Raw genomic sequence first — 55,790 nt, 5'->3', positions numbered from 1 at the left:
GGTGCAGCGGTTCACGCCGCTGCTGGCCGACGCCGCCCGATTCTGCCGGCACTTGCCAGGCGACAGGTGGTTCGTGGACGAGACGTACGTCAAGGTCAACGGCGTGTGGCGGTACGTGTACCGGGCGGTCGACCAGTACGGGCACGTTATCGACGTGCTCGTCTCGGCACGTCGCGACGCCGACGCGGCCCGACGGTTCTTCCGACGAGCGCTGTCGACATTGAAGGTGACACCCGCAGAGGTGGTCACCGACGCCGCCGCGGTCTACCCTGCCGTGGTCGACGAGCTGATCCCGTCCGTGTGGCACCAGTACGCACCCTGACCACCGGCACCACCGTGAGCGGTGTCCGTCATGCTGCCGGCCCAGCAAGATCACGGGCCGGCTTGCGGGAGCGGCTCAACCTGGACCGCAGCGGGTGGTAACCGAATCGCGCAGCGGTCGGCGTGACGGGCGGCGATTCTGGTACGTCGCCCAAGCTCACACCGGCGCCGAGCATGGTGGTGACGAGGTCCGCGCCACAGGCTTCGGCGATCCGCAGCCCGCGGAGAGCGAATTCCCGCCACCGGCTCCGGGCGTCATGGTCGAACGCGCCGGAGCGACCAGCTGCTCATCCTGCTCACGCTGCTGGCGGTCGAGGCGGGGGCGATCACGGTGGCCCTGGAACTGCTCGTCCGCGATCGGGCCCGCACGACGTCCTGGGCCGCCAGGGGTGTGCCGGGACGATGAAGGGGTATCTGCGGCCCGATGACCAGGGTCCGCAGCCTGCGCGTTCGACCCGACCTGCTCTACGTGGCGAGCGGGTGGAGCACCCTGGTCACCGACGTGCGCGGCCGGATCAGCGGCACCGATCCGCAGGGCTTCTTCGCCCGCAACACCCGGGTGCTCAGCCGAGAACGGATCACCGTCGACGGCCGGGAGCCGGTCCCGTTCGCCACCGGGAACGTACGGGGACACGCCCAGCTCTCGTACGCGGAGCTGGGCAACGGGGAGGTACTGCCGTCACGAGCGGCGTACCTGCTGACCGAGCGGTTTGTCGGAGCGGGACTGCGGACCCGGTTCACCGTGGTCAGCTACGCCGCCCGGCCACTGGAGTTCGCGCTGCAGATTGGGGTCGCGGCGGACTTCGCCGACACCAGCGAGGCGGAGACGGGCCGACGGTTACAGGTCGGCGAGGTCGGCACCCAGTGGGATCCGGAGGCGGGGGAACTGCGCCTGGACTACCTGCGCGACGGCCTCGACCGGGCGGTCGCGGTCGTAATCCGGGCCGACACCCCCGTAACGTACGACGACGGGTCGTTCCGCGTCGAGGTGGCGGTGCCGCCGCGCGGCAGCGCCCGGGTGGAGCTGCTGGTCGAGCCGGTCTTCGACGGGGTCCGGCTGGCCGCTCCCTCGGCGACGTTCACCGAGCCGGACGACTCCGCCGCCCGGGCCCGGTCCCGGCTTATCGGCGAGCTGGCCGATTTGAGTAGCAGCAACTTCGACGTGACGGCGGCGTGGCGGTGTGCCACGCACGACTTGGCGGTGCTGCCGCTCGGCGAGCCGGCCGGCCCGGCGGCACCGATCGCCGGGTTGCCCATCTACCAGGAGATCTTCGGTCGGGACACGATGACCTCCTCATGGCAGGCGCTGCTGGCCGGTCCGACCATGCTGGCCGACAGCCTGCGGCTCATCGCCGCGCACGTGGGCGAGCGGCTGGACGACTGGCGCGACGAGCAACCGGGCAAGCCGCTGCACGAGGCCCGCCACGGGCCCGTCTCCGCGCTCGGGTTGAACCCGTTCACCAGCTACTACGGCGACTGGTCGACCGCGCCGGACTTCCTGGTCTTCCTCGGGCAGTTCCTCGCCTGGACCGGTGACCTGGACACCGTGCGGGAGTTGCTGCCGACGGCCCGGCGGGTGCTGGGCTGGATCGAGCGGTACGGCGACCCCGACGGCGACGGCTTCCTGGAGTACCACTGCCGGTCCCGGGCGGGGTTGAAGAACCAGGGCTGGAAGGACTCGGACACCGCGATCGTCGACGAGGACGGGCAGCTGGTGACCGACCCGATCGCGACCAGCGAGTTGCAGGCCTACTGGTACGCCGCCCTGCGGCACGCCGCCGTGGTGTTCACGGTGACCGGCCATCCGGCGCGCGGCGCCGCCCTGCTGGCCCGGGCCCGGGCGCTGCGCCGCCGTTTCCATCGCGCCTACTGGCTGCCGGAGCGAGGCTGCTACGCGATGGCGCTCGGACCGGACAAGCAGCCGGTGCGCTCGACCAACTCCAACGACGGCCACCTGCTGGCCGCCGGCATCGTGCCGGCCCGGGAAGCGGCGCAGGTGGCCGACCGGCTGCTCGCACCCGACATGTTCAGCGGCTGGGGGGTGCGGACGCTGTCGGCCGACCACCCCGCGTACAACCCGTTCAGCTACCACCGAGGCAGTGTCTGGCCGGTGGAGGCCGGCACGATCGGCCTGGGGTTGGCCCGGTACGGCTGCTGGGCGCACCTGCACCGACTGGCCGAGGGGATGTTCGCCGCGACGGCACTGTTCGAGGAACACCGGCTGCCCGAGGTGCTCAGCGGGCTGCCCCGCGACCCGGCCCACCCCCACCCCGGCGTATACCCGAACTCCTGCTCCCCGCAGGCCTGGTCGGCCAGCGCGATCGTCGCACTGGTCCAGGCCCTGCTAGGGCTGCGCCCGGTCGCGCCGCTGCGCACGATCCTCGTGGATCCACACCTGCCCGAGTGGCTGCCGGATCTGCGGCTGGAGGGCGTACGCATCGGGCACGCCACGGTCGACCTGTCGGTGCGGCGCCGGCGCGGCGGGCGTACCTCGATAACGGTGCGCGGCGACCGGCTGGCGGTGATCCGCCGGGCCCCGCGCCAGGCGATCTCCGAGCACGGGAGCGGGTGACGGGCGGCCGGTGCAGCAGCTCGCCCGCACCGACCTCGGCGTCTTCGCCGCGCAGGTACTTCTCAACCCCGCCCCCTACGTCGGGCGACGTATCGAGCTCGCCAGCGATGCCCCTACGCCCGCCTAGATGGCGGCCGCGCTGGTTTGGATCCGTTCCGTGAACGCTCCCGGCTAAGTGAGCGTCCGGGAACTCGGCAGGGCGCATGGTCACAAGGCGATGAAGCGCGGCGTGTAGTGGATCGGTGTGAAGCGAGCTCCTGGTAGATCGGCGGTTGTCTAGGCCATCCGTTCACCAGGAGCTCGTTGTGTCATTGTCGCCTGCGTGTGTCTGTGTGTCATGTCCAGCCCATCCGGCAGGCATATCAGCACCGCCGACTTGCGGGTTCTCCCGTCCTCCTCGCTGACCGACGCCCAGTGGGCGATCATCGAGCCGTTGCTGCCCGCGCCGGGCAACACCGCGGGGTGGGGCGGGCGGGCGGCCGGAGAAACATCCCCGCCGCCTCGTCCTGGACGCGATCTTCTACCTGGCGAGGGGCGGGATCGCGTGGCGGCCACTGCCGGTCGGGTTCCCGCCGCCGACCACCGTCTACGACCGGTTCCGCGTCTGGGTCAAGCCCGGCGTGTGGCAGGCCATCCATGACGCGCTACGCGACCTGGTCCGCGTGTATGAGGGCCGCGACCCGCAAGACCGCCGCGATCATCGACTCCCAGTCAGTGCGCGGCGCGCGGACACCGTGCCCCGCACCAGCCGCGGCTACGACGCCGGCAAGAAGATCAACGGAACGAAACGGCACCTCGCTGTGGACACCGGCGGCCTGCTGCTGGCCGTGATCGTCACGATGGCCGGACTGCAAGACCGCGACGCCGCCCACCGACTACTGGCCGGACTCCGCGAACGCTTCACCACCATCACCCTGGTCTGGGCTGACGCCGGATACACCGGGGCTCCTCGTCTGGGCCCGCAACGTCCTGCACCTGACCGTCCAGATCGTCAAACGCACCGAGCCGGGCTTCGTCGTCCTGCCTCGCCGGTGGGTGATAGAGAGAACGTTCGCCTGGATCAGCAAGCATCGCCGCTGCGTACGCGACTACGAGACCAAACCCATTAGGGCTACCAGCCTCCCTGGCGGGGACCAGGTCGTTCGTCCGGTAGTGCGCTCCACCTGGTCCCCCGCCAGGGAGGCTGGACGGTCTGGCGACTGCCCGACGAGGAGATCCGCTCATGCCTGGCGCACCAATGATTGCCCGTGTCAACGCTGGCCGAAAATTTTCGGCCAGCGTTGACAAACCTGATCGAATCGCTCGGTGGGTGGCCGGGCTCCCCCGGCAGGGGGAGCCCGGCCCGACCAGATCCTTCTAACGTGCCTGCCATGGCCACCCAGAACGACGACGCCTGTGCGGTAAAGCCACCACGAGGACCAGCTGCGGCGACGGGCATGCTCACGCTCCTCGTCGCCGGCGTGGGCGCGCTGTGGCTCGGCCGCCCGTCGATTTATCCATTCGGCTCCGCCGACAAGGTCACGGTATCGGTCACCCACCTGATCGAGCATCGGCTCGCAGGCGTGATGCTGCTGGCGGCCGCGGCCTTGGGGCTGGTCGCCACCGCGTTCGCGGCTCGCCGGTGCGCCCGGGGCACCTCCCTGCGGATCGCTGGCGCGATCGCCGTCGCCGAGACCCTGTTCTTTGGCCTGGTGATGGCCGACATCACGCTGATGGTGGGGCTTGCCTATAGCCTTACGCTGACCAGTCCGCTGATCGTGCTTACCGCCGTGGCCGTGGCCTGCGTTCGCCGCCAGCGGATCGGGTACCTGGCCGCCGGGGTGGTGCTGGCATTGGCCACCGTCGGGGTGGCGACCGGCTTCCTCACTGTCGGCTCAGTATCACGGTTCGCCCGCAACGTGGGGCACAGCTTTGCGAGCTACGACCTGCGGCTGCTGTGGGGTATTGGGATGTCGGCCATCGCCGCCGGCTGGGCGTTCCTGACCTACCGGCTGCTGCACCAGTCGATGCTGCTGCGCGGTGGCGGTCAACTTCCGGCCTGGACGACCCCCGGAGGTGCCCGCCGGTGGGGGAGATTCGTCACGATCGCGGCGGCGCTGTGCCCGCTGACGTACGGCCTGCTCCGGCTGACCTGGCTGACGCCATGGCCGGTTGGCCTGATGGGCAGCGAGGACAATCCAGCGACCCGAATGCAGGGTGCGGGGCTCGGGGTGGCTGCGGTTGGCGGCACGGTGCTCACCCTTGGCCTGATCGCCGGGTGGGGCGAGCGGTTCCCGCGTTGGCTGCCGATGGTGGGCGGTCGTCCCGTGCCGCCGCGGGTGGCAGTGATCCCGGGTGGCGTGGTCGCCGCCGCGGCGTGCGTTGCCGCGCCGGGCTTCGTCCTGCACGGGCTGGAGAGCGATGGTATGGGCGTCGGCATGCTGCTGGCTCTGCTGATCTTTCCGTTCCCGGTCTGGGGTCCGTTGCTGGCCGCCGCCGTGCTGGCGTACCGGCTGCGCCGCGCGTCGGGAAAGGTCAGCGGCGCCACCGCGGCGGCGGTTGATGGCCCCCGCCGCTCGACCGCCGAGCCGACATCGCGCGTCGCGGACGCCGGCATTGCCCTGCGGAGCCTGCAAGTCCCCCCGGCCTAACGCTGCCGCGCGTAGTCACCCCCGGGAGCCTGAAAAGTGAGCAGGTTGCGACGTCTACAGATACGGCAACCCGCGGATCAGGAGGTTCCCGCCGAGAGTCGCCGCAGCCGGCGGTTCCACCACCCGGGGCGGGCCAGCGCCTGCCGGCGCAGCCGCTGGTGCTCCCAGTGCTGGAACGCGACGAGTGCCGGGGCGAGGCCGAGCATGGCCAGCGGCAGGTACCGGCGGGCGGTGCGGTTCTCCCGGGCGATGGCGAGCAGGCCGGCGGCTCCGGAGAGGTAGAGGATCGGGTTGTAGTAGCGCATCAACTCCGGCCCCAGCCCCTCACAATCCTCCAGCCAGGGCAGACCCGTCCTGGTGCGACGAGTCGGCCAGCCGAGCAGATGAGCCGACACCGCGGCGATCCCGAAGCCGTTCGCCGCCGCCAGCAGCGGGTCGGCGGACTCGTCGCCGGTGCTGGCGGCCAGGACGCCGCCGGTCACCAGGGTCCAGAAACCCGCGGCGGCGTACGGGCCGATCACCGACGCGAGTGGCATGCCGACGCCGGCCCCCAGCTCGAACGCCACGTGACCCGCGAGGCTGACCACGGTCAGGCGGGTCAGCGGTCGGCGCCCTGCGGGCTGCCCGCCGGCCGCCGGTCTCGTCAGCCACGATGCCGTCATCGTGTGCCCGACTTTACGTGACCTATGCCATTCCTCCCCAAAAATCCGCGAAGCGGAGGCGACCTACCGGGCCAGCAGCTGATACGCGGAGGCACCGGCTGGCACCGCCTTCTCCGCGTCCCCGTCGAGCAGGGTGGAGTGTGCCCAGCTCATCGGCTCGGTGAGGGTCGTGGAGACCACGTACTTCGGCTTGTTGTTGAGCGGGTCGGCGACCACCCGCTCGGGGCCGGTGACGTGCGGCCACAGCGCGGCGAACCGGTCGTAGGTCATCCGACCGAAGAGAAACGCCGAGGCGGCGTTCAGTTGGTCGACCACCCACTGCCGGGAGGTGTCGTCGAACCAGCGCAGGTGCCAGCCGCCGTGCGCGAAGCCGCCGCTGCGGTCCTCGTCGGGCGCGCCGGGCACCTGCACCACCCCGTCCAGGCTCATCCACTCGACCACCACCAGCTTCATGCCGCCACCTCCGCGAGCTTGTCCAGCGCCGACTCCCAGCCGCCCCGGACGTTGTCGGCGACCTGCGGCAGCGCCGCCGCCAGCTCGTCGAGCCGTTCGTGTACGAGGGTGAGCGCCGTCCCGCCCGCCGGCGTGTCGTCGAGGGTGACGGTCAGCAGCGAGTCGTAGCGGGGGTCGGTGTCGCGCTGCGGGCCGACGAAGCCCCAGCGCCAGACGATGCGCCGGTCCTGCTCCAGCTCGACGATCTCGCAGTCGAAGCCGCCGACGTCGGCGGCCGCGTCGGCGTGCCAGATCCGGTACCGCCGCCGACCCGGGGCTCGACCTCGGCGCGGGGCACCTCGAGGCCGCCGGGTGCCATCCAGCGGCGCAGCAGGTCCGGCTCGAGCCAGGCCCGGTAGACCTTGTCGGGTGGGGCGGGAATCTCGCGGTGCAGCCGTACGGCGGTGCTCATGACGCGCTCCCTTCATCGGTGAACAGGGCCTCGAGGGCGTCGAGCCGTTCGGCCCAGTGGCGCTGGTAGATGCCGCAGTGGACCGAGATCGGATCGGCGAGCAGTCCCGCTACGAGGTCGGGCGGCGGCACCGGATGCGGCAGCCGCGCGTAGTAGGTCGAGCAGGCAGCCGCGCGGACCTCGTCGACGGGGTCGGTGAGCAGGAGCCGTCGGACCGCCTCGGGGGCCTGCGTCCACCACCGCGCGAGCGTGGCCCGGACCTTCGGGTCAGGGTCCCTGGCGAGCCGGGCGAGCAGATCGGCCGGTACGTTGTCGCGATCGGCGAGGTGTTCGCGCACCTGTGTGTTCGGATCGTCGATGAGTCGCTCGTACAACTCGCGGGATGCGTCATGGGCGCCCACGGCCAGGGCAGCTCGGATGGCGGGATCGGTGTGGGCGGCCAGCCGCATCCGGACGGCGTGCGGCAACTGGCGGTTGAGTGCGCGCGAGTGCAGTAGCCAGCGGTGGCCCGAGGCGAGGATCCCTCAATCATGTCCGGGGCCAGGGGCGGCCTCCTGCGAGGACGTAGCCGGATCGGTTCGGACGTGACCGGACCGCACCAGATTCCGCCACTCGTTGCAAGCCTGGCTCGTGTCGGCGCTGTACCGCCGTCAGCACCTTGTTCGGGAAACAGCCGAATCGGCGCACAGAAGGAAGTGGTCCGGCGAGCATGGGCGGGTGGGGCGAACATCGGAGTCGGCGCAGGCACGGGACATCCTGCGCGGTGAGGAGGAGTCCCGGCAGGCCAACTTCCTGGAACTCTTCTTCGACCTGGTGCTGGTCTTCGCCCTGATCGGCGTGGTCAGCCGGGTGGTGCCGGACCTGCTCTCCGACGACGTGCGCCTACGCTGGCTGTCGCTGCTGTACACGGTCGTTCTGGCCCTGCCGCTGCTCTGGCTATGGACAACCACCGCGTACATCACCAGCCGGTTCAGTTCACGCTGCGGGCGTATTCAGGTGATGGTCCTGGTCAGCGCGTTCGGCCTGCTGACTATGTCGACGTCCCTGCCCTACGCGTTCGTCACGCACGGCGGCACCTTCGCCGTGCCATACGTGTTGCTTCAGGTCGGACGACCGCTGCTGCTCCTGCCGCTGTTGCGGGAGCACAAGGCGATACGGGCCCTCTACACGCGTCTGGCTATCGGGTTCACAGCGTCCGGCGTGGTCTGGCTCACCGGGGCGGTAGTGTATGGACCCTACCGGGTGGCGCTGTGGTCGGTGGCCATCACCATGGACCTGGTCGTGGCACGGTTCAACTGGACCATACCCGGCAAAGGTCGACGGCCCACCAGCGCGTGGGCGATGACCAGTACCAGGCACCTGCCCGAGCGGTACCTGGGCGGTGTGAGATCCATCGCCCGTGGGAAGGCCCGGGTGAGCCTGAGACGTTGTCCGGCATATGCCGGAGACGGATGTGGTGGTTATCGGCGCCGGACAGGCGGGGCTGTCCAGCGGGTACCACCTGCGCTCCTCCGGTCTTGACTTTGCCGTCCTGGACGCCAACCCGGCACCCGGCGGGGCCTGGCAGCACCGGTGGCCGACGCTGCGCATGGCGACCGTGCACGGGATCTTCGATCTACCCGGCATGCGCTTCACGCCTCCGTCGCCGGACGAACCAGCCGCCGACGCGGTGCCGGCCTATTTCGCCGCCTTCGAGAAGGAATTCGGCATCCACGTGCAGCGGCCAGTCGCCGTCTCGGCCGTCCGGAACGCCCGTGACGGACGACTCCTCGTCGAATCCGGCAACAGCACCTGGACCACCCGGGCACTGATCAACGCAACTGGATCGTGGACCAGACCGTTCGTGCCGTACTACCCGGGACAGGAAACGTTCCACGGGCGGCAGCTGCACACCGCCCACTACCGGGGGCCGGCGGAATTCGCTGGGAAGCGGGTGGTCGTCGTCGGGGGCGGAACGTCGGCCGTGCAGCTCCTGGTCGAGATCGCCGACGTCGCGGCGACGACGACCTGGGTCACCCGCCGGCCGCCGGTGTTCCGGGACGGGCCGTTCACGCCGGACTACGGACGCGAGGTGGTCGCCAAGGTGGAGGCACGGGTACGGGCCGGCCTGCCCCCGGGAAGCATCGCCAGCGCGACCGAGCTGTCGTGGACACCGCAGCTGCTCGAAGCCCGGGAACGCGGTCTCCTCCTACGCCAGCCGATGTTCGACCGGGTCGTCCCCGACGGCGTCCAGTGGCGCGACGGCGCGGCACAGGACGTGGACGTCATCCTCTGGGGCACCGGCTTCCGGCCGGCACTCGACCACCTGGCCCCGCTGCGGCTGCGGGGGCCCCGCGGCGGCATCGTCGTGGACGGCACCCGGGTGGTCGCCGACCCCCGGATCCACCTGGTCGGCTACGGACCGTCCGCGAGCACAGTCGGCGCGAACCGCGCCGGGCGGGCAGCGGTCCGCGAGCTGCGCGCGCTTCTGGCGGCGCCCGCCCCGGTCTGACCGCTCGGCGACGGTGGATCCGTCAAGGGCAGGTGCGGCTGGGTGACGGACAGGACCTGCGCGCGTTCGGGCAGGCGCCAGACCAGCCCGTCAGCGCCCCGGACTCGTACTGAGCCGGGCCACCCGGGCGGGGGTCGGCCAGCACGTGGTACGCCTGGCGAGCCGTTGTTCGTATCGGAGTGCTCGCGGGCAGTGAGAGAGGCGTCCTGCCCGTTGACACCGCAGTGGCGGGGTGCGGTGGGGCGTGGACGGGCCCCGACGTCCCCGAAAACCCTGGCGTGACGCTGACAAGCAGTCACAAGAAGAGATCAGCGCCTGCCGGTGTCTGTCCAGCTCAACCCAACTCTCCAACGTTAGGAGTTCTTAAGATCAGCAGAAGGACAATCGCCCTGCTGTCGGACGCTGGATCGGTACTGGCCTGAGTCATAAGCTCTTTTCGAAGGGGTGATCCGCTCAGCGAAGGCCGCCCGGCCCGACCAGGCCCGTTTCGTAGGCGACGATGACCAGTTGCGCCCGATCACGTACCGTCAGCTTGGTCAACAACCGCCCGACGTGCGTCTTCACGGTGGCCAGGCTGAGGTTGAGGTGCCCGGCCAACTCCGCGTTGGACAGGCCCCGGCCGATCAGCGTGAGCACCTCCCGTTCCCGCTCGGTCACCCCCTCCAGCCGCCGCGGCAGCGGCCGGGCCGGCTCCGGCCGACGCGCGAACTCGTCGATCAGCCGGCGGGTCACCGTCGGCGCGAGCAGCCCTTCACCGGCGGCTACCACCCGGATTCCGGCCAGCAGGTCCGTCGGCGGCGTGTCCTTGAGCAGGAACCCGCTGGCTCCGGCGCGCAGTGCCCCGTAGACGTACTCGTCCAGGTCGAACGTGGTCAGGATGACGACCCGGGTGCCGGCTGTCGCGGGGTCGGCGCAGATCCGTCGGGTCGCCTCGATGCCGTCCATCTCTGGCATCCGTACGTCCATCAGAACCACGTCCGGCCGGTGCTCCGCCGTCAGCGCCACGGCCTCCACACCGGTGCCCGCCTCACCAACCGCGGCGAGATCCGGAGTCGAATCGACCAACAGCCGGAAACTGCCGCGCAGCAGCGCCTGGTCGTCGGCGATCAGCACCCGGATCACGCGGCCACCCGGTAGGGCAGGCTGGCTGTCACCGCGTAGCCGCCGTCGGAGCGTGGCCCAGCGTGGAACTCGCCCCCGTGCAGCGTCACCCGCTCCCGCATGCCAATCAGCCCGTGTCCCTCCCCGCCGGCCAGGACCGGACGGCGGCCGTCGTCGGTCACCTCGACCCTGACCTCGCGCGGCGTGACGGTCACCGTCGCCCGGCAGGCGGCCGGCGTCGCGTGCTTCACCACGTTGGTCACCGCCTCCTGTACGATCCGGTACACCGCAAGGCCCACCGACTCCGGCACCGCTACGGCCGGATCCTCCCGCCGTACGTCGAGCCGTACCTCGACACCGCCGATCGCCGCCTGCTGGGCGAGCACCGGCAGTTCGTCCAGCCCGGGCGTCGGGGCGTACGGGGTGCCCTCGCGCAGTGCGCCGAGCACCCGACGTACGTCGGTCAGCGCGTTGCGGCCGGTCTCCTCGATCACCCGCAGGGCGGCCCCCGCCTCGCGCGGGTCGACCTCGGCGACGTGGTTGGCGACGGCCGCCTTCACCACGATGAGGCTCAGCGTGTGCGCGACCACGTCGTGCAGTTCCCGCGCCACCCGTAGCCGCTCCTCGGCGGCGGCCTGGAGGACCATGTGCTCGCCCTGACGGGCGGCGAGGGCGCGTCGCTCGCGGACCAGCCAGCCGATCATCCAGGCGGGCGTGATCATGACGGCGGCGTAGACGACCGCACCGGTCCGCGACCAGAGGTCGCTCGCGGTCAGCACCAGGGCGAGGCTCACCACCGCGAGGCAACCGGCGGCGCAGAGCAGCGACCGGCGCGTGGCCGTCGACGCGGCCATCGTGTAGAGGGACAGGCCGATGGCGAGCCCGGGCGCGGCGGCGGCATAGTTGGGAATCACACCGGTGATCAGGGCGACGGTGGCGACGGAACTGATCACGACTGTGACAGTGACCGGCCACCGTCGCCGGACGGCCAGCGGCAGCCCGAGGGCCATCCCGACGAGCACCGACACCCAGAGCGACTCGCGCACGCCCCCGTGCAGCGGCGATTCCAACGCCGCGTACGGCCCGAGCAGCCCGCCGACCGCCACGGACAGCACAGCGTCCACCGTGGCCAGTTCCGCCGGCCGCAGCCGCCGGGTCAGCAGGAGAGCGGTCATCTGTCGAAGCGTATCGGCCGGCCGGACCGGCCGCGTCCACCTGCGGTCGGTCATCCTCGGGTACGACGTCTGCCGCGTTCCGGTCCCAGGATCCCCCCAGGGGGCGGCCGGAAAGTGCCCACACCGGCACGACGCCCGGTACCTGCAGCAGCCGGCACCCTGGCGGTCATGACTGCACAGACGGTGACCCTGACAGGGCTTTGCGCGGCGTACGGCACCGGAGCCCGGCGGGTGACGGCACTCGACGGCGTGACGACCAGCTTCGCGAGCGGCACGTTCACGGCGGTGATGGGCCCGTCGGGCTCGGGTAAGTCCACCCTGCTGCACTGCGCGGCCGGGCTGGACAGGCCAGTCGAGGGGACCGTCACGATCGGCGGCACACGCCTCGACGACCTGGGCGAGGACGAGTTGACCCGGCTGCGCCGTGAGCGGATCGGCTTCGTGTTCCAGGCGTTCAACCTGGTGTCCACGCTGACCGCGGCGCAGAACGTCGAGTTGCCGTTGCGCCTGGCCGGACGCCGCCCTCCGGCCGGGGACGTCACGGCCGCGCTCAGGGCCGTGGGACTGGCCGACCGGGCCGGGCACCGTCCGAGCGAACTGTCCGGCGGCGAGCAGCAACGCGTCGCCGTGGCCCGAGCGTTGATCACCCGTCCCGCGGTCGTCTTCGCCGACGAACCGACCGGGGCACTGGACAGCGCGGCGTCCCGGCAGGTCCTTCGGCTGCTCCGGGCACTCGTCGACGACCACCGGCAGACCGTCGTGATGGTGACCCACGATGCCACCGCCGCCGCGTACGCCGACCGGGTCCTCCTGCTCGCCGACGGTCGCGTCGTGGACGAGCTGACCGGTGGGATCACCGCCGCGGCCGTCGCCGCGCGGATCGCCGAGCGGGAGACCGCCCCGGCGGAAAGCGCCGTGGAGCCGTCGTGCTGAGCATCCGGCGGTCGGCCGGTGCCTTCGTGGCCGTCGCCGTCGGCGTCACACTGGTCGCGGCGGCCACCCTGCTACTCGCCTCCGGCCGCCCGCAGGTGCCCGACCGGCTGGCGCAGGCGGCAGTCGTGGTGCAGAGCCCCGAGGTTGGTGCGCCGGCCGACTCGTTCGCGCCCACCCGGCCCTGGTCCGCCGCCAGAACGGCGGAACTCACCAGCAGACTGGCCGAAGTGCCGGGCGTTACGGCGGCCGTGCCGGACCGGACCTTCTACGCCCAGGCGCTCGTCGACGGCCGGCCCCCGGCCACCGATGCGAAGCGGGAGGACGCCCACCAGGGGCACGGCTGGTCCAGCACCCGGCTGGGTGGACTCCGTCTCACGGCGGGCGAGCAACCCCGGCAGGCCGGCGAGGTGGTCGTCGACCGAGCGCTCGGGCTGCGTCCCGGCGGGCCGGTCACCCTGCTCACGGCGGCGGGCCCGCAGCCGTACACCGTCACCGGTCTGGTCGATGCACCCGGCGTCTACGTCACGGACGAGGTCGCGGCCGTGCTCGCGCCCGGCGTCCGGGCCATCGGCCTCCTGGTCGTGCCGGGTGCCGATCCCGGGGAGGTCGCCGAGGCGGCTCGCGGTGTCGTCGGCGGCGACGGACGAGCGCTGACCGGCGACGGACGCGGCGCTCTGGAGCCTCGGGGTGACGCCCGCACCCGCTGGATCGGCATGCAGGTGCTCACCGCCACTGCGGCCCTCGCCGGCTTCGTCACGGTCTTCGTGGTCGCCTCCACCTTCGCGTTCACCGTCGCGCAGCGCCGCCGTGAGCTGGGACTGCTACGCGCCATCGGCGCCACTCCCCGCCAGGTCCGCCACATGGTCCACGCCGAGGCGCTCGTCGTCGGCGCCACGGCCGGGCTCGTCGGCCTCCTGGCCGGCGCGACGCTCGCCCCGTGGCTGGGTCGGCTGCTGGTCGACGTCGGCTTCGAGCCGGCGACCTTCCAGGTCCGGTACGAACCCTGGCCGGTCGCGGTCTCGTTCGCCGCCGGCCCGGTGATCGCGCTGCTGGCCGTCTGGTCGGCGTCGCGCCGAGCGGCACGCGTTCGCCCGCTGGAGGCGTTGCGCGAGGCGGCGGTGGAACGGCGACCGATCGGGCGGCTACGGATTGCCGCCGGGGTGCTGCTCGTCGCGATCGGGGTCGCCCTCAGCCTCGGCACCGCGACGTCCGACGAAGCCCGCGACGCCGCCACGTTCGCCCTCTACGCGGTGATGGCCCTGGTGGCCGGCGCCACCGTGCTGGCCCCGGCGGCCGTCGGCCCGGTGGTGCGGATGCTGCGTTCGCCGGTGCGTCGACCGGGTGGCGCGATCGGGATGCTGGTCCGGGCCGGGGCGTTGACCGCGACCCGGCGGACAGCGTCGATCGCCGCCCCGGTGCTGCTCACGGTCGCGTTCGCGGTGCTGGTCGCCGGAATGGTACGCACCACCACGGCCGCCTACGCGGCGGGCCGGGCCGACAACGTGAACGCCGGCTGGGTCGTCGTGCCTGACCGCGTGCCGGGCCTGTCGGACCAGGCCGTCGCGGCGACCGGGGGCACCGCCCTCCTACCGACAACGGTCTTCGAGACCGACCCGGACTCGTCGCCGGACAACCGGCCACTGAACGCACTCGGCGTGGATCCGGCGGGCTTCGCCGCCGCGAACCGGGCCCTCACCGTCGTCGCCGGCTCACTGGACGACCTGAGCGGCGACGACATGGTGGTCCTTTCCGCCTCGGCGAACCGGCAGCCGTCCGAGCCGTACGCGCTGGTCTTCGCCGATGGCGAGGTGGTGTCGCTGCGCGTCGTCGCGGTCGTCACCGACGACTCGATCCCCGGCGACCTGCTACTGCCTAGATCCGTGGTGCGGGCGCACGACCCCTCGGCGCTCACCTCCGCGGTGTACGTCCAGGACCGGATTGATCCCCCGGTCGGAGGGCGGATCGTCGACGTGGCCGGCTGGGCGGCCGAGGCGGACCGCGCCGAGGATCGTCTCGTCTGGCTGTTCACGCTGCTCTTGATCAGTGTCTCGGCCGGCTACGGGGCGGTCGCGGTGGCGAACACGCTGCTGATGGCCGCCGCCGGCCGGGCGGCCGACCTGCGGCTGATCCGGCTGACCGGAGCGACACGGAGGCAGGTCATCTGGCTGGTCACGGCCGAGTCCGCCCTGGTAGTGCTGATCGGCGCGCTGCTCGGCGGGGCTGTCGCGTTCGTCGGTCTGCTGAGCCTCCGTGCCGGCCTCGCCGAACAGGCCGGCGTACCGGTCGACCTGGTGGTGCCGTGGTCGGTGGTCGGCGGGGTGGTGGGTCTCTGCCTGCTCCTAGCGGTGCTGGCGAGCGCGTTGCCGACCTGGCGGTCACTGCGTCACCGTCCCGCGCGGTCTCCCGTCGACATCGTGGGGTGAACCCGTATATCGCCCTCCAGATGGCGGTCGGGCCGCTACCGCCCACGGACGCGATCCGTGCACCGGAATCTCGCTCTCTCGGTCACCGTGCTCCTTCCCCCGCTCGACGGGGGACTGATGCGCGCCGGGCCGCACACCAAGTTGGGCAATAGCAAGTGGTCGATGGCCCCCGCCTGAGCTGTCTGGCGGTGAGGGGTTGGCCGACTCGCCGGCCAGCGGGTCGGCTCGCCCACCCACGCCGGGTGCGGGCAGGGGCCAGAAGGCTTCCGGTGTCAGCCGGTGAGGCCGGCGTCGTGGGCGAGCAGGGCGACCTGAGTACGGTTGTTGAGATCGAGTTTGGTGAATATGCGGGAAATGTGGGCTTTCACGGTGGCCACGCTCATGAACAGCTCGCCCGCGATCTCGGCGTTGGACTTGCCCCGCCCGACGGCGATGGCGACCTCGCGTTCGCGTTCGCTGAGCTGATGCAGCGCGGTGGTGGCGTGCTGTTGCCGGGCGGCGGCGCCGGTGTCGCTGAGGTGGGCGATGAGCCGTCGGGTGACGGTCGGCGACAGGATAGGTTCGCCGGCTGCAACCCGCGCGATGGCGCGCAGGATCTCGGCGGGTGGCGTGTGTTTGAGCAGGAAGCCGCTGGCCCCGGCGCGCAGAGCGCGCAGGACGTACTCGTCAGCGTCGAAGGTGGTCAGGACGATGACCTCGGGTGGGTCGGGTCGGGCGCGGAGTCGCTCGGTGGCGGCGAGGCCGTCGAGGGTGGGCATGCGGATGTCCATCAGCACCACGTCCGGGGCGTATGCGTCGACGGCGGCGGCTACTTCGCTTCCGTCGCCGGCCTCGCCCACCACGGCGATGTCCGGCGAGCCGCCGATGACCATGGTGAGGCCGGCCCGCACGAGCGGGTCGTCGTCGACGATGAGGACCCGCACCGGTGCGTTCACGTTGGGCTCCTTGTCCGTGCTCACGTGGGCCGGAGGCCGGTTCCGACCGCGATCAGAGGGTAGGCCACGGTAGCCAGGCCCTGAGCCGGAAGTCACCAGCGGGGGTGGGGCCGTGTTCGAGGCGTCCGCCGGCGAGGGCGGCCCGTTCGGTGAGCCCGATGAGGCCGATGCCGGCGCCGGGGATGCCGGCAGGGCTGGTCTCGGCCGGGTACGGGTTGCGGATCTCGACGGTTACGCCGTCGCCTGGGGCTGCCCGGACGGTGACGGCCACCTCGCCGTCGGGGGCGTGTTTGCGGGCGTTGGTCAGCCCTTCCTGCACGATCCGGTACGCGCTGCGCCCCACACCAGCCGGTACGGCGGAAAGCGGGTCGGTCTGCCAGTCGAGCCGTACCCGCATCCCGGCGCGCCGCGATTGGTCGACGAGGTCAGGGACGTCGGCCAGGGTGGGCTGCGGCCGTTCCGGCGTCTCGTCGGACCGGTCGACACCGGTGCGGAGGACGCCGATCACCTCCCGAAGGTCCTCCAGCGCCTGGTAGGCGCTGTCGCGGACTACCCCGGCGGCACGGGCGACCTCCTCGGGCGCGGCGTCGGGGCGTAGCTCCAGCGCCCCGGCGTGCAGGCTCAGCAGGGACAGGCGGTGGGCGAGCACGTCGTGCATCTCCCGGGCGATCCGGTTGCGTTCGCCCTGGCGGGCTTCGGCGACGCGCAGTTCCTGTTCGGCCTCGACCCGCCCAGCCCGCTCCCGCAGCGACTGGCGCCGAGCCCGTACAAACATGCCCCAGGCGAGCACCGCGAGCGCGAAGACGACGCCCAGCACGATCTGCGACCAGGGTCCGACCGGGACGTCCGGGCGGACCAGCAGCCTCACGAACGGTACGAGCGCGTACCCGGCCACGATCGGGGCGACCACCGCGAAGCGCCGGTGCACCGCGACGGTGAACAGCGCGACGAACGCCGCGCCCGCCGTCGACGTCGAATAGACGCCGACCAGACCCACGACCACGGCCAAGCCGACCGGCCAGCGCCGGCGCAGCCACACCCCCAGACTGCACAGGCCGCCGAGGACGAGGTCGACAGTGAGCGGGACTGGTGCGATGTGTTGCGCGAGGCCGTCGCCCAGGGCGAGCACCGTGAGGCCGACGGCCAGCAGGAAACACGCGGCGTCGACCACCCGGCCGCGGATCGTGCGCCCGGCCGGGCGTACCGGATCGTGGTCAGCATCGCTGGTCACGCCCGCCGGTAGCGGACTCCGATCCTGCGGGTCCGCCGGGACCATCATGATCAAAGGGTACGGCCGGGTCGGGCACCACGGCATCCGACCAAAGTCGATCCCGCGGTGTAGACCTTCGGCCCACCACCATCGACCTGGGCTCGTAGCGGCGTATCCGGCCGCTCCAGCAATCTGTTCCACATCACCGGAACGGACAGCCAAAGAAGACTCCGAAACCAATTCCGACCATTCCTGCGCCAACGAATGACGTGGTGTTGCACCGATCATCCGACCGCAACGAAGGAGTGAGAGATGAGATCACCGCATAACCCCGCCACCGCGCTGGAATCCCTGCACGTGCCCGTGAGCGCGGCAGCGGCAACGACGGGGCCTACCCCGACCCGAGCGCTCCGAGAGCGGGTCGTGGGCGCGACGGCGATCGCGTTGGCAGCGTCGGTGGCGATCCAGAACGCGGTGGTGATCTGGGCCGGAGCGCCAGACTACGGGGACCCGATCAAGGACGTGCTCGCCTTCCACGCGGAGCACCGGGTCGCGGTCGCGATCGCGGTCGGCCTGGAGGCGCTGAACCTGCCGCTGCTGCTCGGGTTCCTGACCGGTCTCCACGGGCTCGTCGAGCGCCGCGGGCGTGCGGGCGCAGACTGGTCGCGCCTCGCGGTGGCCGCAGGCGCGACCCTCTCGGCAGTCTTTGCGCTCTACGCCGTCCTGTGGAACGGTGTCGTGCTGTCCGCCGGCGAGCTCGCCGAGCCGAGCCCGGAGTTCGAGCTCGCCTGGCAATTGCATGCAGCAGCCTTCGCGTTGGCGCTGCCGGCGCTCGGCACCACATTCATCGGCGCTGCGCTGGCGGCGCATGCGAGCCAGCTGACGCCGCCGTGGCAGCGTCTGCTCGCAGTGGCCGGGGGAGGCCTGCTGCTCGCCGCCGGGGCGGCCAACCTCGCGATCGCGGACGGCTCACGGCTCCTCTTCGTGGGGATGCCCGGCTACGCCGCCTGGCTCGTGTGGCTGCTTGCGACCGGCGTACGGCTGGTGCGCGCTCGAACAGCTGACCGTCCTGACGACGCATCGACCTCCGACGAGGAGGGATGATGGGAACCGACATCGAGGCAGCTGCGGTCGCCGCAGCGCTTGGGGCGTTCGCCGGCCGTGCGCCGGGGGTGCGATTGCCGATGCCGCGCTCGAGTTCGAGGGGAGCGGCAGTGGGCGTTCTCGGTAGCAGCGGCGGGCCTCGCCGCCCTAGTACTCCAACGTCATTTGGTCTGTCTGCGCTGGTAGTGGGATCGGCGGGCTCGGGCTTGGGATGTTCGTCGCCAGATCGACCAGTGCAGGATGTGCGCTGGTGGGAGCGCCACGGCGAGGACGAAGGCGTTGAGGAGTCGGCGGATCTCGGCGACGGTCAACGCGATGATCTCCATGTCCGCGTCGGGCTGCTGCGCGATGGCGGCGAGGATGGTCAGGACGGCCGAGGGCGAGCATGGCCAGGGTGATGAAGCGGTGCCAGCCGGTCCAGCCGCGGACCTGGTAGTGGTCCAAGCCGACTTGGCCTTTGCCGGTCTGGAACAACTCCCCGATGCTCCAGCGGGAGCCGGCAACGGTCACGAGGGTGTGCAGCGGGACCGGTCGAGGCGCCCAGCAGAGGTAGAAGGCCAGCTCACCGGTGGTGCGGTTGCGGCGGATCAGCAGCCACCGATGCTCACCAGGGTGGGTGGCGGTGGTGATCCAGGCCCACAGGTAATCGCGGGGACCTTTCGCCCCTGGCCCGCAACTGTGCTGCTGCCACTCGGCGGTGGGGATCCGCTCGGCGAGGTCGTCGACGCGGATCAGGGTGCGGCCGTCGTTGATGTGCACGCGTCGGTCGCAACCGACCGCCAGGACGTAGCCGATCTGACGTTGTTCCAGGTCGCCGCGCAGGCCGGGGTCAGCGCCGTAGACCTCATCGCCGGTCACCCACCCGAAGGGGACACCAGCCTCGATCGCGGCGGTGATCATCTGCCGGGCCAGGGCCGGTTTCGTAGCGAACCCGATCTGCTCGGGGACGCCGGCGGCGGCCAGACGCTCGGGCTGGGCGCACCAGGTTCCCTCGGGTAGGTAGAGCCGTCGGTCGATCAAAGCCCGCCCGTGCGGGGTGACGTAGGCCAGGAACACCCCGACCTGGCTGTTCTCCACACGGCCGGCGGTGCCGGTGTACTGCCGCTGCACCCCGACCGAGCACACACCCTTCTTCAGGAACCCGGTCTCGTCGCAGGCCAGCACCGCGTCAGGGTGCCCGAGCTGCTCCACCAGCCAGGAACGCACGTCATCACGGACGGCGTCGGCGTCCCACACCGCCGTACGCAGCAGCCGCTGCATCGCCTGCGGATCAGCGTGACCCGCCCGCTCCGCGAGCGACCAGCAGGTCTTGCGTTCCACACCCGACAGCAGCCCTTCCACGAACTGCCCGGCGGTCCGACGGGGCTCCGCCCGCACGAACCGGACAGCGACACGCGTCACCGCTGAACCGCCCCGGATCTTGTAGAGACTTCCCCGCTTGGGAAGGATCGAGAGATGGCAGGAACGAAGCCGTATCCGCAGGAGTTGCGGGAGCGGGCGGTGCGGATGGTCGCGGAGGTGCGGCCGAACTACGAGTCGGACTGGGCGGCGATCACGGCGGTGGCGGCCCGGCTGGGGATCGGCACGGCCGAGACGTTGCGCAAGTGGGTCCGTCAGGCACAGGTCGACGACGGGCAGCGGCCGGGGGTGACGTCGGAGGAGTCGGCGGAGCTGAGGCGGCTGCGGCGGGAGAACGCCGAGTTGCGGCGGGCGAATGAGATCTTGAAGGCCGCGTCGGCTTTCTTCGCGGCCGAGCTCGACCGGCCTACGACACGCTCGTGAGTTTCGTCGACGGGCATCGGGACCGCTTCGGTGGAGTCGAGCCGATCTGCCGCGTGCTGCGTCAGCACGGGCTGCAGATCACCCCGAGCGGCTACTGGGCGGCCAAGAAGCGTCCGCCTTCCAGGCGGCAGGTGCGCGATGCGCAGCTGACGGAAGTCATCGGCCAGATTCACTCGGCGAACTACGGCGTCTACGGAGCCCGCAAGATCTGGCATGAACTGCGCCGCCAAGGGCATCCGACGGCCCGGTGCACGGTCGAGCGGTTGATGCGTGACGCCGGCCTGGCCGGTGTCGTGCGGGGGAAGAAGATCCGCACCACGGTCGCCGATCCTGGGCATGAACGGGCCGTTGACCTGCTCAACCGGGACTTCACCGCCGCCCGGCCGAACCGGTGCTGGGTCGCGGACTTCACCCACGTCGCGGCCTGGTCCGGCGTCGTCTACGTCGCGTTCGTCGTCGACGTCTACTCCAGGGCGATCGTGGGTTGGTCCGCGGCGACGAACAAACGCACCCCGCTGGTCCTCGCCGCCTTGGACATGGGGCTGTGGCGCCGTGACCGCGCCGGCCAGCCGGTCGGGCCGGGCCTGGTGCATCACAGCGATGCGGGCAGTACACGTCGTTCCGGTTCACCACCCACCTGCTCGACGCCGGTATCGACGCCTCGATCGGCAGCGTCGGCGATGCCCTGGACAACGCGTTGATGGAGTCCACCATCGGCCTCTACAAGACCGAGCTGATCAAACCCCGGGGACCGTGGCGCAGCCTCGCCCAGGTCGAACTGGCCACCGCCGAGTGGGTCGACTGGTACAACAACCAGCGCCTGCACTCCGCCATCGGGCACCTCCCACCCACCGAATACGAATCGATGTTCTACGCTCAAACCCAGCCCCGCGAGGTGGTTGGAGCCAACAGCTGAGGTCTCCACAGAACCCGGGGCGGTTCACCACCTCGTCCAGGATGACCCGCCACCCGGCGGGGATGCTCCTATGTTCTGTCAAGCGGGCCGAGAGGGCTTGCGAGGCGAGGAGCGGCGGCACCCAGCAGCGCCCGGTAGACCTCTCGGGCAACGTGTCGCTTGAGGCAGCGGACGATCTCTTTCCTGGTTAGTCCTTCGGCTGTTCGTCGGGCGACGTAGGCGTGGGTTCGGGGATCTTGCCGCAGCCTGGTCAGCACGATCGTGTAGAGGGCGTTGTTGGCGGCGCGGTCACCGCCTCGGCTGAGCCGGTGGCGGCGGGTCCGGCCGCTGCTGGCGGGAAGCGGGGCGACACCGCACAGGTGCGCGAACGAGGCCTCCGACCTAAGCCGGTCGGGGTTGTCGCCCGCGGTTGCCAGCAGCTGACCGGCGACCTCCGGCCCTACTCCTTGCAGCGCCAACAGCTGGGGTGCAGTGGCCTTGACCAGTGGATGGATCTCGGCATCGAGTTCGGCGATCTCGTCGGTGAGCTGTTGATAGCGACGGGCCAGACGCCGAAGCGCGGCCTTGGTGGCCGCAAGGGCCGGGTTGGCCAAGACGGACAGCTGGGCGCCCGTGGCGCCTGGACGCAGTTGGGCGCAGAGGCGGACCAGAGCGACCAGCGACAGGCCGGCCAGACGTTCCCTCAGGTCCTCGGGGGCCGTGATGATCAGCGCCTTGAGCTGGTTGACGGTCTGGGTGCGGGCCATGACCGCGCCGCGGCGAGCAACTCTCAGTACCCGGATGGCCTCGACCGCACCCGCGCGTGACTTCGGTAGGCCAGTCGCGGATCCGTTGAGAACGGCACGAGCAGCGGCGTAGGCGTCAAGCGGATCTGATTTGCCCGCCATCCGGCGCGCGCTGCGATCGGGCCGATTCACCTCGATGACGACCACGCCCGCGTCGTGCAGGTAGCGGGCCAGGCCGGCTCCATACGACCCGGTGCCCTCGACGCCGGCGCGCACGATTCCCCCATGTCGCTGGGCCCACGCCAGCAGACCGCGATAGCCAGCCGGTGTGGCAGAGAACTCGGCGTCGCCCAAGTGGCGCCCGAGATGGTCAACGACGGCGGCGTGATGAGTTTCGCCATGCGTGTCCACGCCGAGCACGACGCAGCCGACGGGAACATTGAACTCGTCCGTGGTGGTTGCCATGCTGCTGCTGTCGGTCCTTCCGCTCGCACCGGATCGGGTCGGCACGAGCCCGGCCGGGGCGACGGACAAGACAGTGATGGGCGCCTCTCGCACAGGCTCCTATGAGGTCACAGCCTCGGCCGGTCTCGTGGCATCACCACCGGAACCAGGCCGACAGATCCCTTGCAAGGACAGCCCACGACGGGCGTCGGTCTACGCTTGAGTCAGACCCGGTCCCGATGGCGACGGGTCCCATACTCACTGTCTACGCTGTGACACGCGGCCACCGCACGATCTTCGGTTGTCCTCACAAACCATCGATGATCAACGCGGTGGCCGTCTTCATGCCCACGCCACGCCCAACGCCGAACCCAAGTGACGTTGGAGTACTAGGGTCAGATGGATATGCCGCCGTCGACAGGCAGGACGATGCCGGTGATGTAGGACGCGCTTTCAGAGGCCAAAAACGCTACGGCGTCGGCCATCTCGTCGGGGTGGGCGAACCGTCCGAGGGGAATCGCGGCTGCCAGCTCGGCTTTCCTGGCGTCGGGGATCGAGGCGACCATCCGGGTCTCGGCGTTGGGGGAGATCGCGTTGACGGTCACGCCGAACCGGGCCAGCTCCTTGGCGGTCGTCTTGGTGAAGCCGATGATCCCTGCCTTGGCGGCGGCGTAGTTCGACTGGCCGATGTTCCCGCGCAGGCCGGTGTACGAGGTCACGTTGATGACGCGTCCCCGGTTCTGGGCCCTGAACGAGGGTGTACAGGCCCGCGTGAACCGGAACGTTCCCCCGAGATGCACTGCGAGCACCGCGTCCCAGTCCGCGTCGCTGAGCTTCCAGACGACTTGGTCGCGCAGGATGCCGGCATTGTTGACCAGGACGTCGATTCGGCCGCAGCTTTCGAGGACCTGGGCGACAACCGCCTCCACGTCGGCGGTACGGGAGACATCCGCGGTCACCGGCACTCCGCCGATGTCCGCCGCAGCATTCTCCAGCTCATCGCTGTCGAAGTCGACCATGAACACCTGCGCGCCGGCCGAGGCGAACCTGGTCGCGATGGACAGTCCCACCCCGCGGGCGGCGCCAGTGACAATGACGGACGCCCCGTCGAAGTCGTACGTGGTCGAAGCCTTCATCAGGATGCCACCTCAAACAGTCCCGCTGCTCCCATGCCGCCACCGACGAGCGCGTGTGCGGCGAGGTGCTGCCCCTGGGCGTCGTTGAAGGCTCCCCGGTACGCCTTGCCGATTGGGGTTCGCGCGGTCGCGACGATGGAAGCCTCACGCATTTGTCTTCTCCCGGTAGCCGGGGCTGATGTTTTCGAGAGCGGCCTTGATCTGGACCGCCAGATACTTCGAGTATCCGCGGCAGGCGGCGAGGCTGCCGGCGTTGAACCAGAGGCCGCGTTGTGCCGTGGAGCGCCACATGTTGCGCATCTCGCCGCCGTCGTCCACCCCCCAGATCGGCCCCACCTTGTCGGCCACCGTGTCGCCAAAGAAGACCCGGACCTCCTCCTGCTGATTGCGGTAACCGGTGGCTAGCACCACGAGGTCGAACTCTTGGACGGTCCCGTCGACCAACTCAATCCCCTCAGAGGTGAACGAGGCGATCCGGTCCGCCTGCAGCAGGCCGATCTCGCCGTCGGCGATCAGCTCCGAGCAGCCGACGTTGATGTAATAGCCACCACCGCGGCGGTTGTACTTCAGGTGGAAGCCGGTACCGTCCTCGCCGATGTCCGTCCGGAATCCGACGGCGTGCAGGCGGTCCAGGAGTTCCTTGTCAGCATCGAGCATCCGCTGGGCGAGGATCTGGTTGGCCTTGATCAGGGTCGGGTACGAGTTCGCCGCCGCGATGAGATCGACGTCTTCGGTGGGAAAGCCCTCCGAGTAGAGGGCGTAGACCATGATCCCGCTGGGTTCGAGGCTCACCACTGTCGTGGGCTGCCGCTGCACGATGACCGCCTCGGAGCCGAGGGCGTGCAGGTCTTGCGCCACATCGTGTCCGCTCGTCCCCGTCCCGATGACAAGGGCCTTCCGGTTGCGAAACTGCGTTCCGGACGTGTACTCGGTGGAGTGGAGAACATCGCCGCGGAAATCGCCGAGTCCGGGAAGACGCGGACGGTTGGGCACGCCGCTCACGCCGCCGGTCGCGATGACGACGTGCCGGGGTCTGAGGACGCGTTCGGCGCCGTCGCGCCGAAGGGTGACCGTCCAGATCTGCTCGTCCTCGTCGTAGGCGCCGCCGACGAACTCGGTCGAGGTCCAGACGTTCAGTTCCATGATGTCGGCGTAGTGCTCGAACCAGTTGCCCAGCTTGTCCTTCGGGATATACGTGGGCCAGGTGTCGGGGAAGGGCAGGTATGGCAGGCTCGCCACCCAGGACTCGTTGTGCAGGGTGAGCGAGTGGTAGCGCTTGCGCCAGACGTCCCCCACGCGTTCGTGCTTGTCCACGATCAGGGCGTCGACACCGATGGTGCGCAGCCGGGCCGCGATCGACAGGCCCGCCTGACCTGCGCCGACGATCAACACGTCGGGGGAGCGGTCGTCGTAGCGCTGCTCCTCCTGGCGGAGGTCGAGCCAGTTCTTCCCGCCGAATGTCCGCGAGTACGCCGTTCCGTGTGGCCGGTTGGCGCCCCTGCGCTCCTCGAAGCCGGTCAGCTCCTGCAAGGTCGTCAACAAGGTTCGGGCCCGCAGCGGCCGTCCTGTCTCTACGTCGAGCCGGAGGATGCCGGTGCCGTGGCCGAACGCCGTCTCGAAGGTGAAGAAGCCCTCGACGACGTCGTCGCCGGCGCGGACGACGACCCGGGGTGGTGTACGTCCGTGAGCCGGGGCGAAGGCGTGCGCCTTCACGTCGCCGTTGCGTGCGACGAGGTCGGCGGCAGCCTCTCGGCCGCCAAGCGTGGTCCGGACGTCCCAGGTGAACGAGACGAGATCACGCCAGTCGGCCTCCGGCATGAAGAGATCGGCCAGCCGGTCCAGGTCCTCTGCGTCCAAAGCGGCCTCGAAGTTCTGGAGCCACTCGGTGACGACTCGGAGGCACTCTGGTGTGGACATGTCGGAGCGGGTCATCAGCCCTCCCGGGAGCCATCATGGTAACCTCGAACACACTAATCCGAACATGGCGCCAGAGTCAACTTCGTGATGCTACGCTGCACTCCGAAAAGGCGTCGATCGATCTTGGAGGCTGTCGTGCCAACGACGGAGCACGCCTCTCCGGTGACCGTGCGGGGCCGGCGGACGATGACCAAGCTGGTCGAGGCGGCCGCAGTGGTCTTTGCCCGCAAGGGCTTTCTGGACACCAAGATCACTGACATTACGACAGAGGCCGGTGTCGCCAACGGGAGCTTCTACACCTACTTCGAGTCGAAGGAAGCGATCTTCCGCGCGGTCATCGACGAGGTGAACGAGCGGATGTTCACGAAGTCGCGGGTGCCCGCCGGCGCCGGTTGTAGCCCATACCAACGCATCGAGCACGCCACACGGGCATACGTCCGGGCCTTCCGCGAGGAGGCCGGCCTGTTGATGATCCTGGAGCAGGTGGCGACCTTCAGTCCCGCCTTCCGGGAGATGCGTCGGGAAACGCGGAGGTTCTTCCGCTCACGTACCGAGCGCGGCATCCGCCGCTTCCAGGAGGCGGGCCTGGTCTCGCCGAGTTTGCCGCCGGACTACACCGCGGCCGCGCTCATCTCGATGGTCAGTAACTTCTGTTATATGTGGCTGGTCCTGGACGAGGACTACGACGAGGAGACGGCCATCCTGACGCTGAGCCGGCTCTGGGCCCAGGCGCTGGGTATCGAGGTCGAACCGCGGACCGGGTCCGAGGCCTCCTAGGCGTTCCGTCCGCAGAGGTGGGAAGGACTTCCACGGGGCGGCTGTCCGGCAGCTCTACAGCCGACTGCGTGAGATCCTGCGCCCATCAAGATTCGACCACGTCGACACATTCGCGCGTGCACCACCCGCCTGGCGGCTCAACCGAGAACCCGGGCGGGATTGGTCACGAGCATCGTATGGATCTGCTCGGGCGTCACGCCACGCTCAAGCAGGGCGGGCAGGACGTCCTGGTGGAGATGGTTGTAGTGCCAGTTCGGTAGCAGGCGGGCCTTGTCGGCGACGTCAAAGTTGTGTGTAAAGCACGAGGCGTCGTGCGACAGCACCATGCGGTCCGCGTAGCCCCACGCACAGAGGTCAGCGACGGTTTGTACCCGTGCCTCGAAAGGCAACATCAGATCCAGGCCGAAGCGGTCCATGCCGATAAAGGATCCGGCGTCCATCAGTGAGCGTAGGTAGTCAAGGTCGGTCGTGTCGCCGCAGTGACCGATCACCACGCGTTCGAGATCCACTCCTTCCCTGCGAAAGACGCGCTGCTGATCGGTTCCCCGCCGAGTGCCGGCATGGGTGTGGGTGGAGATGGGTGCCCCGGTCTCGCGGTGCGCCATCGCCGCCGCCCGGAGCACACGTTCGACTCCCGGCGTGAGGCCCCCCTGGTCGGTGGCGCACTTGATGATGCCCGCGCGGATGCCGGTCTCGGCGATCCCGGTCGTGAGGTCCTTGATGAAGAACTCGGTCAACAGCTCCGGGCCGTCGATCAGCTTCCCGGGGCCCCGGAACTTGAAGAACATCGGGACGTCGTCGTAGGTGTAGAGGCCGGTGGCGACCACGATGTTCATCCGGACCTGCCGGGCGACTTCGGCGACTCGCCCCACGTCACGGCCCAGTCCGATCACGGTGAGGTCGACGATGGTCCGGATGCCGTGGTCGTAGGCGCTTTCCAGCTTCTGGACAGCGTCGGCCCGGCGGACCGACTCGTCCCAGCGGCCGGGGTAGTTGCGCTCGACCTCGGTGTCGAGCACGAAGACGTGTTCGTGCATCAGCGTCTGGCCGAGTTCTTTGGGGTCAACGGGGCCGCGAACGGTGGGAACGGTGCTCATGCTTTGCGCTCCTGTGGGCTGGGTGAGGCGAAGGTGGGAAGGACGTTGGAGCCGAGTTCCGCGATGGTTCGCTCCAGTCCGTTTTCGGCGATGGTCTGCGCGGGCAGTACGACTCGGTCGACGCCGAGATCCTGCATGAACCGGAGGATCTCGTGATCCCCGAGCTGGCTTGGGTCCTTCGTCCAACGCGCAGTGATCTCCAGCCTGCCCACGCGTCCGGACGCCTCGAACTCCTTGCGGGCACAGGCGACCAGCGACGCCACCGCCTCGCGGTCGTAGCCGCCCGGGAAGAACCCGTCGCCGGTCCGGCCGGCCCGCCGCGCAGCCACGGTGCTTGCCCCTCCAATATGGATCGGCACCGAGGCCCGGTGCGGTGAGGGTTCGCTGTGCACTGGGTCGAAGGAGAAGACCTTTCCCCGGTACGTGCGGGGGCCCGGACGCCAGAGCTCACGCATCACGGCGATCGCCTCATCCATCGCCGATCCTCGCCGGTCGAAGCTGACGCCGAGGGCCTCGAACTCCTCCCGGAGCCAGCCCGCCCCGACGCCGATCTCAATGCGACCGCCGCTGAGGCGGTCCAGGGTCGCGATCTCCTTCGCCGTGATCAACGGGTTCCGTTGCGGGACGATCATGATCCCGGTGCCGAGACGGAGCCGGGTGGTCGCGGCCGCGACGAACGCCATCCAGATCAGGGGGTCCGCGAGCGGCAGGTCGTGCGGGAACCAGAAGCGCCCGTCCGGTGTCTCGGGGTAACGAGGTTCGTAGACCTGCGGGATGACCACGTGCTCGACGGTCCAGAGCGATTCGAAACCGGCCTGTTCGGCCAAGCGGGCCAGGTCATGTGCGCGGTCGGGCTCGGCGAACTCGCCGACGTTGCAATGGCTGATGCCGAATCTCATGGCTTCGCTCCAGACCTCGACTGCGCTGTGGCGAGGACTTGACTCCGACGCCAAGTTCAACTTAGCTGTGAGCACTACCACACTGTCAAGGCTTCGGCGCCAGCAGAAGGAGGAGGCATGCCAGTTTCGCTCGGACGACCGCGCGACCTCGACGGACCGCATGCGGGCATGGATGCGCTCTTCCACCCGCGGGCGGTGGCGGTCCTGGGCGCCTCAGGTCGCGAGGCGAACCCGTTCGCTCGCCCCCTGCACTACCTGGCGCAGTTCGGATTCGCCGGCGACCTTTACCCCGTCAACCCCGGGTACGCCGAGCTGGCCGGCATGCGCTGCTACCCATCACTCGCAGCATTGCCCGGCCCGGTCGATCTGGTGCTGATGCTGATTCCGGCGGCACGGGTGCTGGAGGAACTGCCCGCGGTCGCGGCGGCCGGTGCGCGCGCCGCCGTCGTCTTCGCCTCCGGCTTCGGGGAAATGCAGGAGGGCCAGGCGCTGCAGGAACAGCTCCGGGACACCGCACGCAGGCTGGGCGTCCGACTGCTCGGGCCCAACTGCCAGGGCGTGATCCACACGGGCGAAGGGATGTTCGGAACGTTCACCGCCGCCCTGGAGTCCGGCCCGGTCGCCACCGGAGGGCTGGCCTACGTCGGCCAGAGCGGCGCGGTCGGCGGATCGATCCTCAGCTTGGCTCGCGAGCGCGGCCTCGGTATCGCCGCCTGGGCGAGCACGGGCAACCAGGCCGACCTGACGGCCGTCGAACTCGCCCGCTACCTGGTGGAGGAGGACGAGACCCGCGTCCTTGCCCTGTACCTCGAGACGGCCGTAAACGACCACGACTTCCGCGATCTCGCCCGGCGGGTCGTCCAGCTGGAGAAGAAGCTGGTCGTCCTGCGCTCCGCGGTCAGCCCCGCCGGCGCTCGCGCCGCTGCCTCGCACACGGGCGCGATCGTCGGCGACGACGCTGGCTACCGGGTGACCGTCCGCGAGTTCGGGGTGATCGAGGCCGAGGACATCGACGACTTCGTGGCGCTCGCGCACGGCCTGACGATCTCTCCGCCGATCGCCGGCGAGCGGATCGCGGTCGTCACCACGTCGGGCGGCGCCGGTAGCCTCGCCGCCGACCAGCTCTCAGCTGTCGGCTTCTCGGTCGATAACCTCCCCGAGCAGACCCGGGCCGAGCTACGCACCGTGGTGCCCGGCTTCGGCGCCGTGGACAACCCCGTCGACGTCACAGCCCAGATCTTTCGCGACAGCGACCCCTCAGCCTTTGTGGGCGTCTGCGACCGCGTCTACCGCGCGGACGGGATCGACGCCGTGATGATCACCCTCACCCTGGTCACCGGGAAGTTGGCCACCCGCATGGCCGAGTCGTTCGTGGCGACCTGGCGCGACCTGGCCAAGCCTGTCCTCGTGGTCTGGATGGCGGGCCGCGAGCAGACTGCCGAGGCACGCGACGTCCTGCGGGACGCGGGCTGGCCGGTCTTCGACTCGACCCGCCAGGCGGCCCGTGTGCTGGCCGCGCTCCGGAACCCCAAGGTGGTGGAGGAGGACCTCGACCCGACGACCTTCCCGGTCAACGACGTCCGGCACACGGTCGCGGGGTTCGGTGCGACGGTCACCGAGTCCGAGGGGGAGATCCTGCTCGGGCTCGCCGGGGTGGCCCGGCCCGGCTCGATCCTGGTGCGTTCGGTGGACCAGGCGGAAGCGCTGGCCGCCCAGGTCACCGGGTCGAGAGTCCTGAAGATCCAGGCGAGCAGGGTGCTGCACAAGTCCGAGCGCGGCGGCGTGCGGTTGGGTGTCCCTGCGGGACAACTCGTGCGGACCTACCGCGAGCTGATGGCGTCCTTCGAGGCCGAGCAGCCCGCGGGGGTATTGGTCCAGGAGACGGCGCCGGCGGGCGTCGAGTTGATTGTGGGCGTGACGCGCCCGACCGGCGGCCTGCCGATCGTCACCGTGGGCCTGGGCGGATACGCCACCGAGATCTACCGGGACGCGGTCTCGGCATTCGCGCCGGTGTCCCCACAGCGGGCCGAGCAAATGGTGCGTTCGCTGACCGCGGCCCCGTTGTTGACAGGTTTCCGCGGTAGCCCCCCAGTGGATCTGTCCGGTGCCGCGCAGGCCATCTCCAGGATCAGTCTCCTGGCGGTCGCAATCGGTGAGCGCCTGAGCGAGCTGGAGGTAAACCCGCTGCGAGTGACCCCCGACGGCCGGGCAATTGCCCTGGACTTCCTCCTGCTCCAACGGCCGGCAGCGATGCAGGTTCCATCCGAAGATCCTGAAGGAGAAGCCCGATGACCCCCTCGGTCACCCTGGAGCGGCACGGCAACGTGGCGCTCGTGACCATCTCCAACCCGGCGATCAAGAACGCGCTGACCATGGACATGGCCCGGCAGTTGGCGGATTGCTGCGAGCGGATCGACGGCGACGAGACCATCGGAGCGGTGGTGATCCGCGGCGACGCCGGGACCTTCTGCTCGGGTGCGGACACGAACTCGTGGCGAGACTCCTACGCCGAGGACGCCCTTAGCGACCGCGCGTACGCCGAGACGGACCAGATGTACGGCTCGTTCGTCCGGGTGGGAGAGCTTCGGGTGCCGACGATCGCGGCAGTGCGCGGGGCCGCCGTCGGGGCGGGGCTCAACCTGGCGCTTGCCACTGACCTGCGGATCGTCTCCCGCAGCGCGCGGCTGCTGGCCGGCTTCCTGCGCGCCGGCATCCACCCGGGGGGTGGCTTCTTCACGATCCTGAGCAGGCTGGCCGGGCGTGAGGCTGCGGCCGCGATGGGGTTGTTCAGCGACGAGATCGACGGCGACCGGGCGCGCGAACTCGGCATGGCCTGGCGATCGGTGCCAGACGACGAGGTGGAGTCCACGGCGCTGGAACTGGCCGGGCGGGTCGCGGCCGACCCGCTGCTGGCCCCTCGGGTCGCGCGCTCGTTCCGGCTCGAGACCTCGGATCAGCGGCTTCCCTGGCCGGTCGCCCTAGAGCTAGAGCGCGGGGTCCAGCTGTGGACGCAGAACCGTCGCCTCAAGCGGCTGACGGCCGCCGACCGCGCCGAGGAGGGCCAGCTGTGATCGATTTCGAGGCGTCCCAGTTGACCGGGGCGGAGATCGCGCTCCGCGACGAAGTACGCGAGTTCATGGCCGCAGCACGGCGCGACAACCGCTTCTCAGTCGGCTTGGGCATCAACGCGGAGGCGAACATCGAGTTCAGCCGCGAGATCGCCCGCCGAGGCTGGGTCGGAATGGTCGTGCCCAAGGAGTACGGCGGCCCGGGACGCAGCGCGGTCGACCGCTTCGTGGTGGCGGAGGAGATGCTGGCCGCCGGAGCCCCGATCAGCGCCCACTGGGTCGGCGACAGGCAGACCGCCCAGATCATCCTGCGCTTCGGCACCGAGGAGCAGAAAAGGCGCTTCCTCCCGGCGATCGTCAAGGGGGAGGTCTGGTTCTGCCTGGGTATGAGCGAACCCGGCAGTGGCTCGGACCTTGCGTCCGTGCGCACCCGGGCCACCCGAACGGCGGGCGGCTGGCTGCTGACCGGGCAGAAGGTATGGACCTCGGGCGCACACTACGCGGACTTCGCAGTGACCCTCTGCCGGACGTCCGCCGAGGGAAAGCACGCCGGACTCAGTCAACTGATCGTCGATCTGCGCGCCGACGGCGTCACCATCCGCCCGATCCGCCTGCTCAACGGCTTCCACCACTTCAACGAGGTCTACTTCGACGACGTCTTCGTTCCCGACAACATGGTGCTGGGCGAGGTCGGCGACGGGTGGCACCAGGTCACGTCCGAGCTGGCGCACGAACGCTCAGGCCCTGATCGGTTCATGTCGGTCGTCCCGGTCCTGGAACTGGTCTACACGGCGCTGGCCGAGACAAGCACGTCGGTGGAGACGGAGCATCTCATCGGTCTGGTCACCGCGCGCTACTGGACCCTGCGCAACCTCTCACTGTCCATCGCCCGCGCCCTCGACCGGGGTGAGACCCCAGCCGTCGAGGCGGCCCTCGTGAAGGACATCAGCACGCAGTTCGAGAACGAGGTCGTCGAGATCCTACGCGAACTCGTGGCGGACGAGCTGGATCCCTCCGCCGGGGGGCTGCGGTCCCTGCTGGCGGACGCCGTGGTGACGGCCCCGACCTTCACGCTGCGCGGCGGCACCAACGAGGTCCTCCGCACCGTCATCGCCAAGCATCTGACCCGCACGTCGAGGAGCAACTGATGTCGGAGACGTCCGAGATGCTCGAGCAGGCACTCGCCTCCATCTTCACCCGCTCCGGCTCGGGTCCGGCGCAGCGTGGAGCGACCTGGCCGGATGACGTCTGGTCCGCCGTGGAGGCCGGCGGGTTCACCTACTTCGACCTCGACGACGGCGACATCGGGCTGGAGGAGATCGTCGGTCTCGCAATCTGCGTCGGCCGGCACGCCGTCCCGATCCCCCTGGTCGAGACCACCGGCCTGGTGTCCTGGCTGCTCGCCCGATCCGCCCTCGACCGCCCCGAGGGCCTGACCCTCAGCGCCGTCGCGCATCCGCTGGACGACCTCCGGGCGGAGCCGCTGCCCGGCGGCGACGTCGAGATTTCCGGGACGCTCCATCGAGTCCCGTGGGGGCGCAGGGCGAACCATCTGGTGGCGGTCGCGGATATCCGGGGCACCGCCCGCACGGTTCTCCTGCCGCGCCCGGCCGAGGTCCGGACCGGGGAGAATCTCGCAGGGGAGCCGCGCGACACCGTCCTGTTCGACCGGGTGCGAGTACCCTCCGCGGCGATCGCGGAGTCTGCGGGGCCGACGCCCACGGAGTTGCGCGCCCGCGGAGTCCTGCTGCGCGCCGCCTCTGCCGCCGGTGCCATGGAACGAGTCCTCGCCATGGTGCTGGCCTACGCCGACACGCGCGAGCAGTTCGGCAAGCCGATCCGGACCTTCCAGGCGGTGCAGCACCACATGGTCGACGTGGCCGAGGCTGCGGCCGGAGCGATGCTCGCGGTCAGGGCCGCCGTGTTGGCCGATCCCGGTCAACGACTGCTGGCCGCCGCATCCGCTGGCGTGACCGTTAAGGAGGACACGCGCAGGTTGAACCGGTCGGCTCACCAGGTGCTCGGCGCGATCGGCGTCACCGATGAGCACGAGCTTCCGGCCTTCACCACGCGGCTGTGGAGCTGGCAGGGGGAGTTCGGCAGCAGCCGAGACTGGTCGATCTTCATCGGCCGTGCGGCGCTGAACAAGAGCCTGCCGAGCCTCTGGAGCCTGATCTCCTCGACAAAGGAAACCGAGGTCGGGTGTTCCCTCGGGGAGGCGGTCCCGTGGTAGACATCGCGCCCGATCTCCTGGTCGACGTAAGCGCGGACGGCGTCGCCGTCGTCCGGCTGAACCGTCCCGGCCACCTCAACGCCCTGAGTCGCGGCCTGCTGAGCAACATCACGACGGTCTTCACCGAACTCGACCGGCGTCGCGACGTCCGGGCGGTCGTGCTGCGCGGCGCCGGTGGACGGGCGTTCTCGGTCGGGGCCGACCTGAAGGAGATGCACGCCCGGGACGCGGCCGAGGACCCGCCGTACGAGCCGATGCGCGAGGCCACCCGCAACCCGTACGAAACGGTGTTGGAGTGCCGCAAGCCAACCATCGCAGCACTGGAGGGATGGGTCGTCGGCGGCGGATTCGAGCTTGCGATGGCGTGCGACCTCCGGGTCGCCACGGACACCGCGCGGTTCCTGATGCCCGAGTCCAAGGTGGGCCTCGGCGCCAACTTCGGCAGCCAGATGCTCCCGCGGCTGGTACCCGCCGGCTTCGCCTTCGAGGTGCTTTACCTCGCCGAGCCGTTCGACGCAGCAACCGGTTTTCGCATGGGGTTGCTCAACCGGGTCACGCCGCCAGAGCAGCTCGACGCGACGGTGGACGCCCTGGTAGCGACCCTCGTGAGCAGGGCACCAGTCACCCTGCAGCGGTACAAGGCGATGGTGCACCTCGGGTCGTCCCTACCGATCGCCACCGCCCTACGCCTCGATCCCGGTCCCAGCCCCTACCTGAGCGAGGACCGTGCGGAGGGTACTGCGGCCTTCCGCCAGAAGCGAACTCCGCAATGGTCCGGCCGCTGAGTCCGGACCGCCCCCACCACCCCCGTCCCCACTGTTTCGAAGGGAACAGCAATGAAGCCACTCCAACGGCTTAGCACCATACGTCGCTCCATCGCCGTGGCTCTGGCCGCCAGCCTCGTCCTCACCGCATGCGGAGGCGGTTCCTCGGGCGGCAGCGAGGGCGGCGAAATCAAGGTCGGCGTGATCGCCGCACTGACCGGCATCGCCGCACCCTACGGCGTACAGAGCGTGAACTCCTTCCAGATGGGCATCGCCGACCTCAACGCGGCCGGTGGTATCAACGGACGCAAGCTCACGGTGGAGGTGCTCGACAACCGTTCGAAGCCGGAGGAGGTCCCCGCCCTGATGCGCCGGCTCGCGTCAGGCGGTGCGAACGTCATCGTCGGCGCATCGTCCAGCCCGGTCACCATCACCGCAGCCCAGACCGCCGACCAGTTGAAGGTGCCCCTGATCGTGCCCATGGAGGCGGCCGACAGCATCATCGGCGCCGGGCGCAAGTACGTCTTCAAACTGGCCCCCTCGATCCTCGCTGACAACGGCTGGGCAGCACAGTCGATCCGCGCCGTGATGGAGGCCGCGGAGAAGAAGGGCGAGACGCCGAAGACGGCGATGTTGATCTACGCCAGTGCCGGGGCCATGCCCGACGCGGAGAAGGCGTGGGCCCGCACCCTGCAGAAGGAGTTCCCGGGCGTGAAGGTAGTCGACTCCATCTCCTACGACGAGGCGACGACGACGGACTTCGCCCCGCTGGTCAGCCAAGCGAAGAACGCGAATCCCGACATCCTGCTGTTCGGCGGCAACCCGCAGGGCGCGTTCCTCTTCTACCCGGCGCTCGCCCGTTCGGGCTGGAAGCCCAAGGCGACGGTCGGTGTGCTGGGCGGGAACACCAACGCGCAGTTCATCCCGACGGTGGGTGCGATCGCCGATGGGGACATCGCGGGCAACTACTGGACCTCGCTGCTCAAGTCGGCAGACGGCGCCAAGCACACCCCGCAGGGCTACGCAGACGCGTACAAGGCCAAGTACAAGGGACAGACGCCCGACGGCGTCGGCGCCTACTACTACGCATCGGTCGGGGTGCTGGCGGACGCCCTCTCCTCGGCGACCAACCCGGACGACAAGGAGTCGATCACCTCGGCCCTTCGGTCCGTGGACATCACCGGCATCAACGGCGACAAGAACGGGCTCTGGATCATTAGCCACGGCGTGAAGTTCGACGCCAAGGGCACGAACGAGCGGGCGACCGGTCTGGTCACCCAGATCCAGGACGGCAAGTACGTCCCGGTGCACCCGGCGGCTGCGGCCGCGAGCTCGATCGTCTACCCGAGGCCGTAGGCGGATCGGGGACCATGATGGAGACGGCCCTGTCGGTCGAAGGATTCAGTGTCTGGCGCGGACGGTCGGAGATCGTGCGATCCGTCGATCTCGAGGTCGGTCAAGGCGAACTCGTCTGCCTGCTCGGCTCCAACGGCGCAGGCAAGACCACGCTCACCGAGGGACTGCTCGGTGTCATCCCCGCCCGTGCCAGGAAGCTGGAGTTCCACGGTCGTGCTATTGCCGGTCTGCGGCCTTGGCACCGGGTGCGGGCGGGAATCGTCCTAGTCCCGCAGGAACGGTCGCTGTTCGCGGGAATGACCGTTGAGGAGAACCTCCTGGTCGGTGCGAGACCGAGGTCCCAAGCGGGCCCCTTCGACCTGGCGGCCATGTACGAACTCTTTCCGCGATTGAAGGATCGGGCCGGTCAGCTCGCGGGAACCCTGAGCGGTGGCGAGCGCAGCATGCTCGCCATCGCCCGGGGGCTCATGCTCCAGCCGCGAACCCTGGTCCTCGACGAGCCCTCGCTCGGCCTGGCACCGGTCATCGTGCAGACCATCATGCGGACAATTAGCGACATCAACGCCGCCGGCGTCTCGATCCTGCTCATCGAGCAGAACGTCCACCAGGCGTTGCGGCTGGCCTCCCGTGGCTATGTGCTTGATGGCGGAAAGATCATCGCGGCTGGCACCGCGGAGTCGCTGCTCGCCTCCAGCCTAGTGGAGAGCGGATACCTCGGATCCACGACCAGCACACGAGAGGAGAGGTAGGTGATGACCCTTCTCCAGATCGCCACCACCGGGGTGCTTCAGGGACTGATCTACGCCCTGATCGGACTCGGTCTCTACCTGATTTTCAACGTCATGCGGGTGGTGAACTTCGCCCACGGCTACTTCGTCCTGATCGGCATGTACGGGGTGCTGTCCCTCTCGCCCCGTTCACTGGCCGACTTTGCCGTGGCCCTGCTCTTCGTTGCCGCGGTCGCGGCAGCCTTCGGCTATTTCGTCGAGCGCTTCCTGATCGAATCGACCCTCGACAAGACCGGCCATGCGCAGTTGGTGATCACGCTCAGCGTCGGTGTGGCCCTGCAGTACATCTTCCAGGTGCTCTATCCCGAGCCGTACCAGACCATCACGAATCCCTGGCCGATGGAGGCCATCACCGCACTGGGCGTCACGATCAGCTTCGCCCGGCTGGCGGCCGGGGCAGTGAGCCTTCTCCTGGCGGTCGCTCTGTCGTGGCTGATCTACCGGACCCGCCTGGGCGTTTACATGCGGGCCTGTGCGGAGAGCATCAACGGCGCGATGTTCGTCGGCGTCAACGTCCGTCGGGTGTACCGGTCGACCTTCGCGCTCGGCGCAGCCGCCGCCGCGGTGGCCGGCGGTCTCCTGATCCCGTTCCAGCCGGTGTCCCCCCTGTACGGCCTGGAACTGACGGTCAAGGCATTCATCGTCGTCGTGATCGGTGGCAGCGGCGCGTTGTGGGGAACGGTGGCCGCCGGCATCCTCCTCGGTGTGGCCGAGGCGGCCAGCAGCGTCTACATCAGTGGCTCGCTGGGCTCCTCCGTGATCTACACCCTGTTCCTCCTGGTCATCCTGTTCCGCCCGCAGGGTCTGGCGCGAAGGACGGTGGCCTCGGCATGAGTATCGTTCGTGGGCTCGTCTCCACCCCGCTCAACCGGGTGAACACCCTCGTCGTGGCCGTCGCACTCGTAGTAGCGGTGGCATTTCCGCTGTTCGCCGAGGCGCCGATGATCGGCGTCGGCTTCGTTGCCCTGGTCTTTGCGATGCGCAACCTCACCTGGAACATTGCCGGCGGCTTCGCGGGCCTGCTTTCGGTCGCACATGCCAGCGCGTTCGGCATCGGTGCGTTCTCCGTCGCGGTGCTGACCTGGGGACACGGCTGGAACGTCTGGTTGGCGATCGTCGGCGGTATCCTCGTCTCGGCGTCGATCGGTGCGGTTCTCAGCCTGATCATGAGCCGATTCGGCGTCAACGCGCTGTTCTTCACCCTGGGCACCCTCGCCCTGACGATCGCGATCTCCGGGATCGGGGCCTCGTGGAGTGTCACGGGCGGCGTCAACGGCCTGCAGAATCTCACCATGCAGGAGGGCTTTCTGCATCTGCAGTGGTTCACTGACGCCACCCCGCTGTACTACGTCGCCCTCGGCTTCCTGATCCTCCTCACGGTCGGGGTGTCGTTCATGATGCGCCGTACCCACTTCGGCCGTTCGCTGCCGTTCATCCGCGAGGATCCGGTGGTCGCCGCGAGCATGGGCATCACCGTGGTCCGCAACCAGGCGATCGCCATGGGCATCAGCATGGGGCTCACCGCGATTCCCGGTGCGCTCATGGCGCAGTACACGAACTTCGTCAGCTACGACTCGGTCCTCACGGTGGAGGTCGGTGTGGCAATGCTCGTGGGCGCGATCATCGGCGGGTCGGCCACCCTCGCCGGGCCGATCGTGGCCGGGATCGGCATTGCGGTGCTCGAAGAGCTGCTGCGCTCCTTCGCCGTGTCCAGTTCCAACGTCTCCAGCTACACGCAGATCGCCTACGCGATCTGCGTCATCCTGATCCTCCGATTCGGTGGCGCCGGCATCGTTCCACTGTGGGGCCGACTTGTCGTGCGCTTCTTCGGTACCGGCACGCCGCGCGACCCGGAGTCCGAGGCTCCGTCCGACCGGCACGCACCCGATCGCAGCCCCGACCCTGAGGTGGTGAGCGAGCATGCTTGAGGTCACGGCGATCGCTAAGAACTTCGGCGGTCTCAAGGTACTGCAGGACGTCTCCTTCACGGCTGAGTCCGGGCTGGTGACCGCCTTGATCGGCCCAAACGGCGCCGGCAAGTCGACGTTGGTGAACCTGATCGCCGGTGCGCTGCGACCGACGAGTGGATCGATTCTCCTGAACGGCGCGGACATCACCGGCCTGCCGCCAGCGAAGGTGTTCGAGGCGGGCGTCGCGCGGACCTTCCAGGTGTCGGGCAACGTAGCCGAGCTGAACGTCTTCGAGTGTGTGGCGCTGGCGGCCTACCGACGCGCGAGCGGTTACCGGGAGGCGAATCGACTGGCTCGCGAGCAACTCGAGCGGTTCGACCTCTGGCAGTATCGGCGGGAGGCCATCGGTGACATCCCGTCAGCAATGATCCGGATCGTCGACTTCGCTCGCGGCATGGTCTCGCAGCCGAGGGTGTTGTTGCTCGACGAGGTGATGGCCGGGTTGACCCCGCACGAGGTGGACATCGTGATCGAGCGGGTGCGTGAGTGCCGTGCGGACGGCATCGCCATCGTGATGATCGAGCACGTGATGCAGGCGGTGAACGCACTGGCGGACACCGCCGTGGTGCTCAACCATGGCCGGATTATCACCCAGGGAACTCTGGCCGAGGTGACTGGTCATCCCGATGTTCGTGAGGCGTACCTGGGTGCCGTCGGCTGACGCCAGCGGTCGTCGGCTCACCCGCTCGCGCCGACTCCGGCAGCTCGAAAGCGGCCGCAACGCGATCACGAATAAGCAGCGGCCGGACCTCGGCCGTCATCCAGCGCCACTCCCCACACATGCACATTCCAATCGGGAAAGGACCAACATGCCCGAAGCAGTCATCGTCGCCACCGCCAGGTCTCCGATCGGCCGGGCGTTCAAGGGATCGCTCAAAGACGTGCGCCCCGACGACCTGACCGTGCAGATGCTCCGTGCCGCACTTGCCAAGATCCCGGCTCTCGACCCCGCCGACATCGACGACCTGATGCTGGGCTGTGGGCTGCCGGGCGGCGAGTCCGGCTTCAACATGGGCCGAGTCGTAGCGGTCCTGGCTGGCCTCGACCACCTGCCCGGCACCACGGTAACCCGGTACTGCTCCTCAAGCCTGCAGACGACCCGTATGGCCATGCACGCGATCAGGGCGGGCGAGGGTGACGTGTTCATCTCGGCTGGCGTCGAGACCGTCAGCCGCTTCACCAAAGGCAACGCCGACAGCCTTCCGGACACTAGGAACCCGGTGTTCGCCCAGGCCGAAGCCCGCACCGAGAGGTTCGCAGGCGGGGGGCAGGCCTGGACCGACCCGCGCGGCTACGACGCGGTTCCAGACGTCTACATAGCCATGGGGCAGACTGCGGAGAACGTCGCCCAGCTCAAGGGGGTCACCCGCGCGGACCAGGACGAGTTCGGTGTCCGCAGCCAGAACCTGGCCGAGAATGGGTTCACGAACGGGTTCTGGGAGCGCGACATCACCCCGGTGACCCTGCCCAACGGCACCGTGGTCAGCAAGGACGACGGCCCCCGGGCAGGGGTGACGATGGAAGCTGTGTCGCAGCTGAAGCCGGTATTCCGCCCTGATGGCACCGTCACCGCCGGCAACTGCTGTCCCCTGAACGATGGATCCGCCGTGGTCGTGATTATGAGCGACAGCAAGGCCAGGGAGTTGGGCCTCACCCCGCTCGCTCGGATCGTGTCTACCGGGGTTTCCGCCCTGTCGCCCGAAATCATGGGACTCGGCCCGGTCGAGGCCTCGAAGCGGGCACTCAAGCGGGCCGGCATGACCATTGACGACATCGACCTGGTCGAGATCAACGAGGCGTTCGCCGCCCAGGTCATCCCCTCCGCCCGCGACCTCGGCATTGACTTCGACAAACTCAACGTCAACGGCGGGGCGATCGCGGTCGGCCATCCGTTCGGCATGACCGGCGCCCGGCTCACCAGCACGCTCATCAACTCGCTGCAGTACCACGACAGGCAGTTTGGTCTGGAGACCATGTGCGTCGGCGGTGGCCAAGGCATGGCGATGGTCCTCGAGCGCTTGTCCTGACCTGCCAGACCACCGAGCACGACATGTCCAGAGAGGCAGTAGATGAGCAACAGGTTCGAGGGCGAGGTCGCCATCGCCACCGGGGCCAGCCGCGGTATCGGCCTCAACATTGCCGAGCATCTGGTCGCCGAAGGCGCGAAGGCGACCATTACCGCACGGAAGCAGGGGGCGCTCGACGAGGCCGTGCGAACCCTCGGCGGCCCGGACCATGCGAGGGGATGGCCGGCAGGAGCGACGACATCGAGCACCAAGCCGACACGGTCAAGCAGACCATCGAGGCCTTCGGTCGCATCGATCTGCTGGTGAACAACACCGGCATCAACCCGGTCTACGGTCCGATGGTCGACCTGGACCTCGACGCCGCCCGCAAGACCTTCGAGGGCAACTGTCTGGCCGCGCTGTTATGGGTGCAGCAGGTGCACCGCGGCTGGATGGGTGAGCGCGGTGGCAGTGTGGTCAACGTGTCGTCGGTAGCCGGCCTGAAGCCCGCGCCCGGCATCGGCTCCTACGATGCGACCAAGGCAATGCTTTCGCATATCACCCAGGAGTTCGCGGTCGAACTCGGCCCGGACATCCACGTCAATGCGGTGGCGCCCGCCGTGGTGAAGACAAGGTTCGCCACAGCCCTCTACCAGGACCGCGAGGACGAGGTCGCTCCGGCGTACCCGCTCAAGCGGCTCGGCGTGCCTTCCGACATCGGCAGCGTCGTGGCGTTCCTGCTCTCGGAGGACGCCCCCTGGATGACCGGTCAGGTCCTCGTCATCGACGGTGGTGTCACGCTCACCGGGGCGTCTGAGATGGACGTACGCGGCGTCGCCCTCACCGGTGTCGGTCACGGCGTCGGCCGCGCGATCGTATGCAGGATGGCCGCCGTGGGCGCCCGCGTGGTGGCCAACGACATCGACGGCGAGGCCGGGTCGGCGGTCGCCGCGGAGGTCGGTGGCCAGGCCGCTGGGGGTGAAGCCCCTCGTCAACGAGCGCCTCGACCTCGATGCTGCCCGCACGGGTTGAAGCGCCTGGGTCAGCCGGAGGATATAGCCGCCAGTCTGGCTCTTTGCCAGGGAAAGGCCGTCCTGGCCGTCCTTTGTCTCCGGCCAGGTCATCAGAAGTCCGGACCGGCCTCGATCGGGGCGCTGGTCTCGGCGATTATGTCGCCGGTGGCGCCCCGCGAATGACAGAGCGTATGGAGGAAAAGGATCATGAGGACCTTCAACGGGATCGACGAGTTAGAGCGGGCCGTCGGCAGCCACCTCGGCCACAGCGATTGGCACACCATCACTCAGGAGCAGATCGACCTGTTCGCCGAAGCGACTGGTGACCACCAGTGGATTCACACCGACGCTGAGAGGGCGGCCCGTGGACCGTTCGGCAGCACCATTGCGCACGGCTACCTGACCCTCTCCCTGGTCCCGAAGCTGATCTGGCAGATCTACACGGTCGAGGGGCTGAGCATGGGCGTGAACTACGGAGCCAACAAGGTCCGCTTCCCCTCCCCGGTGCCCGTGGAATCACGGATCCGCGCAGGTGCCGAGCTCGTCGGCCTCGACCGCGGCCCGAACGGCGCGCGAGCGACAGTCCGCGTGACCATCGAACGTGAGGGCGGCGACAAGCCGGTTTGCGTCGCCGACGTACTCTCTGTGCTGGTGCCCTGAGCCTCGATCCACGGATGAAACCCGAGGTGGCCGGGCAGGCGAGCGTGACCACGAGGATGAACGTTTACGTGCATGCAATTCGCCGGCACCACGAGCCCGTCCGGCAGATCGTCGGGAACTTCCTCGGGGTCGACGAGCTGGCCGCCGCCGGGCGGTAGGGCAGCGCCGCGCCGACCGGCCAGCGCGGTGTCGGCCAGGCGCCGCTGGTGGCGGCGGTGCACCCGCACCCGCACCCGCACCCGACCGTATCGAACCCCGGGATTTGGTGACGCACCGAGGCCCGATGGTGGCCGACCAGCGGGCTCGCTGCGGAGATGCGCACTGCACCAGCTCGTGCGGTGTGCGGTCCTTGAGCCATCGCCGTCGCCGAGGAGGCACCCATGGCAGTCACCCGAGAGTCCGAAGCCAGAATCTCCGCAGATCCTGGCGGTTGACCGTCTGCCAGTTTGCCCGGCCGGGCGAGCGGAGGGACCGCCCGACGAGGTCGATCTGGTGGGCGCAGAAGGCCTCGTCCATCTGCTACGGCAACTCGTCTCCTTTCGACGGCATTGGGCACAGCCGGAACGGGCAGTCGTCGATGCATGTGGCGCCTGGTTGGATGGCGGCCTCAGGTTGACCCGCAGGGCGGTGCGGTCGACGGTGAGGCACGGGGGCAACTCGGCCCGGCTGGCGCGGCTGAGCCGGCGGGCCCGCTGATCGTTGTCTTGCCTCCGGTCGGCCAGGTTGAGCAGCAGCATCACGTCGGCAAGCAGCCGTTGTGCCCGCGGTTCCAGGACGGCCAGCCGTGCCAGCGCGGTAGCCAGGAGGCCTGGAGCCGGCGGACGCCCGGCTGCGGGCTGACCGACCCGATCCGACCCACGATCCGGCCGCGGTGGAGCGGGGCGGCCTCAGGACCGGAAGGTATGGCGGTAGGTGTCCGGCGGCACGCCGACCGTGCGGTGGAAGTGGCGGCGCAGGGTGGTCGCGGTGCCCATGCCGGCGGCCGCCGCGATGGCCTCGACGCTGTCGTCGGTCGCCTCCAGCAGCTCCTGGGCGCGGCGGATCCGCTGGGTCAGCAGCCACTGGAGGGGGGTCGTGCCGGTCACCGCCCGGAAGTGCCGGGTGAGGTGACGTGAGCTCAGGTTGGCCCGGCGGGCGAGGTCCTCCACGGTGAGGGGCTGGTCCAGGCGGCGCAGCACCCACGGGAGCAGCTCGGCCAGGGCGTGGCCGTCCTGTGCGGGCACGGGTGTGGTGACGAACTGGGCCTGGCCGCCGGCCCGGTGGGGTGGCACGACCAGCCGGCGGGCGACCACGTTAGCGACGGCCGGGCCGTGGTCGCGGCGGACCAGATGCAGGCACAGGTCCATCGCGGCGGCCTTGCCCGCCGACGTGAGCACGCTGCCGTTGTCGACGTAGAGCACGTCCGGGTCGACCGTGACCCGTGGGTGGCGGTCGGCGAGGACGTCGGTGTGCGCCCAGTGGGTGGTGGCGTGCAGCCCGTCGAGGAGGCCGGCGGCGGCGAGCACGAACGCCCCCGTGCACAGGGACACCACGCGCGCGCCCGCCTCGTGGGCCGCGCGGACCTCCTCAACCAGCTCGGCCGGCGGATCGTCGTCGACGTTGGCGATGCCGGGCACGATCACGGTGCCCGCGCCGGCGAGCGCGTCCAGCGGGTGGTCGGGTTCGAGCAGGAACCGGCCGAGCCGGACCGGCTGCGTGCCGCACACGCGGACGTCGTACCAGGGGACGGAGACGGCGTCCGGGGCCGAGCCGAACACCTCGTAGGCCAGCGCCAGCTCGAAGTGCAGCATCCCGTCGGTGGCGGCGAGGGCGACGGAGCGCCGGTCGGCAGGCATGTCGGAAATTGTACGGGTCCCGTCGTTCCAGACACTGCCCCGGCGGCCCGGACGACGGAAAGATCTTCGGTGCAAGGTCGGTGGAGCGAGCGGGAGCGGGAACATGACAACGGGTCGACAGGTGGCGGTGTACGGGGCGTACGGGCACACCGGGCGGTTCGTGGTGGCCGAGCTGCGGCGGCGGGGACTCGTGCCGCTGCTGCTCGGCCGCGACGGGGACAAGCTGCGCGCGCTGGCGCGGGCGCACCCCGGCCTCGACGTACGGGAGGCGGCGGTCGACGACCCGGCCGCGCTCGACCGGGCCCTCGAGGGCGCGGACGCGGTCGTCAACACCGCCGGGCCGTTCGCCACCACGGCCGGCCCGGTCGTCGAGGCGGCCCTGCGCGCGGGCGTCCCGTACGTCGACGTGGCCGCCGAGATCGAGGCGAACGTCGACACGTTCGCGCACTTCGCCGAGCGGGCCCGCGTGGCGGGCACCGTCGTGGTCCCGGCGATGGCCTTCTACGGTGGCCTGGGCGACCTGCTGGTCACCGCCGCGATGGGCGACTGGACGGCGGCCGACGAGGCGCACGTCGCCTACGGGCTTGACAGCTGGCACCCCACCGGCGGCACGCTCGCCTCGGGCGCGGTGTCGGCGCAGCGGCGTGGCGGCCGCAGGGTCCGACACACCGGGGGCCGGCTGGAATACCACGACGACGCGCTGCCCGCCCTGGCGTGGCCGTTCCCGGCCCCGCTCGGCACGCAGGACGTCATCGGCGAGTTCACGATGGCCGACGTCGTGACCGTCCCCAGCCACCTAGACGTCCCGGAGGTGCGCACCTACATGACGACCAGGGCGGCCTCGGATCTGTTCGCGCCGCAGCCTGTCGCACCGGCCCCGGTCGACGAGCGCGGCCGCTCGGCCCAGACGTTCGTCGTCGACGTGGTCGTCCGCCGCGGGGGCGAGGAACGCCGACTGACCGCCACCGGTCGCGACATCTACGCCGCCAGCGCGCCACTCGCGGTGGAGGCCGTCGAGCGGATCCTCACCGGACGCACCCGCCGCACCGGCGTGGTCTCCGCCGGCGCCGCCTTCGACGCCCCGAACTTCCTGCGGGCCCTGTCGGCGCACCTCACCGTCGGTGTCCCGGCCCGCGCCCTCGACCTCGCGGGCTGACCCCGGCCCGGCGGGTGGCGGCGCCTGCGGGCCGACTCCGCTCAGCGGCCGGTCGCCGTCCACCGGCGTGCCCGGCGGCCGGCCGGGCCCCCATGGAACCACCGCGCCAGGCCCGGGAGCCGAGCAGGGTGAGCAGGGCGGGCAGCACCAGCAGACGGACAACGAACAGATCCACCAGCAGCGCGGCGGCCAGCGCCGCGGCGGTCATCCGGACGGCCGGCTCGGGGGAGGCGGCGAACGCGACGAAGACCGCCGCCATGATAAGGCCCGCCGCCACGACGATCGGGCCGGCGCCGATTCACCGCATACGTCGTGGCCGCCGGCACCGGCCGTCCGGTCGCGTCCCCAACCGTGTGACAGGCCGGCATAGGCGCCCGGCCGGTGACGCCTCCCATGAGCGCTGCGCCTGGTATCGATGCCATGGTTGTCCGCGCTACCGAACAGCGGAAGCACACGGAATGCTTCCGCTGCCCGGCAGGCGACAAACGGCAGCGAGCTGGCCCGGCGCCAGCGGTGGCACACATTGCGCAGGAGTCTCCTACGCAACCGCCAGCACCGTGCCACCGACTTCAAGAAGTTCCTGAGCACGATCGACAAGGCCGTGCAGGCCGAACTGGACGTCCACCTCGTCTGCGACAACTACGGCACCCACAAAACCCCAGCCATCAAGGCCTGGCTGGCCCGCCACCCCGCTTCCACGTGCACTTCACCCCGACCGGATCCTCATGGATCAACCAGGTCGAACGCTGGTTCGGCTACCTCACCGAACAACCATCCGCCGCGGCGTGCACAAGAGCGTGCAAGCTCTCGAAGCCGACATGCGAGCCTGGATCCGGGACTGGAACCAGAACCCGAAACCGTTCGTGTGGGCCAAGACCGCCGAGGAAATCCTCGACTCCCTCGCCCGATATTGTCGACGAATTTCAGACGCGGGACACTAGCGACCAGAGATCGCTAGACACCCAGAAACGTAGCCAGAAGGAGCCCTTTCCCGTTGCAGCGCAACACAATCCGCGAGTTCAAGCGGATTTGATCTTCACTTTAAGGCGGCCGTACCCCTCAATTCAAGAGGTCACCGAGCGGTAGCCGGCGTGCTGAACGCGACGAGTGACACACCGGGCCGGCGGCCGGTCCGACGCTTGAAGGGCCGGTGGTGTCCCGGCTGCGGACGCGGCCGGGACACCACCGCTGCGCGGCGACCGGTCAGATCTTCCGGGGCCGAATGGGCACGGCTCGGTTGATGCCGTAGATGACCGCCAGCACCACCGCCGCCGAGCCGAGCGCCACGATGAGCCCCGCCCGGTATGACAGTCCGCTCAGCCCCACCTCCTGCGCCAGCCATTCGCCCAGATATTTCTGCCCGAGACCCGCCTCGGTGACGAAGAGCGGGAGGGCTGCCACCGGGATCATGAGGGTGCCGGTCCAGGCCCCGTACCGGTAGTAGATCGACCCGATCAGCCATCCGCAGCATAGATAGACCAAGCTCAGCAGGGTTAGGCTCAAGATCCCGCGCAGGCCGTCGCCCAGGCTCTGCACCGGGTACGGATCGATCAGCTGGTCGAGGACGCCCAGCCAGCCGAAGACCGTACGCTCAAGCCCGAAACCGATCATGATTCCCACCGCGAAGGCGGCCGAGATGGCCAGAGCGAACGCCGCCCCGACAAGGACGAACAACCGGCGGGTCGTCCCGTGCGCGACGTACACTGGCAGGTGCAGGGCGACGAGCATAACCCCGATCGCCAGCAGAAAGTATCTCGGCTGGGTGGAGCCCGTGTTGAGCCAGAGGCTCTCAGTCACGTCACCGGACAGCGCGGTGGCGGTGACCACGATCGCCACAATCAACGCCGTGACTGCCCAGCACAGGCCGATCATCAGGGCGAAGTTGCGGACGAGCCCCCGCCACACGGTTGCCGCGTCACTGGCGCGGATGCTGCTCATCGAACGACCTCCGGGTCCTTCGTCAGGTGTACGAAAAGGTCCTGCAGGGCGACGGGTCCCAGTTCAAGCCCGGCGGCTGCAGCCGCCTCCCGCTGTGTCTGATCCAGCTCGCCGTAGATGGTGACCGCCTTGACGGCGCCGAGCCGCTGCTCGCCGAGCACGGTCCTACCGGCCACGAACCAGTCCACCACCTCGGCCGGCCCGGTCACCGCCGCACCGCGCTCGCGCAGCTCGTCCGCGGTCGCCTGAATGACGAGTCGACCACGGTCGACGATCAGCACCTGTTCGAACAGCGACGACACCTCCTCGATGAGGTGTGTGGACAGGATGAACGTGCGTGGGTGGGCGCTGTAGTCGTCGAGCAGTTCCTCGTAGAAGGCGTACCGCGCGGGCACGTCCATGCCGAGATGCACCTCGTCGAAGATGGTCAGGGGTGCCCGCGAAGCCATGCCCAGCGTGACTCCGAGCGCCGAGCGCTGGCCGCGCGACAGGCTCATCGCCCGGGTCCGTATCGGCAGCCTGAACCGTTCGACCAACCGTCCGGCCAACTCGGCGTCCCAGTCCGGGCGCATCCGGGCCGCGAAGTCCAGCACCTGCGACACCCGCTCCGAGGCGCAGAGGTCGCCGCCCTCGCGGATCAGGCAGATGTGCCGTACCACGTCCTGGTTCTCGAACGGCGCCTCGCCGTCGACGAGCACCTGGCCGGCCGCCGGCTGGCGGAACGCGGCCAGTAGCGACAGCAGGCTGGTCTTTCCCGAGCCGTTGCGGCCGAGCAGTCCGTGGATCTTGCCGCCTGCCAGCCTGAAACTCAATCCGTTCAGCGCCGTGGTCTCGCCGTACCTCAGGACGAGATTTCGCGCCTCAACCCCCAGCGTCACCGGGGCTCACCACCTTTGTTCTCGATGTCATCGACGATTTCCCAGCGGGAAATGCCGATCGCCTCCGCCTCGACCAGCATCGGCTCCGCCAGTTGGGCGAAGAACGTCTGCCGCCGCTGCGTGCGTAGCCGCTCCCGGGTGTCCGGGCTGACGAACATGCCGGCGCCGCGCCGCTTGTCGAGGACGCCTCCTCACCTGTGCCGGTCAGTAGTCCGGCAGGGTGATGGCGTTGGCCGCCGCGTGGATCGGCGCGATCATCCGGGCCATGAGGCGCTCCCGGCCGGGCAGCCGAGCCATCACGCCAGTGACCTCATTGGTGCATCGAGATGGTCGCCAGAACTGACCTCGGTATGACCGCGCGATCAGCGGCAGTAGCCGGCGGCCTCCTCACTCCTGTCTCAGCGAGTGCACGCTCACGCGCTGATGGTCACCGATCAGGGCCGGTCGGCATCTTGCCCAACGACATCAGCCGCGCCGTGCAGCGCAAGCAGGGGGGCGGGCTCCGGCAGGGTGATGCCGTTGGCGGCCCGCCGGATCGGCTCGGTCACCCGCCGGATCATGCTTTCCCGCCCCGGCAAATGGGGCATCAGCCGCAGCATCAGCATTTGGAAGCGGATCTGCGCTGCCGAGCCGAGCACCATCCCCTTGATGTTGCGGTCGGCGAGCGCCTGGTTCGTCTCGGCGAAGGGACGCATCCGCCGCTCGTAGTCGGCGAACCCGACCTCCGGGTCGCCGCCGGCCTCGGCGAGAGCGGTCGCCAGTACGTACGCCCCGACGATGCCGAGGCTGCTGCCCTGTCCGGAGGCGGGCGACGGCCCGTAGGCGGCGTCGCCGACCAGGGTGACCCGGCCGGTGGACCAGCGGGGCAACCGGGCCTGGCTGAACGAGTCGAGGTAGAAGTCGGCCGCGTCACGCATCGCCTCCAGCAGCCGGGGCACCTGCCAGCCCTGACCCGCGAACGCCTCGGTCAGCAGCGCCTTCTGCGCGGTGACGTCGCGGTCACTGTGCTCGCCGGCAGGCGACCGGAACAGGAACATTGCCCTGGCGTCGGGCGCGCCGGCTGTCCGGTAGACGCCGACGGTGCGCCCCGGGGTGACGTGCATCAGCTCGGTGCGATCGAGGCCGAAGTGTCCTGGCACCGGGAAGATCGCGATGTGATGCCCGAGCGAACGCAGAGGGGACGCCTCCGGCCCGAACGCCAGCCGGCGTACCGTCGAGTGCAGTCCGTCGGCGCCGATCACCAGGTCGAACGTCCGGGGCGAGGAGCGCTCGAACGTCACCCCCACCCCGCTGCCGTGGGGAGCGAGCGCAGCGATGGAATCGCCGAAGATGTACTCGACGCCGTCGACGGTGGCCTCGGTGAGGATGCGGACCAGATCACCGCGCATGATCTCGGCGTCGTCACCCTCCCGACCGCCGAAGACTCGGGCGTCCATGGTGGCGAGCTGGCCGCCGTCGGCGTCGACGAAACGGGTGAGCCGCATGTCGGTGTCGTGGCACCGGATGTGCTCGCGCAGCCCCATCCGGTCGATCACCTGAAGGGCCGCGCCGCGGATGTCGACTTTGTAGCCGCCGTGGCGCGGCGCGGGGGCGCGCTCGACGATGGTCGGACGGAAGCCGTAGCGGCGCAGCCACCAGGCCAGAACGGGACCGGCGATACCACCGCCGGAGATCAGCACGTCAATCATGAGTCGACTGTACAGATGTTTAAGACGCTTGTCCAAGACGGTTGTTCAGGGTTGCGCTAGGATGCGGGCATGGGAAACCGGGAAGACCTGCTCGCCGGCGCCCGGCGCTGCCTGATGGACAAGGGATACTCCGGCACCACCGCCCGAGACATCGCCGCCGCTTCCGGCACCAGCCTGGCCGCCATCGGCTACCACTTCCGCACGACAAAGGCACTACTCGACGAAGCCCTCTTCGAGGCGATGGCGGAATGGGGCGATGAACTGCAACGCACACTCGCGGTGGACGTCAAGCCGGACGCCGACGCCAAGGAGAGGTTCGAAGCGGCCTGGACCCGGATCATCGAGTCCTTCGCCCGGCTCCGACCGCTCTGGTCCATCCAGTTCGAACTGATCGCGCAGATGGACCGGTCGCCCGAGCTTCGGGAGGCGTTCGCCACCGCCAACCACCAGGCCCGACTTGGGCTGGCCGAGGTGTTCCATCACCTCGACCCGGTCGCCGACGAGGCCCAGGCCCTCGCCCTCGGCGCCTTCTACCAGGCGCTGCTCGGCGGCCTGGCAGCCCAGTGGCTGGTCGACCCGGAAAGCACCCCGTCCGCCGCCGCCCTGACCCACGCGCTGCGCACCATCACCGGCGAATTCACCACCTGAACCGGTGCCGGCTCACCTCAGAGGTGCGGCCTGACGCTAGCTCTGGCATCCCTGGGCACCGAGGCACCCAGCCGGAGTTGACGCCAGTCCCAGAGTCGGTGATCTCTCGTGGCCGATCGAGCCCCCAGACGATCAACCCCTGGTGACACCGGCTTGTGGCCGGCGAGTGGCCCGTCGGCCGGGATGCGTAGAAGCCTGCTCCCGGCGGGCCTACGATTTCGGACGCACCGCCTCGCGCTGCGCCTCACGGCGAAGCAGGGCGGTTGAGGCGACGGCAGCGCCCACGCATAATCCCCCCGGTATCGAAAGAGAGCCTCGCTGCTTCTGTTTGCGGTGAGGTAGCGGACCAGGAACGGATGCAGGCTGCGGTACAGGAAACGGAACGCTTCCCCATCTCCCGCCTGCGCTGCGGCGACCACCTCGCCCAGCTCACCCTTCATGGATCCGCCGCTCGCGTCATCCCGGGTCCCCGCCCAGGACACGCGGCCGGCACGCAACCGTCCGGCACGTCCGGAAGCCCCGACCACTCCCACACCAGCCCTCACCGATCAGTCAAGCATGGTCACGTAGCTTGGGGTTGTCGAGGCGATCCGGCCTCCGCATGGACAATCATCGATTGAAACCGGTATTGTCCCCTCACTTCGACCCAACGATGCGTATATATGCTCAGGGGTGTCTGTGTCCAGAAGCCATGCCCGATTCTGGGTCTGCGCGGCGATCACCGCCGCATTCGTCCTCGCCATCCCCGCCGCTGCCGGCGCGGCCCCGGGCCGCGCCGCTGCCTCGGCCCCGTCGGCCGGTGTCGTTACGGCGGCGGTGACCGCCAGGTTGCTCGACCAGGCGGCGAACGCTGCTGACCCGGGCCTGCGGAGCGCCGGAGCCGATGACACCCGCGTGGCGGTCACCCGCCGAGTCGGCCAGTCGTGGGCGTTCGGGACGGCCGTGGTCGTTGCCCCGCATGAGGAGGGCCGCTACCCGGCGGGCTGGGTGTTCGTGGCCCACCGCGAGCGCGCCGAATGGCAGGTCGCCTTCGACGGCGAGGGTGGCTTCGCCGCGCTCGCCGCCGAGGCTCCGGCCACAGTGGTGTCGGCGCGGGAGCGGGAGGTGTTCACCGCCGACGTCCAGCCGACGTACGTCAACGGCGACTACCGCACTGGCATGCGGCTGCCGTACGCGGTGGGCCAGTCGTGGTCGTTCACCGGCGGCCCGCACGGCTGGGCGGGCAGTGACTCGCCGTGGAGCGCGATCGACCTGGCTGGCGGTGACCAGCGGGTCCTCGCGGCGCGGGGTGGCACCGCGTACACGATGTGCCGGGGCTGGATCCGGGTCATCCACGACCGCGGCTACGCCACCGATTACTACCACCTGTGGAACAGCATCAACGTCAACGGGGCGGGGGTCGGCGAGGGAGCGTACCTCGGTGACACCGGCACGGACGTGACCTGCGGCGGCGCCGCCAGCGGACGGCACGTGCACTACGCGCTGCGGCAGAACAACGTCTACGTGCCGATCGGCGGGCACAACTTCGACAAGTGGGTGATCATGAACGGCGGTGGCACCTACCAGGGATACGCGCTGCACGGCTCGACGCAGGTGAACGTCGGCGGGGCGCTGTACAACTACGGAGCGCTCGGGCTGAACCAGGGCGTCATCGACGCCAACGGCGGCGGCACGGTCAACCGACGCACCGGCCCCGGCACCGGCTACGGGGTCGCCGGCTCGATCGCCGACGGCGCCACGGCCACCGTCGCCTGCTCGGCCAACGGCACCACGCACACCGGCAGGTGGGGCACCACCGCGCTGTGGAACAAGCTGACCGACGGCACCCGGGTCACCGACGCCTACATGTGGACCGGCCTGTCCGGCCCGATCAACGGCTGGTGCTGACGCAACACGAGGCACGCCTCCGTTGGCCCGCCGGCCATCCGCCGGGCCAACGCCATGTCGTCGCGCCGCGCGATGACATTCTGGCCGTCTGGCTGGATGTGGGCGGACGGAGCCACCTGTCTCCGCCGCCGGACGAGCAGATCGCCGATGGCGTCGCGAAGGGGACCGGACGCTCCCCGGGCTCTTCGCCGTATTGGCGGCTTCTCGTCTCATCCATCTGGCATGCCCCGGTTGTCTCTCTCGGTGAGGATGAGGGCATGTCTGCATGGAACAAGTGGTGGGGTTGCCTCGCCGCAGTCGTCGGTGCGACCGTGTTCTCGGTGTTCGTGCCGGTCGCGGCGTGGGCGTCCACGGGGACGGGCGAGCGGGTGGTGGGGGCCGTCGGGCGTAGGCCGCGGGGCGGCGCGGGCCTGGTCTGCTGCCTGGTGGTTATCGCCGTGGTCGTGTTGCTCGTGGTGTGGTTGATACGCCGCCGGCGGGGCAGGCCGCGCTGACGCGGTCGGGTGGGACAAGGCGGCCAGCGCCGGGCCTCGCGTAAATGAGCCCGGTACCCGCCAGCAAGATAGCGTGAGATCCCCACACCGACCCTGTCCGTCGAAACGGGTCAAGCCCAGCGTTCAGATGACCCGACCCGGACGGCCATGACTGGCCCTGGGAACGGGTGGGCAGTACCTCCGCGAGACGTGACGATCCATCGCGTCAACTCGGTCAGCGCCAGACAGGTTGAAGGGGCATCGCGCGGAAAGCGGCAGGTCCAGACGATGGTTCAGCTGACGATTCGCCCGATCCGCCCCGTACGATGCGCGAACGGTGCCACGATGCCGGCAGGGCGTGCCGGCGGTGGCCGCCCCCAGTCGAGAGGGGTCGACGTGAGCACCGTCCCGCCGGGCACGCCCTGCTGGGCCGACCTGGCCACCCCGGATCTCGCCGACGCGCGGCGCTTCTACCCGGAGCTGTTCGGCTGGACCGGGCGGATCACGCCGGAGCCCGAGGCGGGCGGCTACCCCGTCTTCCTCCTCGAGGGCAGGGCGGTGGCCGGGGCCGGCCCGCCGGCCATCCCGGACCAGGTGCCGATCAGGTCGATGTACGTCGCGGCCGACGACGCAGACCTGGTGGCCGGCCGGGTCGAGCGGGCCGGAGGACAGGTGGTGGTGCCCCCGTTCGAGGTCTTCGACCGGGGGCGGATGGATGGTGGTCTTCGCCGACCCGGCCGGCGCGACGTTCAGCGTCTGGCAGCCGACGGGAACGATCACCTACACCGGCTGGCGGCTCGGCGCGCAGATCGTGGCGGGCATCATGCCACCGCTCGGCGATGACTTTCCGGAGGACTCGCCCGCCTACTGGTCGGTGTACTTCTCCGTGGTCGACGCGGGCGCGGCGGCCGCCCACGCCGGCGAGCTGGGTGGCACCATCCTGGTCCCGCCTCGGGACATCCCGGCCGGCCGCTACGCCGGCCTCCGCGACACACAGGGCGCCCTCTTCAACGTCATCGCCCTCGCCCGCACCGGTGCCGGCTGACGGCCGTCGGCTGTCGGGCCCGCCCGCCGCCATCCCGCCGAGAGTTGCCCGAGCAGAGGAAGCGAAACCGAAGCCATGACAGATATTCCACCGGGGGCACCCGCCTGGGTCGATCTGGTCACCACCGACCTCCCCGGCGCGGCGCGCTTCTACGCGCCCTTATTCGGCTGGGCCGTCGCCGAGGCGGACCGGCAACCCGCGGCTGACGGTCACCTCGTCTTCCACCAGCAGGGCAAACCGGTGGCCGGTGCCGGGCTGGGGGCCGGCCCGCAACGGTCGCCTGCCTGGATGCCCTACCTGGCGACCGACGACGCCGAGAGGGCCTGCCAGCGGGTGACCGCCGCCGGCGGCCGGATCCTGACCGAGCCCTCCGACGTCCCCGGCTCCCGGCGGACGGCGCTCGTCGCCGACCCGGCCGGGGCGCCGTTCGGGGTGTGGCAGTCGCTCGGCATGCCGGGGGCCGAGGTGTTCGACGTACCCGGCTCGCTGACCTGGCCCGAGCTGACCACGCGGGAGTCGGACCGGGCTAAGGAGTTCTACGGGTCGGTGTTCGGCTGGACGGCGGACGACCAACCGATGGGCCCGATCACCTACACCACCTGGCAGCTGGACGGTCGTCCCGTCGCCGGGATGATGCCCATGATCGGCGAAGACTGGGGTGACCTCCCGTCCCACTGGATGGTCTACTTCGCGGTCACCGACACCGACAGGGTCGTCGCCGAGGCGCTTGGGATGGGCGCGACGCTCGCCGTCCAGCCGACGGACCTGACGCGGGGCCGGTTCGCGGTGCTCACCGATCCACAGGGGGCGTTCTTCTCGATACTCGGGACTACTCCGCCCTGACCGGACAAGGATCCGGCCGCACCGGCACCACCAGCGGCCCGTGCTCGCCGTCGACGACGCGGACGCTGGCCCGGTAGTGGGTGGCGAGCAGCTGCACGGTGAGCACCCTGCGGGGAGTGCCGGTGGCGACCACCCGGCCGTCGGCGAGCAGCACCAGCCCGTCGGCGTACTCGCCGGCCACGGAGAGGTCGTGCATGGTGGCGAGCAACCCCAGCCGACCGGCCTGCGGCTGCTCCGCTCACAACCCTTCCCAAACGACGTTGTCATGAACGTCTACACACCCGACCAGCAATGATCGGCGGCTGAACCGCAACGTCCGACGCCGACCGGTTGCGGCCGTTGCCGGAAAACCCGACCAACGCAAGCACTATCCCCGAGACGTCCGCTCATCTGCTACGTCGAAGGCTCCGCCGATCCGTGCGGCGATACCCGTCGTGACACTCTCGCGGATCGCGGCCATGAGCGTGCAGTTGATCAGTGCAGGCCGCTGCGGATCCTCTTCGTTGTCGGGCTGTTCGACGGTGGGCAGGTTCGAAGGCCGTGCCGTGGGTCATGGCAGGAAGTAGTTGGCCATGAGGTGCGTGACCCATACCGGTTGCCGGATGTCGGTGGGTTGGAATTCGATCGTTGTGGGTTTCAGGTCGATGATGGGGGTGCCAGTTGCGGCGTCGAGGCCGAGCACTTCGAGTGTCCGGCCGTTCACGGATGTGATGGGGCAGGTGGTCATGCCGATGCGGTTGGGGCGGTGGGGTCCGCGGTCGGCGAAGACGCCGACCGGCGGGAGGTCTGTCCGGCCGCGCGGCGGGCGGGGCCGGTAGTGGGGCCGTTCCGTCGCCCGGTCGAAGACGAAGAAGACATCGACGTGGGAGAACTCGTCCAGGCCGAGTAGGCAGTCCTCGCCGAACCGCTGGTCCACCGTGATGGTGCTGGTCACGGCCCCCCAATGGTCGGTGATGGCGATGTCCGCGCGGCTGTTGTGTACGGTGCCGATTGGCTGCACGAGGAATTGCATGGCGTGCCCTTCGACGAGGCCGGCCGCGCGGTGCGGCCGGCCGATGGTTGAGAAGCGGTCAGTGGCGTCCGGTGAGCCGGAGGCCATCGCGAATGTTGCCGGCCATCAGGGCCAGCGCCGTCGCGGCGGCGAGCACCTCGACGGTCTGAACCAGTAGGTACACGGCACCGAACTCGCCGCGCAGGGCGAGCCGGTCCAGGGTGAACGCGGCGGGAGTCAGCAGGAACAGTCCGATGCCGGCGATGTACGGCATACGGCCTCGCTTGTCCGTGATTTTCGGGACGCTCCTATGCCGCGTCAAGTGGCTGGGGTGGGTTTTCGAGGCGTCGGTAGAGGTCTCGGGCGACGTAACGCTTGAGGCAGCGTTTGATCTCG

General features: G+C 69.7%; 50 protein-coding genes and 8 pseudogenes (1 of these 58 running past the window's edge). 33 read left to right on the top strand and 25 right to left on the bottom strand.

Features of this window, described 5'->3' with window-relative positions; translation table 11 throughout:
• The 4 genes and pseudogenes from AB0H57_RS20405 to AB0H57_RS20390 form a co-directional block, all read left to right on the top strand.
• Positions 1-295: pseudogene (locus tag AB0H57_RS20405) on the top strand (IS6 family transposase); its annotated part reaches 158 nt to the left of the window's first position; the annotation flags it as partial.
• Positions 296-745: 450 nt separating this feature from the next.
• A complete protein-coding gene (locus AB0H57_RS20400) occupies positions 746-2,893 on the top strand; it encodes a glycogen debranching N-terminal domain-containing protein (protein WP_357508624.1) in 2,148 nt (715 codons plus the stop codon).
• Between the two features lie 470 nt (positions 2,894-3,363).
• Positions 3,364-4,002, top strand: a pseudogene (locus AB0H57_RS20395) (IS5 family transposase); the annotation flags it as partial.
• A gap of 261 nt (positions 4,003-4,263) precedes the next feature.
• Complete coding sequence (locus AB0H57_RS20390; protein WP_357508622.1) at positions 4,264-5,523, top strand: hypothetical protein; 1,260 nt, start codon at positions 4,264-4,266, stop codon at positions 5,521-5,523.
• Positions 5,524-5,600: 77 nt separating this feature from the next.
• Here AB0H57_RS20390 and AB0H57_RS20385 read toward each other — a convergent pair whose 3' ends face one another.
• The 5 genes and pseudogenes from AB0H57_RS20385 to AB0H57_RS20365 form a co-directional block, all read right to left on the bottom strand.
• Entirely contained in the window at positions 5,601-6,185 is a 585-nt protein-coding gene (locus tag AB0H57_RS20385) for a hypothetical protein (RefSeq protein ID WP_357508620.1), read from the bottom strand.
• A gap of 63 nt (positions 6,186-6,248) precedes the next feature.
• Positions 6,249-6,638, bottom strand: coding sequence for a dihydrofolate reductase family protein (locus AB0H57_RS20380; RefSeq protein WP_357508618.1), 390 nt, complete (start codon positions 6,636-6,638; stop codon positions 6,249-6,251).
• Positions 6,635-6,931: an SRPBCC domain-containing protein gene (locus AB0H57_RS20375; RefSeq protein WP_357508670.1), complete on the bottom strand. Its 297-nt coding sequence runs from the start codon at positions 6,929-6,931 to the stop codon at positions 6,635-6,637. The genes AB0H57_RS20380 and AB0H57_RS20375 overlap by 4 nt, the downstream gene beginning before the upstream one ends.
• A 53-nt stretch (positions 6,932-6,984) precedes the next feature.
• Positions 6,985-7,089: pseudogene (locus AB0H57_RS20370) on the bottom strand (SRPBCC domain-containing protein); the annotation flags it as partial.
• Complete coding sequence (locus AB0H57_RS20365) at positions 7,086-7,538, bottom strand: hypothetical protein (protein ID WP_357508616.1); 453 nt, start codon at positions 7,536-7,538, stop codon at positions 7,086-7,088. The pseudogene AB0H57_RS20370 and the gene AB0H57_RS20365, both read right to left, overlap by 4 nt.
• 181 nt (positions 7,539-7,719) lie before the next feature.
• Here AB0H57_RS20365 and AB0H57_RS20360 point away from each other — a divergent pair, with 181 nt between their 5' ends.
• Together AB0H57_RS20360 and AB0H57_RS20355 are read left to right on the top strand one after the other, a co-directional pair.
• Positions 7,720-8,610 carry a low temperature requirement protein A gene (locus AB0H57_RS20360; protein ID WP_357508614.1) on the top strand — a complete coding sequence of 297 codons (891 nt, stop codon included), beginning with the start codon at positions 7,720-7,722 and terminating at the stop codon, positions 8,608-8,610.
• Positions 8,528-9,580, top strand: a complete 1,053-nt coding sequence (locus AB0H57_RS20355; protein ID WP_357508612.1) for an FAD-dependent oxidoreductase — start codon at positions 8,528-8,530, stop codon at positions 9,578-9,580. Before AB0H57_RS20360 ends, AB0H57_RS20355 begins: the two co-directional genes overlap by 83 nt.
• Before the next feature lie 453 nt (positions 9,581-10,033).
• On the opposite strand, the gene AB0H57_RS20350 is transcribed toward AB0H57_RS20355, so the two are convergent.
• Both AB0H57_RS20350 and AB0H57_RS20345 read right to left on the bottom strand, forming a co-directional pair.
• Positions 10,034-10,702, bottom strand: a complete 669-nt coding sequence (locus AB0H57_RS20350; RefSeq protein WP_357508610.1) for a response regulator transcription factor — start codon at positions 10,700-10,702, stop codon at positions 10,034-10,036.
• A complete protein-coding gene (locus AB0H57_RS20345) occupies positions 10,699-11,856 on the bottom strand; it encodes a sensor histidine kinase (RefSeq protein ID WP_357508608.1) in 1,158 nt (385 codons plus the stop codon). The genes AB0H57_RS20350 and AB0H57_RS20345 overlap by 4 nt, the downstream gene beginning before the upstream one ends.
• A gap of 168 nt (positions 11,857-12,024) precedes the next feature.
• Here AB0H57_RS20345 and AB0H57_RS20340 point away from each other — a divergent pair, with 168 nt between their 5' ends.
• Positions 12,025-12,789 (top strand): ABC transporter ATP-binding protein, encoded by a 765-nt coding sequence (locus tag AB0H57_RS20340; RefSeq protein ID WP_357508606.1) that lies wholly within the window; start codon positions 12,025-12,027, stop codon positions 12,787-12,789.
• Positions 12,783-15,212, top strand: coding sequence for an FtsX-like permease family protein (locus AB0H57_RS20335; RefSeq protein ID WP_357508604.1), 2,430 nt, complete (start codon positions 12,783-12,785; stop codon positions 15,210-15,212). The genes AB0H57_RS20340 and AB0H57_RS20335 overlap by 7 nt, the downstream gene beginning before the upstream one ends.
• 272 nt (positions 15,213-15,484) lie before the next feature.
• On the opposite strand, the gene AB0H57_RS20330 is transcribed toward AB0H57_RS20335, so the two are convergent.
• On the bottom strand, positions 15,485-16,246 hold the full coding sequence (locus tag AB0H57_RS20330) for a response regulator transcription factor (RefSeq protein WP_357508668.1): 762 nt from the start codon (positions 16,244-16,246) through the stop codon (positions 15,485-15,487).
• The gene (locus tag AB0H57_RS20325; protein ID WP_357508602.1) at positions 16,200-17,378 is read right to left on the bottom strand and encodes a histidine kinase; all 1,179 of its coding nucleotides are present in this window, start codon (positions 17,376-17,378) and stop codon (positions 16,200-16,202) included. Before AB0H57_RS20325 ends, AB0H57_RS20330 begins: the two co-directional genes overlap by 47 nt.
• A gap of 291 nt (positions 17,379-17,669) precedes the next feature.
• On the opposite strand from AB0H57_RS20325, the gene AB0H57_RS20320 reads away from it, so the two are divergent.
• Positions 17,670-18,461: a hypothetical protein gene (locus AB0H57_RS20320; RefSeq protein WP_357508600.1), complete on the top strand. Its 792-nt coding sequence runs from the start codon at positions 17,670-17,672 to the stop codon at positions 18,459-18,461.
• Between the two features lie 161 nt (positions 18,462-18,622).
• Here AB0H57_RS20320 and AB0H57_RS20315 read toward each other — a convergent pair.
• A pseudogene (locus AB0H57_RS20315) lies at positions 18,623-19,862 on the bottom strand (IS701 family transposase).
• A 54-nt stretch (positions 19,863-19,916) separates the two neighbouring features.
• Between AB0H57_RS20315 and AB0H57_RS20310 the strand changes: the two are divergent.
• Positions 19,917-21,159 (top strand): annotated as a pseudogene (locus AB0H57_RS20310) (IS3 family transposase).
• A 68-nt stretch (positions 21,160-21,227) separates the two neighbouring features.
• On the opposite strand, the gene AB0H57_RS20305 reads toward AB0H57_RS20310, so the two are convergent.
• The 4 genes from AB0H57_RS20305 to AB0H57_RS20290 form a co-directional block, all read right to left on the bottom strand.
• On the bottom strand, positions 21,228-22,349 hold the full coding sequence (locus tag AB0H57_RS20305; protein WP_357508598.1) for an IS110 family transposase: 1,122 nt from the start codon (positions 22,347-22,349) through the stop codon (positions 21,228-21,230).
• Positions 22,350-22,723: 374 nt separating this feature from the next.
• On the bottom strand, positions 22,724-23,464 hold the full coding sequence (locus AB0H57_RS20300) for an SDR family NAD(P)-dependent oxidoreductase (RefSeq protein ID WP_357508596.1): 741 nt from the start codon (positions 23,462-23,464) through the stop codon (positions 22,724-22,726).
• Entirely contained in the window at positions 23,464-23,616 is a 153-nt protein-coding gene (locus tag AB0H57_RS20295; RefSeq protein ID WP_357508594.1) for a hypothetical protein, read from the bottom strand. The genes AB0H57_RS20300 and AB0H57_RS20295 overlap by 1 nt, the downstream gene beginning before the upstream one ends.
• Positions 23,609-25,396, bottom strand: a complete 1,788-nt coding sequence (locus AB0H57_RS20290; protein ID WP_357508593.1) for an NAD(P)/FAD-dependent oxidoreductase — start codon at positions 25,394-25,396, stop codon at positions 23,609-23,611. The genes AB0H57_RS20295 and AB0H57_RS20290 overlap by 8 nt, the downstream gene beginning before the upstream one ends.
• 171 nt (positions 25,397-25,567) lie before the next feature.
• On the opposite strand from AB0H57_RS20290, the gene AB0H57_RS20285 reads away from it, so the two are divergent.
• A complete protein-coding gene (locus AB0H57_RS20285) occupies positions 25,568-26,158 on the top strand; it encodes a TetR/AcrR family transcriptional regulator (protein ID WP_357508591.1) in 591 nt (196 codons plus the stop codon).
• A 137-nt stretch (positions 26,159-26,295) separates the two neighbouring features.
• On the opposite strand, the gene AB0H57_RS20280 is transcribed toward AB0H57_RS20285, so the two are convergent.
• Together AB0H57_RS20280 and AB0H57_RS20275 are read right to left on the bottom strand one after the other, a co-directional pair.
• The gene (locus AB0H57_RS20280; protein ID WP_357508589.1) at positions 26,296-27,255 is read right to left on the bottom strand and encodes a hypothetical protein; all 960 of its coding nucleotides are present in this window, start codon (positions 27,253-27,255) and stop codon (positions 26,296-26,298) included.
• Positions 27,252-28,154, bottom strand: a complete 903-nt coding sequence (locus AB0H57_RS20275) for an LLM class F420-dependent oxidoreductase (protein ID WP_357508587.1) — start codon at positions 28,152-28,154, stop codon at positions 27,252-27,254. The genes AB0H57_RS20280 and AB0H57_RS20275 overlap by 4 nt, the downstream gene beginning before the upstream one ends.
• 117 nt (positions 28,155-28,271) lie before the next feature.
• On the opposite strand from AB0H57_RS20275, the gene AB0H57_RS20270 reads away from it, so the two are divergent.
• The 15 genes from AB0H57_RS20270 (at position 28,272) to AB0H57_RS20200 (ending at position 42,170) form a co-directional block, all read left to right on the top strand.
• A complete protein-coding gene (locus AB0H57_RS20270) occupies positions 28,272-30,446 on the top strand; it encodes an acetate--CoA ligase family protein (RefSeq protein WP_357508585.1) in 2,175 nt (724 codons plus the stop codon).
• The gene (locus AB0H57_RS20265) at positions 30,443-31,225 is read left to right on the top strand and encodes an enoyl-CoA hydratase/isomerase family protein (RefSeq protein WP_357508584.1); all 783 of its coding nucleotides are present in this window, start codon (positions 30,443-30,445) and stop codon (positions 31,223-31,225) included. Before AB0H57_RS20270 ends, AB0H57_RS20265 begins: the two co-directional genes overlap by 4 nt.
• On the top strand, positions 31,222-32,370 hold the full coding sequence (locus AB0H57_RS20260; RefSeq protein WP_357508582.1) for an acyl-CoA dehydrogenase family protein: 1,149 nt from the start codon (positions 31,222-31,224) through the stop codon (positions 32,368-32,370). Before AB0H57_RS20265 ends, AB0H57_RS20260 begins: the two co-directional genes overlap by 4 nt.
• Positions 32,370-33,455, top strand: a complete 1,086-nt coding sequence (locus AB0H57_RS20255; protein ID WP_357508579.1) for an acyl-CoA dehydrogenase family protein — start codon at positions 32,370-32,372, stop codon at positions 33,453-33,455. The genes AB0H57_RS20260 and AB0H57_RS20255 overlap by 1 nt, the downstream gene beginning before the upstream one ends.
• Positions 33,449-34,240, top strand: coding sequence for an enoyl-CoA hydratase/isomerase family protein (locus AB0H57_RS20250; RefSeq protein ID WP_357508578.1), 792 nt, complete (start codon positions 33,449-33,451; stop codon positions 34,238-34,240). Before AB0H57_RS20255 ends, AB0H57_RS20250 begins: the two co-directional genes overlap by 7 nt.
• A 96-nt stretch (positions 34,241-34,336) precedes the next feature.
• Positions 34,337-35,575 carry an ABC transporter substrate-binding protein gene (locus AB0H57_RS20245; RefSeq protein ID WP_357508576.1) on the top strand — a complete coding sequence of 413 codons (1,239 nt, stop codon included), beginning with the start codon at positions 34,337-34,339 and terminating at the stop codon, positions 35,573-35,575.
• A 14-nt stretch (positions 35,576-35,589) separates the two neighbouring features.
• Entirely contained in the window at positions 35,590-36,324 is a 735-nt protein-coding gene (locus tag AB0H57_RS20240) for an ABC transporter ATP-binding protein (protein WP_357508574.1), read from the top strand.
• 3 nt (positions 36,325-36,327) lie between these two features.
• Entirely contained in the window at positions 36,328-37,197 is an 870-nt protein-coding gene (locus tag AB0H57_RS20235; RefSeq protein WP_357508666.1) for a branched-chain amino acid ABC transporter permease, read from the top strand.
• Positions 37,194-38,291 carry a branched-chain amino acid ABC transporter permease gene (locus tag AB0H57_RS20230; RefSeq protein ID WP_357508572.1) on the top strand — a complete coding sequence of 366 codons (1,098 nt, stop codon included), beginning with the start codon at positions 37,194-37,196 and terminating at the stop codon, positions 38,289-38,291. The genes AB0H57_RS20235 and AB0H57_RS20230 overlap by 4 nt, the downstream gene beginning before the upstream one ends.
• Entirely contained in the window at positions 38,284-38,994 is a 711-nt protein-coding gene (locus AB0H57_RS20225; RefSeq protein WP_357508570.1) for an ABC transporter ATP-binding protein, read from the top strand. The genes AB0H57_RS20230 and AB0H57_RS20225 overlap by 8 nt, the downstream gene beginning before the upstream one ends.
• A gap of 148 nt (positions 38,995-39,142) precedes the next feature.
• Complete coding sequence (locus AB0H57_RS20220; RefSeq protein ID WP_357508568.1) at positions 39,143-40,360, top strand: acetyl-CoA C-acetyltransferase; 1,218 nt, start codon at positions 39,143-39,145, stop codon at positions 40,358-40,360.
• A 42-nt stretch (positions 40,361-40,402) separates the two neighbouring features.
• Complete coding sequence (locus tag AB0H57_RS20215) at positions 40,403-40,666, top strand: SDR family NAD(P)-dependent oxidoreductase (RefSeq protein ID WP_357508566.1); 264 nt, start codon at positions 40,403-40,405, stop codon at positions 40,664-40,666.
• A complete protein-coding gene (locus tag AB0H57_RS20210) occupies positions 40,579-41,535 on the top strand; it encodes a glucose 1-dehydrogenase (RefSeq protein WP_357508564.1) in 957 nt (318 codons plus the stop codon). The genes AB0H57_RS20215 and AB0H57_RS20210 overlap by 88 nt, the downstream gene beginning before the upstream one ends.
• 24 nt (positions 41,536-41,559) lie before the next feature.
• Positions 41,560-42,012 carry a MaoC family dehydratase gene (locus tag AB0H57_RS20205; protein ID WP_357508562.1) on the top strand — a complete coding sequence of 151 codons (453 nt, stop codon included), beginning with the start codon at positions 41,560-41,562 and terminating at the stop codon, positions 42,010-42,012.
• 14 nt (positions 42,013-42,026) lie between these two features.
• Positions 42,027-42,170: a hypothetical protein gene (locus tag AB0H57_RS20200; RefSeq protein WP_357508560.1), complete on the top strand. Its 144-nt coding sequence runs from the start codon at positions 42,027-42,029 to the stop codon at positions 42,168-42,170.
• A 729-nt stretch (positions 42,171-42,899) separates the two neighbouring features.
• Here AB0H57_RS20200 and AB0H57_RS20195 read toward each other — a convergent pair.
• A complete protein-coding gene (locus AB0H57_RS20195; RefSeq protein WP_357508558.1) occupies positions 42,900-43,847 on the bottom strand; it encodes a helix-turn-helix domain-containing protein in 948 nt (315 codons plus the stop codon).
• Positions 43,848-43,950: 103 nt separating this feature from the next.
• On the opposite strand from AB0H57_RS20195, the gene AB0H57_RS20190 reads away from it, so the two are divergent.
• On the top strand, positions 43,951-45,003 hold the full coding sequence (locus tag AB0H57_RS20190) for a saccharopine dehydrogenase NADP-binding domain-containing protein (protein WP_357508556.1): 1,053 nt from the start codon (positions 43,951-43,953) through the stop codon (positions 45,001-45,003).
• Here the strand turns inward: AB0H57_RS20190 and AB0H57_RS20185 are convergent.
• The gene (locus AB0H57_RS20185; protein ID WP_357508664.1) at positions 44,960-45,286 is read right to left on the bottom strand and encodes an MMPL family transporter; all 327 of its coding nucleotides are present in this window, start codon (positions 45,284-45,286) and stop codon (positions 44,960-44,962) included. The genes AB0H57_RS20190 and AB0H57_RS20185 overlap by 44 nt on opposite strands.
• Positions 45,287-45,541: 255 nt before the next feature.
• Here AB0H57_RS20185 and AB0H57_RS20180 point away from each other — a divergent pair.
• Positions 45,542-45,944: pseudogene (locus AB0H57_RS20180) on the top strand (transposase); the annotation flags it as partial.
• Positions 45,945-46,206: 262 nt separating this feature from the next.
• Here the strand turns inward: AB0H57_RS20180 and AB0H57_RS20175 are convergent.
• The 4 genes from AB0H57_RS20175 to AB0H57_RS20160 all read right to left on the bottom strand — a co-directional run bounded on the left by AB0H57_RS20175 (position 46,207) and on the right by AB0H57_RS20160 (position 49,507).
• Complete coding sequence (locus tag AB0H57_RS20175; protein WP_357508554.1) at positions 46,207-46,941, bottom strand: hypothetical protein; 735 nt, start codon at positions 46,939-46,941, stop codon at positions 46,207-46,209.
• Positions 46,938-47,819 carry an ABC transporter ATP-binding protein gene (locus AB0H57_RS20170; protein ID WP_357508552.1) on the bottom strand — a complete coding sequence of 294 codons (882 nt, stop codon included), beginning with the start codon at positions 47,817-47,819 and terminating at the stop codon, positions 46,938-46,940. The genes AB0H57_RS20175 and AB0H57_RS20170 overlap by 4 nt, the downstream gene beginning before the upstream one ends.
• Positions 47,816-47,977 (bottom strand): hypothetical protein, encoded by a 162-nt coding sequence (locus tag AB0H57_RS20165; protein WP_357508550.1) that lies wholly within the window; start codon positions 47,975-47,977, stop codon positions 47,816-47,818. Before AB0H57_RS20165 ends, AB0H57_RS20170 begins: the two co-directional genes overlap by 4 nt.
• Positions 47,978-48,253: 276 nt before the next feature.
• A complete protein-coding gene (locus tag AB0H57_RS20160) occupies positions 48,254-49,507 on the bottom strand; it encodes an FAD-dependent monooxygenase (protein WP_357508548.1) in 1,254 nt (417 codons plus the stop codon).
• 69 nt (positions 49,508-49,576) lie between these two features.
• On the opposite strand from AB0H57_RS20160, the gene AB0H57_RS20155 reads away from it, so the two are divergent.
• The 5 genes and pseudogenes from AB0H57_RS20155 (at position 49,577) to AB0H57_RS20135 (ending at position 54,403) form a co-directional block, all read left to right on the top strand.
• Positions 49,577-50,155 (top strand): TetR/AcrR family transcriptional regulator, encoded by a 579-nt coding sequence (locus tag AB0H57_RS20155; protein ID WP_357508546.1) that lies wholly within the window; start codon positions 49,577-49,579, stop codon positions 50,153-50,155.
• 678 nt (positions 50,156-50,833) lie between these two features.
• Positions 50,834-52,042: a peptidase M23 gene (locus AB0H57_RS20150; RefSeq protein WP_357508544.1), complete on the top strand. Its 1,209-nt coding sequence runs from the start codon at positions 50,834-50,836 to the stop codon at positions 52,040-52,042.
• A 257-nt stretch (positions 52,043-52,299) separates the two neighbouring features.
• The gene (locus AB0H57_RS20145; protein WP_357508662.1) at positions 52,300-52,536 is read left to right on the top strand and encodes a hypothetical protein; all 237 of its coding nucleotides are present in this window, start codon (positions 52,300-52,302) and stop codon (positions 52,534-52,536) included.
• 375 nt (positions 52,537-52,911) lie between these two features.
• A pseudogene (locus tag AB0H57_RS20140) lies at positions 52,912-53,560 on the top strand (VOC family protein).
• A 75-nt stretch (positions 53,561-53,635) separates the two neighbouring features.
• A complete protein-coding gene (locus AB0H57_RS20135; RefSeq protein ID WP_357508542.1) occupies positions 53,636-54,403 on the top strand; it encodes a VOC family protein in 768 nt (255 codons plus the stop codon).
• Here the strand turns inward: AB0H57_RS20135 and AB0H57_RS20130 are convergent.
• From AB0H57_RS20130 to AB0H57_RS20120, 3 genes and pseudogenes are all read right to left on the bottom strand, one after another.
• Positions 54,390-54,617 (bottom strand): annotated as a pseudogene (locus tag AB0H57_RS20130) (ABC transporter ATP-binding protein); the annotation flags it as partial. The gene AB0H57_RS20135 and the pseudogene AB0H57_RS20130 overlap by 14 nt on opposite strands.
• Positions 54,618-54,953: 336 nt before the next feature.
• Positions 54,954-55,415, bottom strand: a complete 462-nt coding sequence (locus tag AB0H57_RS20125) for an SAM-dependent methyltransferase (protein ID WP_357508540.1) — start codon at positions 55,413-55,415, stop codon at positions 54,954-54,956.
• Between the two features lie 58 nt (positions 55,416-55,473).
• Positions 55,474-55,790, bottom strand: a 317-nt coding sequence (locus AB0H57_RS20120) for a hypothetical protein (protein ID WP_357508538.1), incomplete at its 5' end; no start/stop codon positions are given.

This window comes from Micromonospora sp. NPDC050686, from assembly GCF_040654475.1.
Lineage (GTDB): Bacteria > Actinomycetota > Actinomycetes > Mycobacteriales > Micromonosporaceae > Micromonospora.
The sequence above is the reverse complement of the archived record's forward strand: the minus strand, read 5'-3'. Positions and strand labels throughout refer to the sequence as shown.

What these genes read in the sequence shown, in the direction of transcription:
- AB0H57_RS20400 (WP_357508624.1), top strand. Translation starts at nt 746, where the DNA reads ATGACCAGGGTCCGCAGCCTGCGCGTTCGACCCGACCTGCTCTACGTG.
- AB0H57_RS20390 (WP_357508622.1), top strand. Translation starts at nt 4,264, where the DNA reads ATGGCCACCCAGAACGACGACGCCTGTGCGGTAAAGCCACCACGAGGA.
- AB0H57_RS20385 (WP_357508620.1), bottom strand. Translation starts at nt 6,185, where the DNA reads ATGACGGCATCGTGGCTGACGAGACCGGCGGCCGGCGGGCAGCCCGCA.
- AB0H57_RS20380 (WP_357508618.1), bottom strand. Translation starts at nt 6,638, where the DNA reads ATGAAGCTGGTGGTGGTCGAGTGGATGAGCCTGGACGGGGTGGTGCAG.
- AB0H57_RS20365 (WP_357508616.1), bottom strand. Translation starts at nt 7,538, where the DNA reads ATGCGGCTGGCCGCCCACACCGATCCCGCCATCCGAGCTGCCCTGGCC.
- AB0H57_RS20355 (WP_357508612.1), top strand. Translation starts at nt 8,528, where the DNA reads ATGCCGGAGACGGATGTGGTGGTTATCGGCGCCGGACAGGCGGGGCTG.
- AB0H57_RS20345 (WP_357508608.1), bottom strand. Translation starts at nt 11,856, where the DNA reads ATGACCGCTCTCCTGCTGACCCGGCGGCTGCGGCCGGCGGAACTGGCC.
- AB0H57_RS20340 (WP_357508606.1), top strand. Translation starts at nt 12,025, where the DNA reads ATGACTGCACAGACGGTGACCCTGACAGGGCTTTGCGCGGCGTACGGC.
- AB0H57_RS20320 (WP_357508600.1), top strand. Translation starts at nt 17,670, where the DNA reads ATGAGATCACCGCATAACCCCGCCACCGCGCTGGAATCCCTGCACGTG.
- AB0H57_RS20305 (WP_357508598.1), bottom strand. Translation starts at nt 22,349, where the DNA reads ATGGCAACCACCACGGACGAGTTCAATGTTCCCGTCGGCTGCGTCGTG.
- AB0H57_RS20300 (WP_357508596.1), bottom strand. Translation starts at nt 23,464, where the DNA reads ATGAAGGCTTCGACCACGTACGACTTCGACGGGGCGTCCGTCATTGTC.
- AB0H57_RS20295 (WP_357508594.1), bottom strand. Translation starts at nt 23,616, where the DNA reads ATGCGTGAGGCTTCCATCGTCGCGACCGCGCGAACCCCAATCGGCAAG.
- AB0H57_RS20290 (WP_357508593.1), bottom strand. Translation starts at nt 25,396, where the DNA reads ATGACCCGCTCCGACATGTCCACACCAGAGTGCCTCCGAGTCGTCACC.
- AB0H57_RS20285 (WP_357508591.1), top strand. Translation starts at nt 25,568, where the DNA reads ATGACCAAGCTGGTCGAGGCGGCCGCAGTGGTCTTTGCCCGCAAGGGC.
- AB0H57_RS20280 (WP_357508589.1), bottom strand. Translation starts at nt 27,255, where the DNA reads ATGAGCACCGTTCCCACCGTTCGCGGCCCCGTTGACCCCAAAGAACTC.
- AB0H57_RS20275 (WP_357508587.1), bottom strand. Translation starts at nt 28,154, where the DNA reads ATGAGATTCGGCATCAGCCATTGCAACGTCGGCGAGTTCGCCGAGCCC.
- AB0H57_RS20270 (WP_357508585.1), top strand. Translation starts at nt 28,272, where the DNA reads ATGCCAGTTTCGCTCGGACGACCGCGCGACCTCGACGGACCGCATGCG.
- AB0H57_RS20265 (WP_357508584.1), top strand. Translation starts at nt 30,443, where the DNA reads ATGACCCCCTCGGTCACCCTGGAGCGGCACGGCAACGTGGCGCTCGTG.
- AB0H57_RS20255 (WP_357508579.1), top strand. Translation starts at nt 32,370, where the DNA reads ATGTCGGAGACGTCCGAGATGCTCGAGCAGGCACTCGCCTCCATCTTC.
- AB0H57_RS20240 (WP_357508574.1), top strand. Translation starts at nt 35,590, where the DNA reads ATGATGGAGACGGCCCTGTCGGTCGAAGGATTCAGTGTCTGGCGCGGA.
- AB0H57_RS20235 (WP_357508666.1), top strand. Translation starts at nt 36,328, where the DNA reads ATGACCCTTCTCCAGATCGCCACCACCGGGGTGCTTCAGGGACTGATC.
- AB0H57_RS20230 (WP_357508572.1), top strand. Translation starts at nt 37,194, where the DNA reads ATGAGTATCGTTCGTGGGCTCGTCTCCACCCCGCTCAACCGGGTGAAC.
- AB0H57_RS20225 (WP_357508570.1), top strand. Translation starts at nt 38,284, where the DNA reads ATGCTTGAGGTCACGGCGATCGCTAAGAACTTCGGCGGTCTCAAGGTA.
- AB0H57_RS20220 (WP_357508568.1), top strand. Translation starts at nt 39,143, where the DNA reads ATGCCCGAAGCAGTCATCGTCGCCACCGCCAGGTCTCCGATCGGCCGG.
- AB0H57_RS20215 (WP_357508566.1), top strand. Translation starts at nt 40,403, where the DNA reads ATGAGCAACAGGTTCGAGGGCGAGGTCGCCATCGCCACCGGGGCCAGC.
- AB0H57_RS20210 (WP_357508564.1), top strand. Translation starts at nt 40,579, where the DNA reads ATGGCCGGCAGGAGCGACGACATCGAGCACCAAGCCGACACGGTCAAG.
- AB0H57_RS20205 (WP_357508562.1), top strand. Translation starts at nt 41,560, where the DNA reads ATGAGGACCTTCAACGGGATCGACGAGTTAGAGCGGGCCGTCGGCAGC.
- AB0H57_RS20200 (WP_357508560.1), top strand. Translation starts at nt 42,027, where the DNA reads ATGAAACCCGAGGTGGCCGGGCAGGCGAGCGTGACCACGAGGATGAAC.
- AB0H57_RS20195 (WP_357508558.1), bottom strand. Translation starts at nt 43,847, where the DNA reads ATGCCTGCCGACCGGCGCTCCGTCGCCCTCGCCGCCACCGACGGGATG.
- AB0H57_RS20190 (WP_357508556.1), top strand. Translation starts at nt 43,951, where the DNA reads ATGACAACGGGTCGACAGGTGGCGGTGTACGGGGCGTACGGGCACACC.
- AB0H57_RS20175 (WP_357508554.1), bottom strand. Translation starts at nt 46,941, where the DNA reads ATGAGCAGCATCCGCGCCAGTGACGCGGCAACCGTGTGGCGGGGGCTC.
- AB0H57_RS20165 (WP_357508550.1), bottom strand. Translation starts at nt 47,977, where the DNA reads ATGTTCGTCAGCCCGGACACCCGGGAGCGGCTACGCACGCAGCGGCGG.
- AB0H57_RS20160 (WP_357508548.1), bottom strand. Translation starts at nt 49,507, where the DNA reads ATGATTGACGTGCTGATCTCCGGCGGTGGTATCGCCGGTCCCGTTCTG.
- AB0H57_RS20155 (WP_357508546.1), top strand. Translation starts at nt 49,577, where the DNA reads ATGGGAAACCGGGAAGACCTGCTCGCCGGCGCCCGGCGCTGCCTGATG.
- AB0H57_RS20145 (WP_357508662.1), top strand. Translation starts at nt 52,300, where the DNA reads ATGTCTGCATGGAACAAGTGGTGGGGTTGCCTCGCCGCAGTCGTCGGT.
- AB0H57_RS20135 (WP_357508542.1), top strand. Translation starts at nt 53,636, where the DNA reads ATGACAGATATTCCACCGGGGGCACCCGCCTGGGTCGATCTGGTCACC.
- AB0H57_RS20125 (WP_357508540.1), bottom strand. Translation starts at nt 55,415, where the DNA reads ATGCAATTCCTCGTGCAGCCAATCGGCACCGTACACAACAGCCGCGCG.